Below are 48,167 nucleotides of genomic sequence, written 5' to 3' on the forward strand. Positions count from 1 at the left end.
GAATTCTTCCCGTCCCCAGTTTTGAATAAAAAGAAGCGGGAAGACCGATTTTCGGTCTTCCCGCTTCTTTCATTCAACACCTTTTAGTTCTTAAAGGCCTCTGAAACCTTCAGAAGTTTGCCTTTAACTTTTGTATTTTTCATCACTTTCAAGACAAGCGGTCCCTTTTCATTCAATATATCCACATAAGAAACATTGTCCTGAATCGTAATGATCCCGATGTCCTCTGCATTCACTCCATCGATCTTAGCGATGGTTCCGACAAAATCCACAGCCCTGAGTTTCTTTTTCTTGCCGCCATTAAAATACAGCTTCATGATTTGTTTATTCAATTGTTCACTTTTATCTTTTTTGATCTTTGGACGAGCTTCCAGTTTCGCTTCGAATTCCATTTTTTTATTGGAGACTTCCTCTTTTGAAGGAACAGTCATCTTAGGGATTTCAAAACCGATATATCCTTGGATCTCAGCAAGGAATTTATCTTCGTACGGCGTCACAAAAGTAATGGCTTTTCCTTTTTTGCCGGCACGGCCCGTTCTTCCAGTCCGATGTACGTAACTTTCCTTTTCCAATGGCAGGTCATAGTTAATCACATGGGTTATATTATCGATGTCAATTCCACGTGCAGCAACATCTGTCGCAACCAAATAGCGGAATTCACCTCTTCTGAATTCATTCATCACTGCAAGGCGATCTTCCTGGAGCATGCCGCCGTGAATCATATCACACGGATATTCCAGCTCCAGCAGCTGTTCACATACTTGGTCCACCCTATCTTTTGTCCGGCAGAAAATGATACAGCTATCGGGGTTTTCCGTGATGGTGACGTCTCTAAGCAGGGAAAACTTATCATCTTCCTTCACTTCAATAAGAGCATGTTCAATTTTCTCCGTCGTTAATCCCTTTGCTTTGATTTCAATATCCAAAGGATCTTTCATATATTGCTTGCATAGTTTTTTTATACTCTCAGGTAACGTAGCAGAGAACAGCATGGTTACTCTATCTTTCGGAAGCTCTTTAATAATGGCTTCCACTTGTTCAATGAAGCCCATATTCAGCATTTCATCCGCTTCATCAATAACTAAATGAGTTAAGCGTTCCAAGGCGAATGTCCCTTTCTCGATATGATCCAGAACACGCCCCGGAGTTCCAACGACTACATGGCTTTTTTGTTTCAATTCCGCTTTTTGGAGTGCGAATGGATGTTTTCCATAAACTGCAGTAGCCTTTATCCTCTTAAATCTGCCAATATTCGTAATATCCTCTTTAACCTGCACGGCAAGCTCACGTGTCGGTGTTAAAATAAGCGCCTGAGGCTTATTCTCCTCCCAATCGACCATTTCGCAGATCGGTATGCCGAATGAAGCGGTCTTGCCGCTTCCCGTTTGCGATTTAACGACAAGATCACGCTTTTTCAGCGCCACTGGAATCACTTCACGCTGTACCTCGGTTGGACGTTGATATCCCAAGCTTTCTAATGCCCTTACAATTTCATCGCTTAATGTATAATCAGTAAAACTTAATTCATTCATATAACAGCCTCTTTTGTTGTTTAGTATGTTGCCTTATTGTTTCCATAATCATAATTTCCTTATACAGATTTCTATTATACGCGATATGCATCGATAAACCTTGTAATATCCAAATTCAATTGCCTTATTTGAATATATTGAAACGTCCGTCTTCATTAAAACAAGGGTAATCAGAATCTCATGATCCGAGTTAATCAAAATGGACCCTGCTTCTTTCAATATGCTAAAATATGTATGAAATTGTGGAAAATAGGGTGTAGATTCTAAACCGAAGTCCAAAAGGAGAGCTGATTTATGATAATCGTAACGAATAGAATCAGAGTCAAAAAAGGGATGGGTGCAGCCATGGCCCCAGGATTTACTGCACCAGGTCCACTTGATACTATGGAAGGCTTCGTAAAAGTTGAAGTATTATTAACACAGAATTTGTCGGATTACGATGAACTGAGCGTTAATATGTACTGGGAAAACCTTGATAACTTTACTGCTTGGAGAAATAGCGATGCATTCAAAGCTGCACATAAACGGCCTGAACCAGGTTCCGGTGAAGCAAAAAAAGAATCCCCAATTCTAGGCAGCGAGCTTACAACGTATGAAGTCGCCTCGGTTAAGGAAATAGCTAAATAATGAATTCACGCCAAAAGAGGCCGCAAAATATGCGGCCTCTTTTTGTTTTATCTTAATGAATTTACTTAGCTTCAGCCTTCTTGATTTGTTTGCTTCTAAGCTGACCGCAAGCCGCATCAATATCCGTCCCATGTTCTTGGCGGATTTTACAATTGATGCCTCTCTTTTTCAGCGTATCATAAAACGAAAGAACGGACTCTTTTTCACTTCTTTGGTATTGGCTATGCTCATCTACAGGATTATATGGGATCAGGTTGACATAGAGACGATGTTTTTTGTCATCAAGAAGATCGGCAAGTTGCTCGGCTTCTTCTTGATGGTCATTGACATCTTTCAAAAGGATATATTCGATTGTAATTCTCCTATTTGTTTTCTCTAAATAATAATCAAGAGATTTCATCAATTTTTCTATCGGAATACCTCGGTTTATCTTCATGATTTGTGTCCTGAGCTCATTATTCGGCGCATGCAATGAGATGGCCAGATTCACCTGTAATTGAGTATCGGTGAATTCATAGATCTTATGGGCAAGACCGCTTGTCGAAACAGTAATGCGCCTGCCCGCGATAGCAAGACCCTTATGGTCCATGAGCACCTTCAAAAAGTCTAACATATTTTCAAAGTTATCGAACGGTTCGCCAATACCCATTACAACAACATGGCTTACAACATCACCTTGTTCCAATTTATCCAGATGCAGTTGAACGTTCATGATTTGTTCCACTATTTCCCCGCTGGATAAATCACGGCTTTTGGCCAATAATCCACTGGCACAGAAACTGCAGCCAATATTGCAGCCCACTTGGGTGGTGACACAAACCGAAATTCCGTATTTATGTCTCATCATAACAGTTTCGATAAGGTTGTCATCCTGTAATTTAAACAGAAACTTGATTGTACCATCCGCTGCTTCTTGCTTGACGTGCTCAGTCAAAGTCTGGATGACAAAGTGCTCTTCAAGTAATTTTATGCACTCTTTATTAACATCCGTCATTTCAGAGAAACTCGTCACACGTGTTCTATAAAGCCACTCCCAGACTTGGGAAGCTCTGAATTTTTTATGGCCATGGTCCAAAAGCCATGCTGTCAATTGTTCGAATGTTAAACCATAAATGGACTCTTTATTCATTCGTTACCCTCTTTTCATTACAGTAAGATTTAATATGTTAACCCATTACCTTACGGGGAATTCCCCCGGAATCAGTCTCTATCATTTATGATATGGTTCATTTCTATTTATCCGAAAAGCCCGATATATTTGCTCCACTAGAACCAATTTCATTAATTGATGCGGAAAGGTCATTTTCGAGAAGGAAAGGGCATAATCGCTTCTTGATAATACCTCGTTGCCAAGTCCAAGCGACCCGCCAATAATAAAGGCAATTTTACTCTTTCCATAAGTGGCGAGCTGATCCATATGAGTGGCCAGCTGCTCTGAAGTAAGCTGTTTTCCATTGATCTCAAGCGTTATTACGTAGGTGTCCGGACTGACTTTGGCCAGGATTCGTTCACCCTCCTTTTGCTTAACAATGTCCATGTCTGCTGTACTCAGGTTCTCGGGAGCCTTTTCATCCGGTACTTCGACAAGTTCTATATTAGCATAGGCGCTTAACCTTTTTGTATATTCAGCAATTCCTTGCTTTAAGTATTTTTCCTTTAGCTTGCCAACAGTAATAATCGTTATTTTCATATATATCCTCTAGCTTTCATTAATGTTTTTACTATCAATTGTTGGATTTGCCTACCTATTATCATACCTTACAGTGACCTATAAGCAAAACAAGCATATCCTTTCCAATTTTTTAAAAATAAAAACCGCTGCCCGTGAAAGCGGCAACGGTAACTTTCATTATTTTTTAATGTATATTGAAGAAATTGGGCTGGACTTAGGTTGGATTTATGGTTGATTATTCGTACAACCAAAAGCTTAATTTAAACAATTCAACCCTCCAGTTTATTCTTCGGAAAATGTTAAGAACAGGTTACAAACATGTTATCCACAAAAGTTATCCACATATCCACAAAATCTATCCACATCTTGTATGGGAATATTAGTTCCCTACTAGATATATTGCCACGTTTCGACAATATTCACAGGTTGTTGATAACTGATTTTCTTCGGAAACCAGCGTTAAAACAGGATAGGTTTCACATTCGTATACCACTTCATCCAGCGCCATGTCCACGTGTTCCTGACAGCAATATAATTTCATCTACCATATCTCCTTTCCCACTCATTATTCCCAGTACTTCCATTCCCAATTATCCACAAGTTACTTGAGATCTTTAATTTCAGTATATATCCACAGGTAATCGTAACAAAAAATAAGAAAATCGCAAGGAAATAGAAAGGACAGGAGGCAATTTTCCCCCTGTCCTTTTGTCTTTTAAATTTCGCTGCTTGAAAGCGTGACTTCCGTAGTTCCTTTCTTTCCGTCACGGTAATAAATGATTTTAACTTTATCACCGATTTTCTTTTCATTGTAAAGGTATTTTCGTAATTCCACGACGTCATGGATTTTTTCATTATCCATTCCAACAATGACGTCAAATTCCTTCAATCCTGCTTTAGATGCTGGAGAGTTGCTTTGAACGCCTGTTATTGCAACGCCAGAAGTAACTTTTCTTGGCAGCTTTAATGTATTTTGTTGATGATATTGGGAAATTTCTTCTACAGATGCCAAGTTCACACCCAAGAAAGCACGTTTCACTTCACCAAATTCCTCTATATCATTAATTATCGGTATAACTGAATCGATTGGGATGGAAAGACCTATTCCTTCCACTGCATTTTCTGCAATCTTCATCGAATTTATTCCGATGACCTGCCCTGACATATTAACGAGTGCCCCCCCACTATTACCTGGGTTAATTGCCGCATCGGTCTGGATGACCTCCGCATTCCAATCCACTTGTCCGTCTTCATTGATATCCACCTCTATCGTTCGTTCCAAACCGGAGATGATCCCTTGTGTGATCGATCCAGAGAATTGAAGTCCTAATGGATTACCAATGGCAATTACAGGCTCACCAGGTTTCAATTTGCCGGATTTTCCGAATTCAGCAATGGTTTTGATTTTATCACCATTCACGACAATGACGGCTAAATCTGTCCATGGGTCACTGCCTTGCAGTTCTGCTGGCAATTTAGTGCCATCACTTAATGTCACTTCCAGTTCATTAGCGCCTTCGATGACGTGATTATTCGTGACGATATAGGCCTTGCCGCCATCTTTTTTGTAGACGACTCCAGAACCAGTGCCAGCTTCTGCAGAACTGTCCTCGGCGTTGCTCCCTTGACTCCAGAAGTTCGTTTCCTGAATGTTAGTGATGCCGACCACCGCGTCGCTGGCTTTATCAACGGCATTGGTGACGGCACTTGTTACATCAACAGTAAGGTTTTGCTGAGCCTGCTCCGTGGACTCACTTCCCGTTGATTTTTCGGTTGTAATTTCGTTATCATCGTTATTTAACAGTCCACTTCCCGGAAAGGCTAATAAAATAAGTAAAGCCCCAATAATGGCGCCCCCCAAGCCTGCTAGAAAATAGCTCGTATGGCTCTTTTTCCGTTTATTTTGGTTCTCATCATTCTGATCATAATAACCCAAGACCGCCCCATCCTCTCATTTTAGGAATGAATTATAGCAATTCTATTGTTTGGTATCCTCCCTCAATTATACTCAATTACCGAAATTTTTCTAAAAAAATGCATGCTTTTATTTAAAGGAAACTAAAAAATTGACTAATATACAGCCATTTTCCTTTTACCTATACAGTTCTAACCAAACGATACCCCTTTTAATCCGATTCGTAACTTACGAATCGGAAATTATTAAAAATAAAAAGGAATGAACAAGGTATCCCTCATCCATTCCTTTTATTTATAATGTAACAAGTTCCGTTGGTCTTTTCGGGTCAGTATCATATAAGGAAAATTGTTCACCTACGATGATCCCCTTTGTCTTTAACGTTTGTTCCACCGACATTCTTGCTAGATCCTTCATATTGTTATCAAGGCTTAAGTGGGCCAAGTAAATCCGCTTGGTCTTATCACCGGCCACTTCACTCATGGCAAGGGCGGCGTCTTCATTACAAACATGTCCAACATCACTTAATATTCGGCGCTTGATGCTCCATGGATATTTTCCCATCCTCAGCATGGAGACATCATGGTTACTTTCAAATACATATGCATCGGCATTCGAGATGATTCCTTTCATCCGATCACTTACGTACCCTGTATCGGTAATGACCACAAGTTTCTTATCTTCATGATGAAAGACGTAAAACATCGGCTCTGCCGCATCATGTGAAACACCGAAAGATTCTATAGCAAGGCTGCCGAACGTTTTGACCTGTTCCATTTCAAATGTGAATTTTTGTTCGGTTGCAATTTCACCGATTGATCGATCCATGGCATTCCATGTTTTTGCATTCGCATATATCGGGAGTTTATGTTTTCTGGCAACCACGCCAAGACCTTTAATGTGGTCGCTGTGTTCATGGGTAACAAGGATACCGGATAGCTTTGACATATCACGGCCTATATCCTGAAACAACGCTTCCAGGGCTTTACCGCTTAAGCCGGCATCGACAAGGAATGATTGATCCTCCGTTTCCACGAAAAAGGCATTTCCTGTACTCCCGCTTGCGAGAACACTAAAATGCATTGTCATCTATACTCACTCCAGTATTTTTTCTTCTGTATTCAATTCAATGACCTCTCCATCAAAAGCGTTCACGAAGAGATCCGTTTCGTCATCAATGACCACCCACCATGTTGGCACAAGTAAATGTGACACAGATGTCGTCTGCAGCGAATTGTAAAAACCTAATTTTACATTCGTGACTTTGCTTTTGGGAGCAATATCACCATTATCATACAATGCTCCAATAGCAGTTAAAGCAGATACCAATTCTTTAGGTTTGTTGAATTTTTCGATCCCCTCTAAATACATCTGTTCATAGGAGACGATTTCACCCTTCTTGTTCAGATATAAAGTGACCTTCCCCTTACTATTATTATAAAACATCTTTTTATCTGCCACTTGATAGCAGATTATGGTCTGGCTGATTTCATCATAGCTCCAAAAATGATACTCACTTCCATTTAATATATACTCCTTCAGGAATATATCCACGTCTGCAGCATTAATTTCCTCTTTCATGCCAACCGGTATCTTAAATGTACCCACTAGGTTCTTATCATCGATGATTTTTGCTTTTTGATTCTTTAGGTGCTGTATATCTTTCTTCTCGAAGGTCTTGCTTTGGGCAATCAGGAATTGATCCTTCAACTTTTGTTTCGGAAGCGGGGTTTCTATTGAAATCTCATCTTCTTTTAAAAGTTCATCCGTAAGGGGCTCCGTAAAACTTTCTAATTGGGAGTCATTAATCTTTTCCAGGAATTGATAAAGAAGAAAAATATTCAAAATGAAGAAAACCATGATGAATATCGACTTTGTATTATTCCAATCCACTTTGATCGCCTCCTTCTTCAAAAGGCACAATAAACCATTTATCGCCGATACGATAATACCAAGTGGGCTCGAGTGTAACTAGAGTCACAAGTTTGGAATCGAGGGATTTATTCAATCTATAACCAATCGAGATGTCCTCCACGCTTTTGAAATCGATATTATCTTTCGATTTCAGCTTATTCAATACTTCTATACCGCTTGGTAAAGTCTTTGGCGATCCTTCTGACGGGAGGACTGAGTCAAGTGAAAAGTACGGGCGGTCATAGCTATAAATTTCTTCTTTCCCCCAAATTTGCTCGATTTCAGTCATTCCATAATCATTGAAAGCCGGATAACCATTCACGAATAAGCGAAATACCACTCGTTGTTCATTCTCCGACATATAGGCAAAGCGGTAATTGTTATCTTCCCAACCAGCATGATCATTGATGAAATCGATGCTTTTTTGCAGAAGGTCACTAGAACTGCCAAATAACTTGCTCTTTTGTGCCGGATTGATATAAGAAATTAAGTAATTCTCTTTATTGACCGTCATAAGTCTTGTTCCATCCGTGTATTCCTCACCGACCGAAACGGATTCCTGGCGTACGAACTTCGGATAATTAAATAACGCATTTTTCAAGTTTCCAATATCCAAATAGTCAATATAATATTCAAGTCTGTTGATCTCCACTGGGTTTTCCGGAACGAACAGCGTCCTTTTGCCGTTTATCGTTTCGGCCGTGTATTCAGGGTGCTTATCGTAGGAACCCCTATAAAATGAATCCATGAAATTCCTTAGTTTTTTAGAGTCCACCATAGCTTGATAAATCTTCTCTTGATCGTAGGAAACAAAATAAACGGCAGATTCATTACCGCTGATATCCTTTTGTTTAATGATGATTCGATCAAACGAAAATTCAGGCACTTCCTTATCCGTTATATTCAATACCGTTTTATAAAGAGCGATGGGTATATCATCGGAAAATTCGATTTCAATAGACCCATCTTCATGGACAAAATCGTCAAATTTCCTTTGCAGCCTTTTTACAGATACCTCTTTTAAGCCTCTGAAACGCCATTGCGAAAATTGTTTTTCCATTTCATTCATTTCTGCCGGATTGGAAGTCTGGAAATGCTGCCCATTGCCATGGAAAAGGATACTGACTGGTTTAATGACATCACTGACAATCTGGACATCGCTTTTAATCTTTATAAATTCCGACGATTGTTCAAATGGATCATATTCAGGCTCGTAAGTCCAAATGCTCCATGTCAAAAAAATGCTTGTCCCAACCAAAATAATCAGTATGATACTTTTTGCACGTTCAAAATTCATGACCAATCATCCTCTTCTTCCTGTTCGTAAGGAAGTGTAAAGAACACGGTAGTTCCTTTTCCATCCACACTTTCCGCCCATATTTTCCCGCCATGCGCCACGACCATCTCTTTTGCAATCGCTAAACCAAGCCCTGTCCCGCCTAAGTTACGGGCCCTTGCTTTATCCACACGGTAGAAGCGGTCGAAAATTTTATCAATAACGTTTTTCGGGATACCCACTCCTTGATCTGAAATGCTCACAATGATAAAGCCATCAGATGCCCTGACGCGGAAAGTCACTTGACCCCCTTCAGGTGAGTACTTTAACGAGTTGGAGATTACATTATAGAGAACCTGGGTAATTTTATCTTCATCAATATCCACAAAATAAGCTTCCTTCGGCAAATCACGCTTAAACGTGATGTCATCATTTTTCGTCATTTCAAAACGATCGATGATGTGGTCATAGAATTTATTGAAATTCACCCAGCCTGTTTTAAGTCTGTAATCTTTACTGTCCATTTTCGAAAGCTGTAACAGATCATTAACAAGCCTGATCATTCGCTCCGTTTCATTTTGGGTCACACTTAAAAAGGATGGAGCGATTTCCTCGTCCTTCCATGCACCTTCAGCCAATGCCTCCAGGTAACTTCTCATCGTCGTTAGCGGAGTTCGCAGTTCATGTGATACATTGGCAACAAATTCCCTGCGTTCACTCTCGATTTTTTCCTGCTCTGTTATATCATGCAAAACAGTAATCAAACCATTAACGAATCCCGTTTCCTTTTGAATGACCGAAAAGTTCCCCCTCAAAATGAAAGGCCGATTTTTTTTGCTGTAATCGAGGATTACGGATTCTCGCTCTTCCAGTAAATCCTCAAATTTATATTCTTCTTCAAGACCCAAAACCTCAATGATCGGTTGATTCATGACGGTTTCACGCGAAACATTCAATAATTGTGCCGCCGGTTCATTAATCAAGTTCACCCGACCGCGTCTGTCCGTTGAAATTACGCCATCCGTCATATTGGCAAGGACAGATGATAGCTTACGCCGCTCTCCTTCTGTACTTGATTGCGACTCTTGAAGCTTTTTGGTCAAATTATTGAAAGTGACGGCAAGCTGGCCAATTTCATCATCGCCATATACCCTGACTTTTCTGGAGAAATTCCCTTTTGCCATCACCAGCGCCTGTTTTCTCATATCAGACATTGGTCTAGTGATCGTTCGTGCGAGCAGGATCCCCAAGATGGCCGTAATGACTAAGGCGATGGCCGTACCCGTCATGAAGATGCTATTGATTTCATCCATCTGCTCAAAGACATTTTCCATCTCAGCTATTACATAGACGGCGCCAATGACCTCCCCATTTGCTTCAACGGGTGTCGAAAGGACCCAGAGCCGCCTGCCTGTTTTCTTATCCCGAAATATATCATTATCTTCTTTTCCATAAATGAGCGTATTCTTGATAAGGACCTCTGTTGTCTTCTTCCCTACAATATCCTGGTTACCTGGGGCTGAAGTTCCGATCACGCGTCTGCTGCGGGTGTCGATGACACGTACTTCCGAAATATCATTCGATGAATTATCCCGGTCTTTCAATATCGTATCAATCGCTTCTTCGAGGGTTGGATCTTCCTCTCCCCTCTCTTTTTCCATTTCTTCACCAATGCTGTAGGTAAGCAGGTTAACGTGGCCTTTTATTGATTTCGTAAAGTTCCCAACAAGATTTTCTTCCAATTCCCCAACAAAATATACCCCGATTATTTGCATTGCTACGAAAATGAGCAAAACATAAATCAGAACAAATTTAAAATGGATTGAGCGAAAAAAACCAACCTTTTTCATAGAAACTACTCCTGTTCAGGGTTACGCAGGTAATAACCGACCCCTCTTCTAGTTACAATCCAGCCAGGATGGCTAGGATTGTCTTCAATCTTCTCGCGAAGACGTCTGACCGTTACATCGACCGTCCGTACATCCCCGAAATAATCATAGCCCCACACGGTTTGCAATAAGTGCTCCCTTGTCATGACCTGACCGATGTGCTTCGCTAAGTAATGAAGCAACTCAAATTCGCGATGCGTCAATTCAATCGTATCGCCCCGCTTGGATACCACATAGGCATCCGGATGGATTGTGAGCGTTCCTATCGTAATTTCCTTCGGTTCATTTTCTTGATCGGGAACCGGAACAGCTTGCTGACGTCTTAAGTTCGCCTTAACGCGGGCAATTATTTCCCGGGTACTAAATGGCTTTGTCACATAGTCGTCTGCACCAAGCTCCAATCCTAAGACCTTATCTATCTCTGAATCTTTTGCCGTTAACATGATGATCGGCGTTTCATACTTCTTCCTTACTTCCCTGCAAACTTCCATCCCATCACGCTGCGGCAGCATGATATCAAGTAAGATCAAATCAGGTTGCCGTTCTTCTACCATTTTGAGGGCTTCATTGCCATCATAAGCACAAAAAACTTCATAGCCTTCTTTTTTTAGATTGAATTGTAATATATCAGCAATTGGCTTTTCGTCATCCACTACCAGAATCTTTTTATCCATGTACTTATCTCCTTTTTAATAACTGAACTGAATCTATTAAAAACCGTGTCCTTATCCGGGACCTTATTCACTTTTCCTTCTGCTTGCACCAATCTTCGCAACCTAGTTCAGCAAACTTACATATATATACCCAATAAAAGGGGCTGAACACCGGAAATGAAAGCAAATTGTCTCTATTCTACTTTATCATTTTATAGGCATTAAATCACCTTTTTCCTATTATTCTCATCTATGTATGAAGCAGAAGAAGTCTTCGAATATTTTTCGAAGACTTCCACCGGTTACTGACTTATAAAGTTTAGCGGATTAACGAGAGACCCATTTTTATATATTTCAAAATGGAGGTGGACACCAGTCGAGTGTCCTGTTGAACCCATCATGCCGATTTTCATGCCTTTTTCAATCTTTTGTCCTGCTTTTACATCTATTGAATCCAAATGGGCATACACTGTCTTATACCCGTTATTATGATTGATCGTTATCTTATTTCCATATCCTCCGGAGTTTCCGGCAGTTTCGATTATTCCATGATCTGCTGCCGTTATGGTCCTGGTGGTTGGCCGGGCAATATCAATACCTTTATGAAGTTTCCCCCAGCGCTGGCCCTGCTTACTGGAAATATAGCCGCCATCTGCAGGCCATGAATATGTACCGCTTCCCTGTGAAGGAATGACCTTGGTGCCTTTTCTGGTGATTTCTGTTTTGGCTTTTTCCGTGACTTCTTTTTTTACGATCGTTTCACTGATTTTCTTTCCGTTTGTTTCAGATACATTATAGGTGAACGCAAGAATCCCCTCATTCCCTATTTGATCAGTAATGATCTCGCCCTTAAGGAGTTCGTCATCCTCCTTCACTTTCTTTTGAAAAGGAATTCTCTCTTCCTTAAATACTTCTCTTTCTACCATTACGTTCACATAGGGGGTACGCTGGGTCACATAGAGACGCTCGCCCTCTTTAACATCTTTGTTCTCATCCTGTCCCGGATTCAGCTCCAGCAGTTGATCCAGGTCCATATCATGCCTAGTGGCAATGGCTTCAAGATCTTCATCTTCCTTAGCCTCATAGATCGTCGTTTCTTCCTTTCCTTCTTCTATCATGGAAAGGGTTTCATCGACGCTCTTGATTTCGTCTGGATATACCATTGTCTTTATAGACGTAACCGGAAGTGAAAATTCGATGTCCAGAATTCTGCTTCCTGCCTCTTTTAACGGATCCGCATCTTTTTCACTTTCTTTTTTACCTGATTCGTATTCAGCGTATTCCTCTTCATCCACATATAATAAAGTGATTTTCTCCAGAACGTCCTCGGCATCTTCCTTTGACGCAACATAAGCGACCGCCTGATTATCTATGTCGATTTCATACGCCTCTGCCTTCACATTCAACTGATCTTGAATTTCCTTTACAGCCTGATCCTCTTTTACCTCTTCATCGAATACCTCTTCAGGTACAAAAGTCAGCTGTTTCTCCTTATCGAATGTAAAGTCAGGATAATCTTCCTGTGCTTTTTCTACTTTATCTGCTACGATCTTTTCGATTTCCGTTTCATCCGTGACACTTCCGACGAACTCATCGTTATGATAAACATGCTGTATGGTTGCAGTTTCCGATAGCCCAGCAGCAGTTGCCCGATTTCCTGCAAGCACTAGAATGACGGAAACCATCAACAGGATGATCCCCTTACCTTTTGAGCTAAACATATATTGTCCTCCTTAACGGCTCAGTCACCAATTAAGAAACTAATCAAATTTATTTTGAGTTTTATTAGTCCATTTTAAATATCACATGCTCATGACTGATTGCTATAATGATTTTTATCACTCATAACTCTACCATATTAAGAAAAAAAACAAGAAACAGACTTCATAATGTAATAGAACTGTATAAATGGTGACAACATGTACCAATAAATATGGTAATGGGAAAGGTTCAATAAACTGCGGAAAAAGGGGTGGACTTAAGCCCAGCAAGGCTAAAAGCGAGTTATATGCCGAATTGGTCTAAATTGGAATGTTACAAATCGTTAACAATCTATTAACAGTATTTCATACTTAATACATCTGAATGCAAAACAAAAAAACGCCCTAAAGGAAAGGCGTTTATAAAAGGATGGCTCAGGACGGAATCGAACCGCCGACACAAGGATTTTCAGTCCTTTGCTCTACCGACTGAGCTACTGAGCCAAATATTCTATTTTAGTATAAAAATAAAATGGCGGTCCCGACGGGAATCGAACCCGCGATCTCCTGCGTGACAGGCAGGCATGTTAACCGCTACACCACGGGACCAGTAAAGCATTTATATAAAGAAGTGACCCATACGGGATTCGAACCCGTGTTACCGCCGTGAAAGGGCGGTGTCTTAACCGCTTGACCAATGGGCCGGAAAAAATGGTGAGCCATGAAGGATTCGAACCTTCGACCCTCTGATTAAAAGTCAGATGCTCTACCAACTGAGCTAATGGCTCGTTCTAATGAAATGTTTCTTTGCATGATGTGAACTTAACATCTGCTGCTTGTTAATGGCTTGTTCTATTGTGACGACGCTTTTGATAATATCATGGTTAGTATAGTTTAGGCAATAGTTTTTTGAAATAAAATTATTTTTTTCTTATCTATTTCATTTTCCCTACAGTTTAATCCATTCATTCGGTATCCCGGACCTCCCGAACGTGACAGATGATGCATAGAACTTAATAATGAAAGAAGAGCCGGCAAAAAAAGCCAGCTCCTTTTTCATGAATTACGCTAGACGCCAAGGGCTTCTCACGACATTAGTTTGGTTACGGTCAGGACCGACCGAGAAAGTGGTCAAAGGAATGCCTACCAATTGAGATACGCGCTCTACATAGTGGCGAGCGTTCTCTGGAAGCTCATCCAATGATTTGCAGCCTGTGATGTCTTCTGACCAGCCTGGCAGCTCTTCATAGACTGGCTTACATTCGCCAATCGCTTTCAAAGTCGCTGGAACCTCATGAATGATCTCGCCTTTGTAGTCATAAGCCACACAAATTTTGACCGTATCAAGACCTGATAATACGTCAATCGAGTTCAATGATAAATCGGTAATCCCGCTGACACGGCGAGCATGGCGAACGACAACAGCGTCAAACCAGCCTACACGGCGCGGTCTGCCTGTAGTTGTACCATATTCCCGGCCAATTTCACGGATTTGGTTACCGACTTCATCATGTAATTCTGTAGGGAAAGGACCATCGCCCACACGGCTTGTATATGCTTTACATACTCCAACCACATGGTTGATTTTCGTAGGACCTACACCAGAACCGATCGTAACCCCACCTGCAACCGGGTTAGATGAAGTAACGAATGGGTATGTTCCTTGATCGATATCAAGCATAACACCTTGTGCCCCTTCGAATAATACGCGTTTTCCTTCATCAAGTGCGTCATTCAATACGACGGATGTATCACAAACATATTTCTGCACTTGTTGTCCGTACTCATAGTATTCTTCCAAGATATCTTCGATTTTGAAACCTTCCGTTTCATAGAAACGTTCGAACATACGGTTTTTTTCGACAAGATTTTGAGACAATTTTTCCTCAAAAATTTCACGGTCCAAAAGGTCTGCCATGCGGATTCCGTTACGAGCAGCTTTGTCCATATATGCAGGGCCGATACCCTTTTTAGTCGTTCCAATTTTGTTGGCGCCTTTACGGTCTTCTTCGACTTCATCCAATTTGATATGGTAAGGAAGAATGACATGTGCACGGTTCGAGATACGAAGATTATCCGTACTCACCCCATGGCTATGTAAGTAAGCAAGCTCCTCTACAAGAGCTTTTGGATCAACCACCATACCATTTCCAATGACACAAATCTTATCACTATAAAAAATCCCTGACGGAATTAAATGCAGTTTATAGGTAACGCCGTTAAATTTTATTGTATGCCCTGCATTATTCCCACCTTGATAACGAGCGATGGCTTCCGCATTCTGGGATAGAAAATCTGTTATTTTACCTTTACCTTCGTCTCCCCATTGTGTACCGACTACTACAACTGATGACATCTGAATAAAGCACCTCCAAAGGTTCACGTAATACCGATCATTAACCGGTTCTTATCAAACAAACCTATTTTATCAATAATCCAAACTGGAAGTCAATACAAAATCCGAACAATACACTTTTCAAAAAAATCTTTGTTCGTAAATATGAGAAATTTCTTTCCGGTTTTTTTGGATTGTCAAACATTATTGTACCCTCTGATTTCTTTTTCTATTATCATAACGGCCTTTCTTTTCCCCGAAACAGAGAAAGCCCGCCATTGCATGAATGGCAGGCAGTTCCCTATGCGCCGGGAGACATCGAATCATCATCGAAGCGGCGTTCAAGGTTAACGAATTTATTATATTCTTTCACGAATGCAAGCGAAACCGTGCCTACTGGACCATTACGCTGTTTCGCTATAATGATTTCAATGATATTTTTGTTCTCGGATTCTTTATCATAATAATCATCACGGTATAAGAATGCGACGATATCAGCATCTTGCTCGATACTCCCGGATTCCCGGATATCAGACATCATCGGGCGCTTATCCTGACGCTGCTCCACTCCCCGCGATAGCTGGGAAAGGGCGATGACGGGCACTTTAAGTTCACGAGCGAGCGCTTTGAGTGAACGTGAAATCTCGGATACCTCTTGCTGACGGTTGTCGCCTGAACGACCATCGCCTTGAATTAACTGCAGGTAATCGATCAATATCATGCCAAGGCCATGTTCCTGCTTCAAACGACGGCATTTTGAACGGATTTCACCAATCCTCACACCTGGCGTATCATCGATATAAATGCCGGCATTCGACAAGCTTCCCATCGCCATCGTCAGTTTACGCCAATCCTCATCAGTTAAGGAACCTGTCCGTAAATTCTGAGCGTTGATATTCCCTTCAGCACAGAGCATACGCATAACGAGCTGCTCTGCACCCATTTCAAGACTGAAAATCGCTACATTCTCCTCCGTTTTGGTCGCAACGTTTTGAGCGATATTCAATGCAAAAGCGGTTTTACCAACCGAAGGACGGGCACCCACTATAATGAGGTCATTACGTTGGAACCCTGCTGTCATTCGATCCAGTTCAGCAAACCCTGTCGGTATTCCCGTGACATCCCCTTTACGGGTAGTCAAAACTTCTATGTTATCGTACGTCGCTACCAATACATCTTTAATATTTTGAAAAGACCCGGAATTTTTACGCTGGGCCACTTCCATGATCGTTTTTTCTGCTTCCCCGAGCAGCTCCTCGACCTCGTCCTCGCGACTGTAGCCTTCCTGAGCGATGTTGGTCGCTGTCCTGATCAAACGACGCAGCAATGACTTCTCCTCGACGATGCGGGCATAATATTCAATATTGGCCGCGGTAGGTACCGATCCGGCCAATTCACTTAAATAAGAAACACCGCCAACTTCTTCAAGGTTTTTTGTCGCAGCCAGTTCCTCTGTCACCGTAATCAAATCGACAGCTTTTCCTTCGTCATTCAATTTAAGCATCACATTAAAAATCTTTTGATGAGAGCTTCTGTAAAAGTCTTCCGGAATCAAAACTTCCGATGTAACGGTCAATGAAGAGGGCTCTAGAAAAATGGCTCCCAGTACAGCCTGTTCGGCTTCTATATTTTGAGGGGGAATCCTATCCTGAAATTGTTCTATCATATCTTAAAACCTCCCAATCTAAGAGGATACCTTTTATATGTTTCTAGTAAAAAAGAAAAAAGTGAAAGGACAACATGCCCAATCACATTTTTCGTCTATCTCTATTTTATCAATTTTTCACAGATATGAAACAGCTAAAATTAGTTAATTTCTTTCACATGCACAGTCAGTGTCGCAGTGACCTCAGGATGAAGCTTGACTGGAAGCTTTGTATGCCCTAAAGAACGGATGCCGTCAGCAAGCTCCATTTTACGTTTATCTATCTTGATACCGTGTTTTTTCTGAAGCTCCGAGGCAATTTGTTTAGTCGTGATTGAACCGAACAAACGCCCGCCCTCACCGGCTTTGGCTGATAGTTCAACCGTTAACTTCTCCAGCTGCACTTTCAATTCTTCAGCTTGCTGCAGCTCTTCTGCTGCAAGTGATTCTTCTTTATTTTTCTGGGCTTCCAAAGTTTTTACATTTGAATTATTTGCTTCAACCGCCAATCCTTGTTTAAGCAGGAAATTATGTGCATAACCATCTGCAACATTTTTAACTTCCCCTTTTTTCCCTTTACCTTTTACGTCTTTAAGAAATATCACTTTCATTCTTTATGTCCCCCTTCTAAATATTCATCAATAGCTGCTTTCAATCGACTTTCGGCTTCATTAATGGAGCATACCTGCTGAGTGGCTGCATTTGTTAGATGTCCGCCTCCATTCAACATTTCCATGATCACCTGTACATTGATATCACCGAGAGAGCGCGCACTTATGCCAACTGTATCATCAGATCGCTTAGCCATTACAAAGGAAGCGACAACGCCATCCATGGTCAATAGGGTGTCCGCAGCCTGAGCAATGAGCACCTGATTATGAACCTGATCGGTTTTTGCCGCTGCAATGGCAATTCCCTTTTTATAAAAGATGACTTCTTCAATGAGCTTCGAACGTTTGATATAGGTGTCCACGTCTTCTTTTAAGAATTTCTGGACAAGTACCGTATCAGCTCCATGCGCCCTTAGATAAGAGGCGGCATCGAAAGTGCGTGAACCCGTTCTCAAGGTGAAGCTTTTCGTATCGACGATGATACCCGCAAGAAGCGCCGTCGACTCCAGCATATCAATCTTTGAGCGTTTCGGCTGATATTCAAGCAGTTCGGTCACAAGTTCTGCCGTTGAAGATGCATATGGCTCCATATAGACGAGCAATGAGTTCTTGATGAACTCCTCACCCCGGCGATGATGATCGATGACCACAACCTTATCGATCCTATTCAATAACCGCTCTTCAATTACCATGGAAGGTTTATGCGTATCAACCACAACCAGCAACGTCTCATCCGTAATCATTTCAAATGCATCATCAGGTGTTATGAACCGGGCATACAGCTCTTCTTTATTTTTGATCTCTTCCATTAAACGAAGGACGCTGCTATCGAGCTGCTGGGTGTTGATGACAATATAGCCTTCACGTTCATTCATTTGGGCAACCTTCAAGATGCCGATCGCTGAACCGATTGCGTCCATATCCGGGTTTTTATGGCCCATGACAATGACTTTATCGCTATCAAGTACTATATCCTTCAATGCATGCGAAATAACACGGGCACGGACCCTCGTGCGTTTTTCCATCGGATTGGTTTTGCCGCCATAGAATTTCACTTTTCCATTCGCTTGCTTTATGGCTACCTGATCGCCGCCACGTCCTAAAGCGAGATCCAAGCTGGACTGTGCAAGCGTACCTAGTTCCGGCAAGGATGACACCGCCGAGCCGACACCGATGCTCAAGGTCAATGGTACATTTTGCTTGGCCGTCGTTTCCCTGATTTCATCCAAAATCGAGAATTTCCCCTTTTCAAGCTGCTGAAGGATATGCTCATTAAAGACTGCGATGAATCGTTCCGAGGAAACCCGTTTAAAGAAAACGCCATTATCCCTTGCCCATTTATCAAGAAGTGAGGTAACCAAGCTATTAATGCTGCTTTTACGCTGATCATCCATACCCTGGGTCAAATCATCATAGTTATCAAGAAGAATGATCGCAATTGCCGTTCGCTCATCTTCATATAATTTCTCGATTTCCACTTGCTCCGTCACATCAAAAAAGTAAAGAAGCCTTTCATCACGCTTATGGACCACCTTGAATTTCCGATCGTGGAGCGTAAGTGTCTCTGTCTCGATCTCTTGCTTGATTAACGGTACTATCGAGTCCGCAACATCGTATAGCGATCTTCCTGCCAAGGAATCTTCACTAAAACAAGAAGCCAGGAATGGATTGGTCCATTCAATGTAATAATCCTCATTAAAGAGCATGATCCCAATCGGCATTTCCAATAACGCTTCTTCGCCTACCTTCTTTAAACGGTAAGATAAAGTCGTTATATACTCTTCTGTCTTCCGTTGCTTTTTTTCTACCATTCTTAATGTTAAATAAAATAAACCAGCAAGAATCAATAATCCAACAAGTGCAATAACCCAATTATAATAAGCCAGGACGCCCAAAAGTAAAACGACCGCGGCGAGCACCCCATATATTGGGGACTTAATCGAGTATTCTTTCAAATAAGATGGCATAGTTTCAGCTCCTAAAAGCATCTGTTTTACAAAAAAGTCTTCTATTCCTTTTTCTTGATTGTCTCCCTAAATGGAAAGCCTAAATCTATTATACCTAAAAATCGGACGGCCGTCGTAATAATCGGAATTGGCAGAAGCAAAGAAAAAACCACGATTAAAACAGGTATGGCCTTAACCCATGACTTAACATGAGCGATATAGAATATCAGGGAATATCCTTGTAATAATATGAAGAACTGCAGTATGAAAAATAGGTTCGTTATGGCCATATATACAAAACTGTTCTTGTCCGTATTCACAAAAAGAGCAAGAAGCATCGTAATTAAATAATACCATAAAAGGCTTTTCGGGAGTCGCAGATCTCGAAAATGGGGCCATTTTAACGCCTTATCACTGAATCTCTTCACAATGGGGTGCGCCGCAAAGAAAATCAATAAAACCATGATGACGGACATCAAGACGAACAAACTTGGCATCAGCGTGTTCATCATATCGATTGATTCATACATCTGCTTTTTGACTTGTTCCGTCGGTGCCTGTCCAAAAGAATCCATGATGCCGATTGTATTTTCAATGGACCCCTCAAGAATGTTCATCGATTCTTCTATGTAATTTACATCCGTTATCAAAACTGAAGCTGCATACATTAATAAAATGCCCCCCAGAAAGACAAGGACTGCGCTTATGAACATTGGTGCCATCGGTTTATCCTTTTTCAAAAAATAGCCGATAGCAATTCCCGTTGCCCCCATGAGCAAGGTTAGCGGAACAGACAATATCGTCCCGATGAGGATCGACAATAACGAGGCTACAAATAAGTAACCAAGGCTCCACGATAACTTTTGTTTGATTGTGACCAGTATGAATGGAATGGGTAAAAAGAAAGTAGTGAAAATACCCAATAGTGGGATTTGAATGGTGATGAACAATAAAATGCAATATAGTGCCAGAAGTGCTCCGCCCTCGGCAATTCGTCTCCCGCTATTCATCTTTATTTCACCCCCTGTTATTATTGATGTCTTATCTCCATCTTTATATTGTATCCGTTACGGCCAGGATATTTCAAACATCTCAGTCTTTTTTAGGATATGATTATTTTTCCTGAGGAAAGCGCCCGGATAACTTCCTTCTGAAATAAAAAAAAACCGCAATTCAGCAGTTTTCAGGCATAAGTGATAACTTATAAAAAAGGCACATTAAGGATAACTCCTCAATGTGCCAATTTATTATTCACCAGATACGTATGGTAGTAATGCCATAGTACGTGAGCGTTTAATAGCAATCGTTAATTTACGTTGATATTTAGCGCTTGTGCCAGTTACACGACGTGGTAAAATTTTACCGCGTTCTGAGACGAATTTTTTAAGAAGATCTGTATCTTTGTAATCAATTTTAGTGATTCCGTTAGATGTGAAATAACAAACCTTTTTACGCTTACCGCGTCCTTTACGTCCACCCATTGCCATAATATATTTCCCTCCCTGCTTTTTTGAATTTTCATTTTAAACGGCTGTTTAAAACGGAAGATCATCATCTGAAATGTCGATTGTTTTACCGTCATTAGCAAATGGATCATCATCTACACGAGTGTAGTTGTTATTGCTCCGTTGATTCTGATTAGGATTTTGTCCATACGAATTGTTGTCATTTCCGTTATTGCCATAACTTCTTTGACCTCCACCGTAAGAACCGCCTTCATTTCTTTCACCCGCTGAACTGCTTCGTGGTTCAAGGAATTGAACGCTCTCAGCCAGAATCTCCGTCACATATACGCGTTTGCCGTCTTGTCCTTCATAATTACGTGTTTGGACACGTCCATCCACGCCAGCTAAACTGCCCTTTTTCAAGAAGTTAGCTACATTTTCTGCAGGTTTACGCCAAACTACACAGTTAATGAAATCCGCTTCACGTTCACCCTGCTGATTCGTAAAACTACGGTTCACAGCTAAAGTAAAGGTAGCTACGGGAACCCCATTAGGTGTATATCGTAATTCAGGATCTTTAGTTAAGCGTCCTACCAAAACTACGCGATTCATCATCAGAATCAACCCCTAGGTTTCAAGCTTGTTTCATGTGAAACAAGATTAGAATTTATATTAAATATTGAATTAAACTTCTTCTCTAGTAGCCATGTGGCGAATAATGTCTTCACTGATTTTAGCAAGACGATCGAATTCTTGAATCGCAGCACTTTCAGCGTTAACTTTAAGAAGCATGTAGTAACCATCACGGAAATCATTGATTTCATATGCAAGACGGCGTTTACCCCATTCTTTTGCTTCTACTTCCGCACCATTATCAGAAAGGATTGTGTTGAAACGTTCAACTAAAGCTTTTTTAGCTTCTTCCTCAATGTTTGGACGGATGATATACATAATTTCGTATTTTCTCATCACTGTCACCTCCTTTTGGTCTAAGCGGCCCAATTGGGCAAGGAGCAATTATTTATAATTACTCACAAGATAAAATTATAGCATAGTTAAAGAGGCTTTGCAACGAACGGTTCGACTTATTACAATTAATTGTAATCTAATGATTCAAGTCGCAAAAAAGACCCTACATATGGAACGGTAGGGTCTTTGAATCTTAAACGTTAAAACGGAAATGGATAACATCGCCATCGTTAACGATGTATTCTTTTCCTTCCAAACGGACTTTACCCGCTTCTTTTGCGGCACCATGACTGCCCGCTTCAAGTAAATCGGTATAAGAAACCGTTTCGGCACGGATGAAACCACGTTCGAAGTCCGTGTGAATGACGCCGGCACATTGAGGGGCTTTCATTCCTTTGCGGAATGTCCAAGCACGCACTTCCTGTACACCAGCTGTAAAGTATGTTGCCAATCCAAGCAGATTATAAGAAGCACGGATCAACTGATCAAGACCTGACTCCTCAATGCCAAGTTCAGATAGGAACATTTCCTTTTCTTCACCTTCAAGCTCTGCAATTTCTTCTTCGATTTTGGCACAAATCACGATTACTTCGGCATTTTCCTTCGCAGCATATTCACGAACTTGCTGTACATATTCATTATCGTCAGCATTCGCCACTTCATCTTCGCTCACGTTCGCTACGTAAAGCGTCGGCTTCGCTGTAAGTAAATGCATGCCCTTCACGATTTTTTGCTGCTCTTCAGTAAACTCAACGGAACGTGCAGGCTTTTCATCTTCCAAAGCTTCTTTTAAAGCCACAAGGATTTCATGTTCTGCAACAGCGGCTTTATCTTTTTGCTTGGCCATTTTTCCGACACGGTCGATGCGTTTGACAACAGATTCCAAATCGGCAAGGATCAATTCAAGGTTGATGACTTCAATATCATCGATTGGATTTACTTTTCCGGAAACATGGGTAATGTTATCGTCTGCAAAGCAACGGACGACTTGACAAATGGCATCCACTTGACGGATGTGGGAAAGGAATTTATTACCCAATCCTTCTCCTTTACTTGCTCCTTTTACAATCCCGGCGATATCCGTGAATTCAAATGCTGTCGGAACCGTCTTTTTCGGTTTAACTAATTCAGTCAATTTTTGCAGACGGTGATCTGGCACTTCCACGATCCCGACATTAGGGTCGATCGTACAGAAAGGATAGTTGGCAGATTCCGCACCTGCCTGAGTAATTGCATTAAATAAAGTGGATTTACCTACGTTAGGCAAACCGACTATACCAGCTGTTAAAGCCATTTATATTTCACTCCTTCAAGATGATTCGTACATATGGGAAAAGAACCGATCTTCTATAAAGACCATCCAATTACCTAAACCTTTCCCAATTATAGATTTCGCTTCCTAAAAAGACAAGTAAATCATGAGAAACGCAGGACTACTTTCACTCCCAAAAAAAAAGCATGATCACTCCTCATGCTTTTGCAGAACTTTTTTCATTTTCTTTGCGAATTCACGTCGGGGCAGCATCACGCTATGACCGCACCCTTCACATTTTATCCGGATATCCATACCGAGCCGTATAATTCTCCACTTATTCACTCCACACGGATGTGGTTTCTTCATTTCCACAATATCCTTAAGTGCAAATTCCTTTTCTTCCATAACCATGAGCCCCCTAACTCCTATGACTCGCTGCCATTGTACGTAGATTTAATCCCACTTGAATCAAGCGCAGCACTTATTTCATTTCTTAATATCCTGCTGATTTCGATGTGATGCATCGGCTTTGTTTCCGCTTTAACCCGAAAGACGATTTCTTCAGGACTGATTTTTTCAATTCCCAAAAATTCTGGTGCTTTGACCAAGGCTTCATATTTGCCTTCCATACTGTTTAAAAGATCAATCAGCACCTTCTCGGCACGCTCGACCGATCCATCGTTAGGTATGGTCACATCCACAACAGCCATACTGTTTAAAATGGAATAATTCGTGACCTGGATGATGCTGCCGTTGGGTATGAAGTGCAATTCACCTGCACTGCTTTTGATTTTTGTTGTACGAAGCCCGATTTCAATGACTTCCCCTTCAAAAGTATTGATTTTAATATAATCCCCAACCGAGAAATGATCTTCAAAAATAACGAAAAATCCGGTAATTATATCCTTGACCAGACTTTGAGCACCAAACCCAATCGCCAAACCGAGAACACCAGCACCAGCGAGTAATGGCATCACATGAAGTCCAAAAATCTCCAGAATCATCAACAAGGCAATGAAATTGATGACATAAGTAATGATATTTTCCAGCAATTTAATGAGTGTCGCTTCCCTGCGCTCCGATACCCGAATTGGACTTCTTAAACGAGCTTTGAAAAATTTATTCAGAATAGTCTTTCCTATTGTAATAATAATACGCGATAACAACAGAACAAGGAAGATTTTAATAATGCCCTCGCCCATCAGCAGCCATATCTTTTCATCCAATATCTCTTTTGTAACGCTATCATAAATGCGATCCATATTTTCCTCCTGCCTAATGCAAATAACTGCAAAACTATTATATCTTATATATGATTTCTCCCATATAGACGTATTCCTCTACCCTTCATGCATGGAGATAACCATGAATTAGAGAGATTTTCTCTATTTTATCAATAAATAATGGTTTCTGTACAAAAAAATTATGGGTATATAGGTAAAAGAATTAGAAGTTTTTTCCCAAATATTCAAGTAATTATTTACTAGAAAGTATAAATGAAAGCAATTGGTAGAGGAAGCACGTCGATTCATATCCCCTTCACCTGTTTGCATGTTCTACAAAAAATTCCCTCATCCATTATGTTAAATACCGTATATTTTCCCCTTTTTATCCGTATACTGTAATACCAAATAAAGTAAAGGAGTTGAGCCGATGAATCTGAATTCTAGTCTATTTAATAATAATAAAAATAGATTGAGTCGCATCCTGCATGAAGATACGGATGCATCCAAACAAATTTCCCAGGAATTGATCAACCTCCTACCTACCGGAAAGCTTCAACCAATCGTCATCGTCTGTATAGGCACAGACCGTTCCACAGGCGATTCACTCGGACCACTTGTCGGCACTCTGCTTAGTGAAAAAGCTGAAAACAGTTCTTCTTCATTCCATGTTTATGGTACTCTGGATGATCCTATACATGCGATGAATTTACAGGAAAAATTAAATGAAATCAAAAAGATGCATACCAATCCATTTATAGTCGGAATCGATGCTTGCTTAGGGAAAATGAAAAGCGTCGGCATAGTTCAAATCGGCCAGGGACCAGTGAAGCCAGGTGCTGGGGTCAATAAAGATCTTCCTTCCGTTGGAAATGCCCATATTACAGGAATCGTGAATGTAAGTGGATTCATGGAGTTCATGGTCTTGCAGAACACTCGTCTTAATCTTGTGCTAAAAATGGCCAAAACCATTGCCGAGGGGATTCATGAAGCACAAAATCATTATCCAATAAAACCTACCATCACTCCTTTCACATGGTCATTCAAGCAAGAAAAAACCCTTTGATCGATTTTTGCTTATGATAAAAAAGAAGGAAGGGGTCATCCCCTTCCTTCTTTTTTATACATAATACATGAAAGTAACCAGAATGGCGGTGATCATTATGCCTGGAAGCAAATTCGCCACCCTTATTTTGGTGACACCGATAATATTCAAACCAATTGCCAAAATCATGACTCCCCCAGTTGCCGTCATTTCCAATATGAAGGAATCCATTAAAGCAGTTGGGATCATCGTATTGATCTGCCTTGAAAAAATCGCCATTAACCCCTCATAAAGAATGATCGGAAATGCTGAAAAAAGTACACCTATGCCGAGCGTGCTGGCAAGGACCAATGCTGTAAATCCATCGATGATCGCTTTTGTTATCAAAACGTCATGATCATTCCGGATACCGCTATCCAGGGCACCGATAATGGCCATCGCCCCAATGCCAAATATGAGCGTAGCCGTAACAAACCCCTGAGATATCGAAGTTCCTTCCTTCGCTTTCATCCTGCGTTCAAGCCAATTGCCTAAAGAATTAAGCCTAGCCTCAAGATTCATCCATTCACCAAGGACAGCCCCTCCGACAATACTTAAAATGACAACAAGGAAATTATCGCTTTTAAACCCCATCTGCAAACCTAAGACCATGACAGCCAAACCGATGCCGTTCATGACCGTTTCTTTTATCTTTTCAGGTATATGTTGTAAAAACCTTCCTAAAATCGAACCGATTAAAATGCAGGCACCATTCACCAAGGCCCCTAATAATACCATCTCATCCACCTAATTTTCTGCATAAGTCGTCACGATCTTTTCATAAAGGCGATCTAAGAGGAAAGGTTCTCTTGATCGATCAAGTTCAAAATTCTCTCTAAATCTTCTTTTGAAAAGAATTCTATTTCTATTTTTCCTTTTTTCTTGCTTTGTTTTATCGTTACGCTCGTTCCTAGTCTTTCACGCAGACTTGTCTCCCGTTGCTTTATGAATATATCTTTTTTCTCTTGTTTCTTAGGTTTGGTTTCACGTGAAACGGTATCATTCAATTGATGTATATATTGCTCTAGCTGTCTGACATTCATACCTTCTTTGAGGATTTTATCCACTACCGGCTTAAGCAACTCTTTTTTCTTTAAACCTAGCAATGCCCGTCCATGCCCCATGGAAATTTCCCCGTCGGAGATATATCTCCTAATCCCTTCAGGCAAAGAAAGTAATCTAACATGGTTTGCTATATGGGGCCGGCTTTTACCCAGCCGATTGGCCAACTGCTCCTGGGTGAATTCCAATTTTTCCAGAAGTGTTTGGTAAGCGACGGCTTCCTCTATCGGATTCAAATCCTCCCGTTGCAGGTTTTCCAAAATCGCCAGTTCCATCATCTGCTGTTCGCTCAATTTCCTCACAACGACCGGAACTGTCTTTAAACCAGCTTCCTTGGCAGCACGGTAACGCCTTTCCCCAGCCACGATTTCATATCCCTTAATGCTTTCCCGGGCAATAATCGGCTGTAATATCCCGTGTTCCATGATGGATTGCTTTAATTCCTCTATAGCTTCAAGCCGAAAGCTCTTTCGGGGCTGATAAGGATTTGGCCTTAATTCCCTTACTTTGATTTCGCGCACGATTTCATCTTTACTGATCTCCCCACTGTTGAAAAGTGCGTTTAGTCCTTTGCCAAGTCCTTTAGCCATTTGATACCACTTCCTTTGCCAGTTCTAGATAGACCTCCGCCCCACGTGACTTTGGATCATATATAATTATCGGTTCTCCATGGCTCGGTGCTTCACTCAAACGGACATTGCGGGGAATGATGGTTTGATAGACTTTATCCTGAAAGTATTTTTTTACTTCTTCTATGACCTGGAGACCTAGATTTGTTCTTGCATCCAACATCGTCAAGAGCACACCCTCGATTTTCAAATCATGGTTCAAATGCTTTTGGACGAGGCGGACCGTATTCAACAGCTGACTCAAACCTTCCAATGCATAATATTCACATTGTACCGGAATCAAAACTGCATCAGCGGCCGTTAAAGCATTAAGCGTAAGCAAACCCAATGATGGAGGGCAGTCAATCACAATGTAATCATATTGGCTTTGCACCTCTTCTAACGCCCTTTTTAATCGGACTTCCCTTGAGATGGTTGGAACAAGTTCAATTTCTGCACCTGCAAGTTGAATTGTCGCAGGTATGGCATATAGGTTTTCTACCTTTGTTTCCATGATAACGGTACTGGCCTCGACATCATCAACCAATACATCATAAATACATTGTTCCACATCTGCTTTGTCGATACCTGCACCGCTTGTCGCATTTCCCTGCGGGTCAATATCGACCATTAAGACTTTCTGTCCTATATATGCAAGACAAGCACTTAGACTGACAGAAGTTGTCGTTTTTCCAACACCGCCCTTTTGATTGGCAATGGCGAGAATCTTCCCCACGAATTCACCTGCTTTCAACTATCTTCATCACGCTATATCTATTGATTTGTACCGTAAATCCATTTATTTCTTTCTATTTTATCATGAATGTTACTGGAAGAAATCGTTTTCTGAAATTCCTCTTAAAATTTCAAATACACCTAAAAGCATTAATAACCCGGGGAAAGTTGAATGTTTTCAAGGCGGAAAATGCCAGTTTTGGAGAGAAAATAAAAAAGCTTGGTAATCGAAGACTACCAAGCGGGCTAAGGATAGGGAATCAAGTTTTTTTCTTGGGTATTTTAATCGTGAACTGATAATACTCCTCGAATTCTTCTTCCTCTGCATCCAAATTTATTCCATTGTCTGTAACCATATTGAGTGATTGGCGTATGGTATTCACGGCAATCCTCATGTCTTTACTAAACGCTTTTCGTTTAGGTTTCGGCTTCTGCACAGTACCCGTCAGGAGCTTGACGACCTGCTCTTCGGTCTGCTTGACGTTCAACCCTTTTTCGATGATTTCCACAAGCAGTTTAAGCTGCTTTTCAGGACTCTTTAACGGTATCAACGAGCGGGCATGGCGTTCCGTAATTTGCTTTTGAAGAAGTGCATCCTGAACCTCCTGTGGCAGCTTAAGCAGCCGAAGCTTATTCGCCACGGTAGATTGACCTATTCCCAGTCTTTGTGCCAGAGCTTCTTGGGTTAAACTATGCAGCTCCAATAGTTTTCCGTAAGCCAAAGCTTCTTCAATCGGTGTCAGTTCTTCACGCTGAAGGTTTTCTATCAGCGCGACGGAAGCCGTTTCTGTATCGGTGAAATCCTTGATTATAGCAGGTGCCAATTCCCAGCCAAGCTTTTGCATGGCCCGGAAACGACGCTCACCTGCAATGATTTCATATTTTCCCTGACCATAAGCCCTTACTACAATTGGTTGAATGATCCCATGAGTATGAATCGTTTGAGCCAATTCAGCAATTTTATCGTCATTAAAAACGGTCCTTGGTTGAAATCGATTAGGCACAATATCAGAAATGGAAATTTTTCTTATCTCTTCATTATTATTGCTAGGTGTCTCCATCTCTAGTTGCTCTTCTTCTTTTTCGCCAAACCCAAAGAACCGCGAAAAAGGATGCTTCATCTTCCTACACCACCTTTTAAAACTCCCAAATAACATATTCTCTATTTAAAGGACAAGTCCTGCATACATTTCCCGACATGGTTATACATATGGCCCTTCACTGTAAAAAACATGTCGACTGGCGCCATCAAGGCAATAATGAGGAATGGAAGGCCAATTATTATAAATATCGGCCGGCATGCCCTAGACTATTTCCCTGAATCAGCCAGCACAGGGCACACGTTTTAACATGTACCTAAATGCCTTCTTGTTGGCAAATGCAGTATTGAGTGTAAATAATAAGTTCATACATTTATAGTAAAAGAAAATAAGGGCAAGTACCAGCCATATATCTGAATCATCTGCGCTTACTATGAAAACATACTCCTCTTGCAAAGATTATTCAATAGGCTGTTTATTTGGTGTCCCTGGTTTTCTCGGGTATTTTTTAGGAGTCTTCTTCACTTTTTTTACAGTAATGATGTTTCTTTCACTATTTTCCTCTGGCAATGTGAAAGGATGAATTTCTTTGATTTCTCCGCCTAACGTAAAAATGGCCTTCTTCCCAGTGTCCATTTCATCTTGTGCACTAGCCGCTTTCATGGCAATGAATGTCCCATCCGGTTTAACAAGCGGCAAACATAGTTCACTTAAAACAGACATCCTGGCTACCGCCCTTGCCATGACAATATCATAGGATTCGCGATGCTCCGGTTTTTGGGCGAAGGTTTCAGCCCGGTCATGATAGAAGGAAACTCCCTTTAATTGCAAGGAATCCGCAAGGTGATTCAAAAAAGAAATTCGCTTATTCAAGGAATCCACAATCGAGACGTGGATATCAGGGAAACAAATCTTCAATGGAATACTCGGAAATCCAGCTCCAGCCCCAACATCGCAAATTCGATATGATTTATTAAAGTCAAAATAGAAGGCTGCACTGATTGAATCATAAAAATGCTTCAGATAAACTTCTTCTTTATCAGTGATGGCTGTTAAGTTCATCTTTTCGTTCCATTCCACCAATAATCGATAATAAGTGTCAAACTGATCAAGCTGTTGAGGAGAAAGCTCGATTCCTTTCTCCAGCAGTGCTTGTTGGAACTGTTCAATATTCATGTCTGCTTCAATCCTTTTCGGGTATTTCCATTACTGAGATACTCTGGCGATCTTACCTTGTTCCAAATAAACAAGCAAAATGGAAACATCAGCGGGATTCACACCTGAAATTCTTGAAGCCTGAGCTACTGATAGCGGGTGGACCTGCTTTAATTTTTGACGTGCTTCCGTTGCAAGACCAGAAATTGCATCATAATCGATATTCTCTGGAATCTTTTTATTCTCCATTTTTTTCAGGCGATCGACTTGCTGCAAGGATTTTTCGATATATCCTTCATACTTGATCTGGATTTCGACCTGTTCCGTCACTTCATCGCTCAGTTCGACATCACTTGGCGCCAACTTCTGAATGTGGGAATAATCCATTTCAGGCCGTTTCAATAAATCGGAGGCACGGATTCCATCCTTCAACTCACTGCCGCCGCTTGCAGTAATGACTTCTTGAACCTCTTTGGTCGGTTTGATGAAGTTTGATTTCAGTCGTTCCTTTTCCATTTCAACCGCTTCTTTTTTCATAAGGAAACGATTGTAGCGTTCTTCTTTGATCATCCCGATATTGAATCCAATTTCCGTTAAGCGTAAATCGGCATTATCATGACGCAATAATAAACGGTATTCTGCACGTGAAGTCAGCAAACGGTATGGTTCATTCGTACCTTTCGTCACAAGGTCATCAATGAGAACACCAATATAGGCATCCGAACGGCTTAAAATCAGTTCTTCTTTACCCATTGCATTCAATCCTGCATTAATACCGGCCATCAACCCTTGTCCTGCTGCTTCCTCGTAGCCGGATGTCCCGTTAATTTGGCCTGCAGTATACAGATTTTTGATTTTCTTCGTTTCAAGTGTGGGCCATAGCTGCGTAGGAACGATAGCATCATATTCAATTGCATATCCAGCACGCATCATTTCCGCCTTTTCAAGTCCTGGAATTGTTTGCAGGATTTTCACTTGTACATCTTCAGGCAGACTGGTGGATAAACCTTGCACATAAACTTCCTTTGTATTGCGGCCTTCAGGTTCCAGGAAGATTTGATGCCGTGGTTTATCATTAAAACGAACGACTTTATCTTCTATCGATGGACAATAACGCGGTCCGGTTCCTTTTATCATTCCGGAATACATTGGCGAACGGTGCAGATTTTCATCAATGAGCTGATGTGTCCCCTCATTCGTGTACGTTAACCAGCATGGCAATTGATCCGTTATGAACTTTGTCGTTTCATAAGAAAATGCTCGTGGCACTTCATCGCCAGGCTGAATTTCCGTTTTGCTGTAATCTATGGAAGAGCTATTCACACGTGGCGGCGTTCCTGTTTTAAAACGGACCAAGTCAAATCCTAACTGCTCTAAATGCTCAGAAAGCCTGATGGAAGGCTGCTGATTATTTGGGCCGCTTGAATATTTCAGTTCCCCTAAAATGATTTCACCGCGTAAATATGTTCCCGTCGTGATTACGACAGTTTTCGCACGGTAAACCGCGCCTGTTTTAGTGATGACACCTGTACATACGTCGTTTTCAACAATTAATTCCTCTACCATTCCTTGAATCAATGTCAAATTTTCTTGGTCTTCTATCGTCTTTTTCATTTCTTGCTGATAAAGAAATTTATCTGCCTGCGCCCGCAGCGCACGAACAGCCGGACCTTTTGCCGTATTGAGCATCCTCATTTGAATATGGGTCTTGTCGATATTTCTTCCCATTTCACCGCCTAAAGCGTCAATTTCCCTAACGACTATCCCTTTTGCCGGCCCGCCAACGGAGGGATTGCATGGCATAAAGGCGACCATATCCAAGTTAATGGTGATCATCAACGTTTTAGCTCCTACTCTCGCAGCTGCAAGGCCTGCCTCACTGCCAGCATGACCGGCACCAATAACAATGACATCATAGCTACCTGCTTCGTATTGCATATCCTTTTCCTCCTTTTACGCTTATTTTCCTAAACAAAATTGAGAGAACAATTGGTTGATCAAATTATCCTGAACGCTTTCGCCAATGATTTCTCCAAGTAGCTCCCAGGCTTTCGTGAAATCGATTTGAACCAAATCAACCGGCGTACACATTTCAATAGCATCGATTGCATCTTCGATAGACTGTAATGCCTGTCCCAGCAAAGCTATATGCCTGGCATTGGAAACATACGTCAGGTCTCCCGTTTCTAAAGAACCTTCAAAAAATAAAGAAGCGATGGCTTCTTCCAATTCATCGACCCCTCGATCCTCCAGTAATGAAGTGGAAACAACTTTATGGGATGCCGCCTTTTCCTTAACCTTTGCCATATCGATTTTTTGTGGAAGGTCGGTTTTATTGATGATAACGATAACATCCATTCCCTCAACCGCTTGAAACAGTTTCTCATCTTCGGCAGTGAAATCATCCGAATAGTTCAATACAAGCAATATTAAATCGGCCTCTTTTAATACTGCACGAGACCGTTCAACTCCAATTCGTTCAACGATATCTTCCGTTTCGCGAATTCCTGCTGTATCGACAAGTTTAAGCGGTACACCGCGAACATTGACATACTCTTCAATTACGTCACGTGTTGTACCTGGAATATCAGTGACAATCGCTTTATTTTCATGAACTAAGCTGTTAAGCAAAGAAGATTTTCCGACATTAGGGCGCCCTATGATAACGGTCGCAAGCCCATCCCTAAGTATCTTACCCTGTTGGGCCGTGTGAAGCAGCTTCTCTATTTCATTCTTCACATAACTGCCCTTTTCCAAAAATAAACGATGCGTCATTTCTTCGACATCATCATATTCCGGATAATCTATATTAACCTCGACTTGAGCGAGGGTCTGTAAAATTTCTTGACGCAGGTTTTGGATTAATTTCGAAAGCCGGCCTTCCATTTGACCTAATGCAACATTCATCGCTTTATCCGTTTTAGCGCGGATTAAATCCATAACGGCCTCAGCTTGAGAAAGATCGATCCTGCCATTCAAAAAAGCCCGTTTCGTAAATTCGCCAGGTTCCGCTAAACGAGCACCTTGTGAGAGAATGAGCTGCAATACCCGATTGACCGAAACGATTCCACCGTGACAATTTATTTCAACTACATCTTCCCTTGTAAATGTCTTTGGACCCATCATGACCGAAACCATGACTTCCTCTATGATTTCACCTGTTTTAGGCTGGATAAGGTGGCCATAATGAATCGTGTGTGATTTCACATCAAGCAATCCTTTTCCACCTGGTCCTTTAAAGATCCTGTCGGCTATTTCTATGGCCTCATCACCGCTGATTCTAACGATGGCGATTGCCCCTTCCCCTAAGGGAGTAGAGATAGCGGTGATTGTATCGAATTCCATGCTTTCACCTCTTATATATTGATGTTTCTATTTTTTTTGATAATAAAATCGTCGAATCCCTAAATTACTACAATACCACAGTATATTGATGAAAAAAAGTAGATACTCCTTCCTCTCAAGAGTTATCCACATGCCGTTAATCCATATTCTGTAACACCCATTTTAACTTATCCACATGTGAATAACAAATATCGTCCGCTTCCCTTTACGGATCAAGAATATATAGAGAAATATGTCACTTATTGTTGAAATCAACTTTGCAAAAAAATATTCGACACACATTGATAGCAAGGCCTAAAAAAAAGAACCCCTGCTTAAAAGCAGAAGGTTCATTTAAGTGGAGTAATGACTAAGTGGCGATAAGGTTCCGTCCCACTTGAAGTCGTTTTTATTTTTGGAAAATCCAAGAGAGCATTATGGATGACCTTTCGTTCATAGGATGGCATCGGCTCAAGTGAAACAGCTTTACCTGTTTTCATGGCTTTATTTGCCATTCTTTCGGCCAATTGGATTAAAGTGTCATTGCGGCGATTTCGATAATCTTCTGCATCTACAGTAATATTCAAAAACTGCTTCGAATATCGATTTGCAACCAGCTGTGCTAAATACTGAAGTGAATTTAGTGTTTGACCCCTTTTTCCAATCAATAAGGCAATTTTATCACCTGATAAATGGAATGTTACGTTCTTACCTTTACGGGTGACATCAATTTGTGCATTGACTCCCATTTCCACGCTGACATTCTTCAAAAATCCTAGTGTCTCTTCAATGGGATCGGCAGGCAATGTCACATGGACGATTGCCTTCCTTGCACCAAATAAACCAAAAAATCCTTTTTTGCCTTCATCTTCTATTTCAATCTCCACGAGATCCTTAGTGCTGTTCAGTTGAGCTAAAGCTAAATTTACTGCTTCTTCGACAGATTGTCCTGTAGCAGTTACTTTTTTCACTTTTTCTTTGCCCCTCCCGCGTTTTCCGCAGCTGCTTTTCTAAGATCCGGACCTTTGATGAAATATGTTTGAACAATACCAAAAAGGTTACCAACTACCCAGTAAAGAGAAAGAGCAGCGGGGAAATTAATAGCAAATACAACAATCATGATTGGCATGATGTAAAGCATCATCGTCATTTGTGCCGCCATTTGTGGATTGGAGTTCATTCCAACCATGGACATCTTTTGCTGGATAAAAGTCGTGATACCTGCAACGACCGGTAAAATATAATAAGGATCCGGGGAACCTAAATCAAACCAAAGAAAACTATGTAAAGCAATTTCTTCCGTACGGCTGATTGCATGGTAAAATCCGATCAAAATTGGCATTTGCACCAATATCGGCAAACATCCCGCCAATGGATTCACATTATATTTTGAAAATAGAGCCATTGTTTCTTGCTGTAGTTTTTGTTGTGTGGCAGCATCTTTTGAGCTGTATTTTGCTTGAAGTTCTTTCATTTCAGGCTGAATGGCCTGCATTGCTTTCGAGCTTTTCACCTGTTTGATCATTAATGGAAGTAATGCTAAGCGAATGATTAGTGTAACACCGATGATTCCCAAACCATAGTTCTCGCCAAATGCTTCAGAAAGCCAAATGATCAGGGCTGATAATGGATAGACAATGTATGAATTCCAAAAACCTTCACTATCCGCAGTAATAGGTTCTTTAATTTCCGTACACCCTGCTAACAACATCATTATCGAGGCTAGTCCAATAATGAGTAATATTCGTTTTTTCAACCGTAATTTCCTCCTAACTGCAATCAATCTTTTTTGAAACAATTGTGAACTGTTTGATAGAGGATTTCAAGGAAAAGTAATCCACTTTTTCCACAGTTACAATCGGGATTTTCTATGTCATCTTTCTCAAGTAACCACATGATCCGAGGAGTGCTTATTCGATATTAAGGGGACTTTATTGTTTTTTCATTTTAAAGTTTAGTGATTTAGAACGTTTCAGGACATGGATCAAGCTGCTTTTCACCTGGAAAAAGTCCATCTCCGCCGCTGGTTTTCGAGCAATCACAATATAATCCTTACCCTCTTCTATATCTTCTTTCAATTCCAAAAACGCTTGCCGTATGTATCTTTTGATTTGGTTCCTTACAACGGCGTTCCCGATTTTTTTACTGACTGAAAGGCCGATCCGAAAATAATCCTGACCTGGCTTTTCAAGGACATAGACAACGAATTGCCGATTAGCAGAAGATTCACCTTTTTTAAACACAAGCTGAAATTCGTCCTCTTTCTTAATCCTTAACTTTTTTTTCATTTTTACACCTTCATTACATGAATTGAGTCTCAGTAAATCCCTTATTTTGCGAAAAAAGACCACTGAGACTTTTCAGTGGTCTATGCAGATAATACTTTTCTGCCCTTACGGCGACGTGCAGCGATTACTCTACGTCCGTTTTTCGTGCTCATACGTGCACGGAAACCGTGAACTTTACTATGTTTGCGGTTATTCGGTTGATAAGTTCTTTTCATTATATGACACCTCCCTGAGGAATAACAGTTAAAGACAGTCTTTACAATTATATAGATGGAGGTTTCTACTTGTCAACCTCATCCATAAAAATATTTCTTTTTTAATGCTCAATGTCCAGTTGGCCTTTTTTTACTACCTAGCCTATTGTAAATGATTTTGCTCCGAACTGATATAGAAATTTTTGGGGAAAGGCAAATTTCCATCATTTTATCCATGAGCACAAATATGAGATTCGCAATGAATCCTCCCTTGATCGAAACAACATTCGACAAATAATAAGAATGGACGTGAATCATCTTTCGATCAGTCCCATGCAACTCTTTCGGCTTGAACAACGTCGTTCAAAACAAATTAATCGAGCCTATAATCACGGTCTGTGGATAAATTTCGACATGTTTTTTTCTATCCACATCCCATTTTATAGACTTTTGCACATAACAATGGCCTGTGGAAAAGTTTTTCCCACAAGCTCGGTAAGTTGTGGATAAAGTTTTCTAACCCATTGCAAGACGCCTGAATTTCTGATATTATATTTGTGTTTTCACTCTGAATAACTTTATCAACAGGTAACGTTTATCCACAGACTGTGAATAACTTGTGGATAGTTTATCCGACCTGTGTATATTAATCTGTCCACAGATGGTGGATATTGTCGAAAACCCTTTTTTCTTCTTTATTATATATTTCTTAAAATACCTGTTGATGAATAAACATTCAAATCTACACTGGTTCACCAGATGTAGTCTGTACAAAGGTTGTACAGCGCAAGATATAGTTTTTAGGCACTTCATTACACAACACAAAAATTCCTTAATACAGCTCACCGAACCTTTGCTGTCAAAATTAATATAAAGACGGCAATCGATGAGTTTATTTGTGCCTATACATTTAGATACAATTATTAAAAATATTTTGCAAAGGAGGGATAAGTTTGGATAACATCGATAGCCTCTGGAACCAGGCGCTCGGAAAAATCGAAAAAAAAATCAGTAAACCAAGCTTTGAGACTTGGCTTAAATCAACCAAGGCTTATTTACTGCAAGGTGATACATTAACAGTCACCGCTCCCAATGAATTTGCCAGGGATTGGCTTGAAGAACGCTATTCCCATCTTATTTCCGATGTATTGTTTGAACTTACCGGTGAGGAATTGGAAGCAAAATTCATCATTCCCCCCAATCAAGAAGATGATGATTTTACCGTTCCTGTTCAGCCTAAAAAGATAAAAAAGCAGGATAAAGAGCATGCTGCATTTCCACAGCATATGCTTAATGCGAAAAATACATTCGATACATTTGTCATCGGCTCCGGCAATCGTTTTGCCCATGCCGCGTCTCTCGCTGTCGCAGAAGCACCGGCCAAAGCCTATAATCCCTTATTCATATACGGGGGCGTCGGCCTTGGAAAAACTCATTTAATGCATGCAATCGGGCATTATGTTCTAGAGCATAATCCGAATGCGAAGGTCGTTTATTTATCTTCTGAAAAGTTCACGAATGAATTCATCAACTCGATCCGGGACAATAAAGCTGGGGAATTCCGTGATAGATATCGAAGCGTGGATGTTTTATTAATTGATGATATTCAATTTCTTGCGGGAAAAGAACAAACTCAAGAAGAGTTTTTCCATACATTCAATGCGTTGCATGAAGAAAGCAAACAAATCGTCATCTCGAGTGACCGCCCGCCAAAAGAGATACCTACACTAGAGGATCGCCTCCGTTCAAGGTTTGAGTGGGGCTTGATCACGGATATCACGCCACCTGATCTAGAAACGCGGATTGCCATATTACGTAAAAAGGCAAAAGCTGAGGGTCTTGATATCCCGAACGAAGTCATGCTCTATATCGCCAACCAAATCGATTCCAATATTCGTGAGCTTGAGGGTGCACTTATTCGTGTCGTCGCTTATTCTTCATTGATTAATAAAGATATAAATGCCGATTTGGCAGCTGAAGCATTAAAAGACATCATCCCTAGCTCAAAACCTAAAATAATCACCATCTTGGAAATCCAGAAGACGGTCGGTGAACATTATAGTGTCAAACTTGAGGATTTCAAGGCGAAAAAACGGACTAAATCCGTGGCCTTTCCAAGACAGATTGCCATGTATCTTTCCAGGGAGTTGACGGACTCATCCCTGCCCAAGATAGGTGATGAATTTGGAGGTCGCGATCATACGACCGTTATCCATGCGCATGAAAAAATCTCCAAACTCATGCAAACGGACACCCAGCTACAACGTCAGGTTAAAGAAATCCAGGACCAACTGAGGGTATAATAGATTCTGGATAATGTGAATAACTGACGACTACTTACACACAGTCTGTCCACATGTGGATAGACTGTTTTTCCTTAGGTTGAGTGGACTTATCCACATATCAACAGGCCCTACTACTATTACTACTATCTTTTTAAATAAAAATTATTAATAAATATGCCTATTCGGCAATAAAAAATTGGAGGATGAAACATGAGATTTATAATCCAAAGAGATCGATTAGTTCATAGTGTCCAAGAAGTAATGAAAGCAGTCACATCAAGGACGACGATTCCGATACTAACGGGGATAAAAATAAGCGTTACTAGTGAAGGTGTCACTCTCACAGGAAGTGATTCTGATATCTCCATCCAATCATTCATTCCGGCTGAGGTTGACGGAGATGAAATTGTTGAAGTTAAAAGCAGCGGCGGTATTGTCCTGAATGCCCGTTTTTTCAGTGAAATTGTCAAAAAGCTGCCGATGGATACTGTAGAAATTGAAGTGGAGAACAACTTTCAAACGATTATTCGCTCTGGTAAAGCTGAATTTAATCTAAATGGACTGGATCCTGAGGAATATCCACATCTTCCAATCATTGAAGAAGAAAATATTTTCAAACTTCCAACGGACCTTTTAAAGACCCTTATCCGACAAACTGGCTTTGCAGTGTCCACGTCAGAAACACGCCCTATCTTAACAGGTGTAAACTTGAAGGTTCAAGATGACGAATTAACCTGTATTGCAACAGATAGTCATAGGCTTGCAATGAGAACAGCCAAAATAGAAAATAAAATTAACGGGACCTATAGCGTTGTCATCCCAGGTAAAAGTCTGAATGAGTTAAGTAAAATCCTTGATGATACAAACGAACTCATTGAAATCGTCATTACCGAAAACCAAGTACTTTTCAAAGCTGAAAATTTATTATTCTTCTCAAGACTTCTTGAAGGGAATTATCCTGATACATCACGCTTGATTCCATCAGATAGCAAAACCGATGTGACCGTTCACACCAAGGATTTTCTACAAGCGATCGACAGGGCTTCTTTATTGGCGAGAGAAGGAAGAAATAATGTCGTCAAATTGACAACCCTGGAAGGCCGTATAATCGAAGTCTCTTCCAATACTCCTGAAATTGGTAAAGTAATTGAAGAAGTTCAGGCAGAAGCCATTGAAGGTGAAGACCTGAAAATCTCATTCAGTGCCAAATTTGTAATGGATGCTCTAAAAGCATTGGAAGGTTCCGATATAAAAATTAATTTCACAGGAGCAATGCGTCCGTTTGTCATTCGTCCGCTACATGATGATTCCATGCTGCAATTAATTCTCCCGGTAAGAACTTACTAAGCTAAAATAATATTTCAAAAAAATTAAAGGCTTGTATAGCAGGTCTTTAATTTTTTTATATTTAAACATAGATTTCCAAAGGGTTTTTGGCGTTTTTTAAATGCGGTACGGAACGCTGAATCGCTAAAAATAAGAACTGAAAAAGCTATACTTTGTCTTAATGGGATTAATTTAGTAAAATGAAATATTAAAGACTACTTAGAAATGAGTGAGGCATGAAATGGACTCCATAAAAATCAATACTGAATATATTACGCTTGGACAATTCCTGAAATTGGCCGATTTAATCCAAAGCGGGGGAATGGCGAAATGGTTCTTAAGTGAATACGAGGTTTACATTAATGGCGAATTAGACGTGAGAAGAGGCAGAAAATTAAGATCAGGTGATAAAATAGAAATTCCTGGATTTGGCACCTACACAATTACAAGCTAAAACATAAGGGAAGAGCGGAATATGTATATTGAAAATATAAGTTTGAAAAATTACCGCAACTATACCGAATTGAATCTGACTTTTGAGAATAAAGTCAATGTAATCCTCGGCGAAAATGCTCAAGGAAAAACAAACGTCATGGAATCTATTTTTGTTTTAGCAATGGCAAAATCTCATCGCACCTCAAATGATAAAGAACTTATTCGCTGGGATGAAGAGTATGCTAAAATAGAAGGAAGAGTTAGAAAGAGAAATACCTCAATACCACTTGAGCTGACCATTTCAAAAAAAGGGAAAAAGGCGAAGTGCAACCATATTGAACAAAGAAAGTTGAGTCAATATGTCGGAAATATGAATGTGGTCATGTTTGCGCCTGAGGATCTAAACCTTGTAAAGGGAAGTCCTCTAGTCAGACGCCGTTTTATAGATATGGAAATTGGCCAGGTTTCTCCCGTATACCTTCATGATATGAGCCAATATCATAAAATACTTCAACAAAGAAATCATTACTTAAAGCTTCTGCAGACCCGGAAACAAACGGATACGACGATGCTTGACGTGCTGACCGATCAATTTATTCAGTATGCAGCGAAAATTGTCGAAAGAAGATACGAGTTTCTTTTAAAGCTCCAGCAATGGGCAGAGCCGATTCATTCGGGGATCTCCAGAAATCTAGAAGTATTGAAAATCCAATATAAACCGTCGCTTGATGTATCAGAATCTATGGATTTGACGAAAATGATAGAAGTATACACAGAAAAATTTGATAAAATAAAAACAAGGGAAATTGAACGGGGTGTAACACTGGTAGGTCCTCATCGTGACGACCTGGTTTTTTTTGTGAATGACCGTGATGTCCAGACATACGGTTCACAAGGACAACAGCGCACGACAGCCCTGTCTTTGAAACTTGCCGAAATTGAGCTGATCCATGAAGAAATCGGCGAGTATCCCATTTTATTATTGGATGATGTGTTATCGGAACTTGACGATTTCCGTCAATCCCATTTACTGAATACAATACAAGGGAAAGTGCAAACATTCGTGACGACACCCTCCGTTGATGGAATCGATCATCAAACCCTAAGAGAAGCGTCCACCTTTTATGTTAGTCAAGGAAGTATAAAAAAGGTTAAATGATGAGGTGAATGTATGTATCTCCATATTGGTGAAGACATTCTTGTGAAAACGGACGATGTCATAGCCATTTTAGATAAGAAGCTGCTTCAGGCATCTCCAATCATGAGTGAATTTTTGGAGAAAAAGTCTGATGTAACTTACCATTTAGCAAAAAACTCGGTTAAATCGATTGTAGTGACGGACAAACAGGTATATTATTCACCGCTTGCGTCGTCCACTTTGAAAAAGCGTTCACTGCAGCCATCGCTCTTAATCGATGATATAGATATTCTTTGAATTGTAGCTAAACGTTATAATTACTCCTTAAAATTGATAATGCCAAAAGAAAAGTGTAGGTGATACGTATGACAATGGAACAAAAAGAAGTACAAGCTCAGGCATACGATGAGAATCAGATACAGGTTTTAGAAGGCTTAGAAGCAGTTCGTAAACGTCCGGGGATGTATATCGGCACTACCTCTGCAAAAGGACTTCACCATCTTGTTTGGGAAATTGTCGATAATAGTATTGATGAGGCACTAGCTGGTTTCTGTACGGAAATCAAAGTGACGATCGAAGAAGACAATAGTATAACAGTAGTCGATAATGGTCGGGGAATTCCAGTGGGGATCCATGAAAAAATGGGACGCCCAGCTGTAGAAGTAATCATGACGGTCCTTCATGCGGGCGGTAAATTTGGCGGCGGAGGTTATAAGGTCTCCGGAGGTCTGCATGGTGTGGGGGCATCAGTAGTTAATGCCTTATCCACGGTATTGGAAGTTTACGTTCATCGTGAAGGTAAAATCCATTATCAGCAATTTAACCGCGGTATCCCAAAAGAAGATTTGAAAATCATCGGGGAAACCGATCATACCGGAACGACTGTACACTTCATTCCTGATGGTGAAATCTTCACAGATACCCTGGAATATGATTTCGATACATTAGCCACACGAATCCGTGAGCTTGCATTCCTGAATAAAGGCTTGAAGCTGATCATTGAAGATAAACGTGAAGAAGAAGAGAAAATCAGGGATTACCACTATGAGGGCGGTATCAAATCTTATGTTGAGCATTTGAACCGTTCTAAAGAGGTATTGCATGAGGAACCGATTTTCATGGAAGGCGAGAAAGATGGAATTTCCGTTGAATTGGCTTTGCAATATAATGACAGCTATATCAGTAATGTCTTTTCTTTTGCCAATAATATTCATACCTATGAAGGCGGTACACATGAATCAGGATTCAAGACTGCTTTGACCCGTGTCATCAATGATTATGCACGGAAAAATGGTCTTTTAAAAGAAGCTGATGCCAATTTCTCAGGTGAAGATGTCCGGGAAGGTTTAACGGCAATCATTTCGATTAAGCATCCTGACCCGCAATTTGAAGGTCAGACGAAAACCAAACTCGGAAACTCTGAGGTAAGAACGGTTACTGATTCCATTCTTTCGGAACGACTTGATGCCTTCTTATACGAAAATCCTGCCGTGGCCCGAAAAATTGTAGATAAAGGGCAAATGGCAGCGAGAGCCCGATTGGCAGCGAAGAAAGCACGTGAATTGACCCGGAGGAAAAGTGCTTTGGAAGTATCCAATCTACCAGGTAAATTGGCAGATTGTTCTTCTAAGGACCCGAGTATCAGCGAATTATACATCGTTGAAGGAAACTCGGCGGGAGGATCGGCAAAACAAGGGCGGGACCGTCATTTCCAAGCCATCTTGCCGCTAAGGGGTAAAATCCTTAATGTTGAAAAAGCGCGATTGGACAGAATCCTGCATAATGAAGAAATAGGTACGATCATCACAGCACTTGGAACAGGCATTGGTGATGAATTCAATACTGAAAAAGCTAGATATCATAAAATTGTTATCATGACAGATGCGGATGTGGATGGTGCCCATATCAGAACGCTGATGTTGACATTCTTCTACCGGTATATGAGAAAAATTATCGAGTATGGATATATATATATTGCTCAGCCGCCACTTTTCAAGATTCAGCAAGGGAAAAAAGTGGATTATGCTTATAATGACCGCCAGCTTGAAGAGATCATGGCGAGTTTGCCAAGTACTCCCAAGCCTAACCTGCAGCGTTATAAAGGGCTGGGGGAAATGAATCCGGAGCAATTGTGGGAAACGACCATGAACCCTGATACGAGAACGCTGCTTCAAGTCAGTTTGAAAGATGCTGCCGAGGCAGATGAAACTTTCGAGATGTTGATGGGCGACAAGGTCGAACCGCGACGTAACTTCATTGAAGAAAATGCAATTTATGTAAAAAATCTTGATATCTGATTTTTTGACAGGATGCTTTTTACATCCTGTTCTTTACATAGTGCACGAACAGTTAAATTTAAAAGAGAGTATAAGCTTTTAATAGGAGGTTGGCTCCATGTCAGAAAATGAAAGATCAGGTGTAAAAGAAATAAATATAAGTACCGAGATGCGGACATCGTTTTTGGATTATGCGATGAGTGTTATCGTGTCGAGGGCTTTGCCTGATGTAAGGGACGGTTTAAAACCGGTACACCGAAGAATTCTTTATGCAATGAACGATCTTGGAATGACTTCGGATAAACCATTTAAGAAATCAGCCCGTATTGTCGGGGAAGTCATCGGTAAATATCACCCGCATGGTGATTCGGCTGTATATGAAACGATGGTACGGATGGCGCAACCTTTTAACTATCGCTATATGCTTGTAGATGGTCATGGGAATTTCGGTTCAGTCGATGGCGACCAAGCTGCCGCAATGAGGTACACAGAAGCGAGAATGTCGAAAATCTCGATGGAGTTACTCCGGGATTTAAATAAAGATACGGTCAATTTCCAGGATAACTACGATGGTTCAGAAAGAGAACCAGCCGTTATGCCTGCCCGCTTCCCGAACTTGTTAGTGAATGGTTCATCAGGAATAGCGGTAGGGATGGCAACCAATATTCCGCCCCATCAATTAGGTGAGGTAATTGACGGCGTATTGGCTTTAAGTAAGAATCCTGAAATTACAATTCCAGAGTTGATGGAATATATCCCTGGGCCGGACTTTCCGACAGCCGGTTTGATTTTAGGACGAAGTGGAATCAGAAAGGCCTATGAAACCGGAAAAGGATCAATCATTCAACGGGCGAAAGTCGAGATTGAAGAGAAACCGAATGGTAAACAGGTAATCCTTGTTAAGGAAATCCCTTATCAAGTGAATAAAGCAAGATTGATTGAAAAAATTGCAGAACTTGCTCGAGATAAGAAAATCGAAGGCATTACCGACTTACGCGATGAATCGGATCGCAATGGCATGCGTATCGTCATGGAGCTTCGAAAGGATGTTAACGCGAATGTCCTTTTAAACAACCTGTATAAGCATACCGCGATGCAGACCACCTTCGGAATCAATTTGCTTGCTTTGGTGGACGGTCAGCCTAAAGTGCTGAATTTAAAACAATGCCTGCACTACTACTTGGAGCATCAGCAGGTAGTCATACGGCGCAGGACTGAATTTGAATTACGGAAAGCGGAAGCCCGCGCTCATATTTTAGAAGGGTTGCGCATTGCACTTGATAATTTGGACGCAGTCATTTCGTTAATCCGCAGTTCCCAAACGACAGACATTGCCCGTGAAGGCTTAATGACACAATTCTCACTTTCCGAAAAACAGGCGCAAGCTATCCTGGATATGCGTTTACAGCGCTTGACAGGTCTGGAACGTGAAAAAATTGAAGATGAATATCAGGCATTAATGGCTATAATTGCAGAATATAAAGCGATTCTTGCTGATGAGGAAAAGGTTCTTGAAATTATCCGTGAAGAGCTTCTTGAAATTAAAGAACGTTTTGATGATAAACGGAGAACTGAAATCACATTAGCCGGCTTTGAAAGCCTGGAAGATGAAGATTTAATCCCAGAGGAAAATATAATCGTAACACTTACGCATAACGGTTATATTAAACGCTTGCCTGCAACCACATACCGCAGTCAAAAACGAGGGGGTCGCGGAATACAGGGTATGGGCACGAATACAGATGACTTTGTCGGTCACTTGTTAACCACTTCGACTCATGACACTCTATTATTCTTCACCAACAAAGGTAAAGTCTATCGTTCCAAAGGTTATGAAATACCTGAATATGGCAGGACGGCAAAAGGATTGCCGCTTATCAATTTGTTGGAAGTCGATAAAGGTGAGTGGGTCAATGCAATCATACCGGTGAAGGAATTTGCGGACGATTGGTATTTATTCTTCACGACCAGACATGGGATATCGAAGCGTACACCTTTGTCGTCTTTTGCAAATATCCGTAATAACGGTTTAATTGCCCTAGGTTTACGTGAAGATGATGAATTGATTTCTGTCCGACTTACGAATGGAGAGAAACAGATCATTATCGGAACGAAGTCCGGGATGATGATCCGTTTCCCAGAGACGGATGTACGGACAATGGGACGTACTGCAGCGGGAGTGAAAGGGATTTCCTTAGGGACGAATGATGAAGTTGTCGGAATGGAAATTCTTGAAGATGATGAAGAAGTTCTGATCGTTACGAAAAACGGTTATGGAAAACGGACCTCTGCGGAAGAATACCGTATTCAAAGCCGTGGAGGAAAAGGAATAAAAACATGTAATGTCACTGAGAAAAATGGTGAACTTATAGCCGTGAAAACAGTTACGGGTGTAGATGAAGATTTGATGCTGATTACAGCAGCTGGTGTATTGATCCGAATGGAAGTCGAAGGCATTTCTAAAACGGGCCGTAATACACAGGGTGTTAAGCTCATCCGACTCGAATCCGCAGATAATGAATATGTTTCGACGGTTGCCATCGTAGGAAGGGAAGAAGAAGAAGAAGAAAAAGAAGAAAAAGACCTGGATATAGAAACGGTCACGACTCTAGATCCGGATTCTGATCCTGAACCTACTGTAATTGAAGAAAATGAAGAAACTGAAAAAGATACGGAAGAATAATCTTTTCATTAAAAAAGGGGTTCGGAATTAAAATTCCGAACCCCTTTTGAAATTCCCTTTGAATTTTAGCCTAAAGTTAAAGTTTTATTAATTCAATTTTTAAAACAATGAAGACTTTAGGCAAAGGGTTCTATCAAAAATTAAAACAAAGTTGATTGGAGCGGGTGTGCGAGACTCCTGCGGGAAAAGCGAGTACCTGTAGAGGAAATCAACGCTCAAATTGTACAGACCGTAAAAAAACTGTAGACCCAGCAATTAAGCAGGGTCTTTTTTTTGCGCATTAGCTGGATTTCAAAATGATATCAAGAGTGTTTCGAGTATGAGTAAAAAGACTTATCAATTTTGGAGAGAGTTGCTAATAAATTGATTTTTTTTAGGTATTTAATCATAATAAAGATAGTTTTTACCATGTTTTTCAAGTAAAATGATACTCATTAATACTACCGAGGTGAAACGTTTTGCTAGTGAAAACTCGCTATTTAATCGAAGGCTGCATCCTCTCGAAAGAAATTAAAGGTCTTTCAAACCGCCCCATAATGCATGAAAAAACAATATTGACCACGCGATTGATTGAGGCTTTGCAAGCCTTTTTAATAACAGAGGTAAGCGTTGAAAAAACTTTGATTGATGGAAAGAAATTTCTGCCGAAAGAAGTAATAGATCCAGAATTGGATGAAATGGAAGAGTCATCGGATTTTACGGATTTGTATCTTAAGTCAGTACAAACATATAAACGATTATTTAAAAATTGGCAGGCGGGCAGTAAAGTCGAGGTGGCCATGATTCGTTTAATCATGATTCCCCTTATGGATAAGGCTTTAGAGGAACCAGGAAACATTTTGATGCTGCACCACTATTGCAATAAAGAAGAATATGTATATCATCATGCCATTTCCATTGGATTAATAGGAGGTTATATTGCATATAAAATGAAATGCAATAGAGCTGATGTCTACCAAGCAGCAATTGGCGGATGTCTGGCAGATTGCGGAATGGCAAAGCTGCCACCAAGGTTATTAAATAAAACGGAAAGCCTGACAGCGGATGATTATGAGGAGATACATGCTCATCCTATTTTCAGCTACAAGATGATTAAAGATAGTTCCATCATAAAGGATAGTGTGAAGATAGCCGTTCTAGAGCATCATGGAAGGTTAGATGGAACGGGATATCCCAAAAGGTTGAAAACAAAGCCCATGAACTTATTCTCAAAAATCATTGCTGTTGCAGATGTATTTCACGCTATGACTTCCGAAAGGACATATAGAAAGAAACAATCACCGTTTAAGGTATTAGAGATGATCTTACATGATGATTTTGGTAAATTTGATATTGGGGTAGTTAAAACCTTGTTATCAAGCTTCGCTAATTTTTCCATAGGAAGCATGGTCAAACTGAACAATGGATTTATCGCTGAAATCATTTTTATTGATGCCGGCTCGCAAACAAGACCGGTCATAAAGGTGATGGATAGTGAACAAATTATCAATTTAGGGATTAACCGGGAATTATATATAGAAGAAATACTTTAATGTTCAAAGAAAAAGTTTACTCTTAAAATGTAAGCTTTTTCTTCTTGATTAGGTACAGTCATAGGATTTGAAATCTATGAATTCATGTATATTATTTATTTTAAAATAACTATTGCTTTTATTCATGATACTAGATATAATAACTAAGTCGACAGCGAAAGAAAAAAAGTTGTTGACAAAAAATAATATAGTTGATATATTATTAAAGTCGTTTCCAAACAAACGACAAAAATTGCTCTTTGAAAACTGAACAAAACAAAGCGCCAACGTTAAATTTTAAGTGAGCACACACTATTAAAAAAGCAAATGAGCAAGTCAAACATTTCTTCGGAGAGTTTGATCCTGGCTCAGGACGAACGCTGGCGGCGTGCCTAATACATGCAAGTCGAGCGAAT

43 protein-coding genes, 4 tRNA genes and 1 rRNA gene are annotated in these 48,167 nt (G+C 40.6%); 11 read left to right on the top strand and 37 right to left on the bottom strand.

The genetic code is table 11. From position 1 onward, the window contains the following. Nucleotides 1-83: 83 nt before the first annotated feature. Nucleotides 84-1,532, bottom strand: coding sequence for a DEAD/DEAH box helicase (locus V3595_RS23485; RefSeq protein WP_485910021.1), 1,449 nt, complete (start codon nt 1,530-1,532; stop codon nt 84-86). Between the two features lie 294 nt (nt 1,533-1,826). On the opposite strand from V3595_RS23485, the gene V3595_RS23490 reads away from it, so the two are divergent. Beyond that, entirely contained in the window at nt 1,827-2,159 is a 333-nt protein-coding gene (locus tag V3595_RS23490) for a heme oxygenase (RefSeq protein WP_137017783.1), read from the top strand. 61 nt (nt 2,160-2,220) lie between these two features. Here V3595_RS23490 and rlmN read toward each other — a convergent pair whose 3' ends face one another. From rlmN to V3595_RS23615, 25 genes are all read right to left on the bottom strand, one after another. After that, the gene (gene rlmN / locus V3595_RS23495; protein WP_485910024.1) at nt 2,221-3,288 is read right to left on the bottom strand and encodes a dual-specificity RNA methyltransferase RlmN; all 1,068 of its coding nucleotides are present in this window, start codon (nt 3,286-3,288) and stop codon (nt 2,221-2,223) included. A gap of 81 nt (nt 3,289-3,369) precedes the next feature. Beyond that, complete coding sequence (rlmH, locus tag V3595_RS23500; protein WP_137017785.1) at nt 3,370-3,849, bottom strand: 23S rRNA (pseudouridine(1915)-N(3))-methyltransferase RlmH; 480 nt, start codon at nt 3,847-3,849, stop codon at nt 3,370-3,372. 361 nt (nt 3,850-4,210) lie between these two features. Continuing rightward, the gene (locus tag V3595_RS23505) at nt 4,211-4,372 is read right to left on the bottom strand and encodes a CxxH/CxxC protein (RefSeq protein ID WP_101223962.1); all 162 of its coding nucleotides are present in this window, start codon (nt 4,370-4,372) and stop codon (nt 4,211-4,213) included. Between the two features lie 174 nt (nt 4,373-4,546). Next, on the bottom strand, nt 4,547-5,767 hold the full coding sequence (locus tag V3595_RS23510; protein WP_485910026.1) for a S1C family serine protease: 1,221 nt from the start codon (nt 5,765-5,767) through the stop codon (nt 4,547-4,549). Nucleotides 5,768-6,040: 273 nt separating this feature from the next. After that, on the bottom strand, nt 6,041-6,835 hold the full coding sequence (locus tag V3595_RS23515) for an MBL fold metallo-hydrolase (protein ID WP_485910028.1): 795 nt from the start codon (nt 6,833-6,835) through the stop codon (nt 6,041-6,043). 6 nt (nt 6,836-6,841) lie between these two features. Continuing rightward, the gene (locus V3595_RS23520) at nt 6,842-7,639 is read right to left on the bottom strand and encodes a two-component system regulatory protein YycI (protein ID WP_485910030.1); all 798 of its coding nucleotides are present in this window, start codon (nt 7,637-7,639) and stop codon (nt 6,842-6,844) included. Further along, complete coding sequence (locus V3595_RS23525) at nt 7,626-8,957, bottom strand: YycH family regulatory protein (RefSeq protein ID WP_485910032.1); 1,332 nt, start codon at nt 8,955-8,957, stop codon at nt 7,626-7,628. The genes V3595_RS23520 and V3595_RS23525 overlap by 14 nt, the downstream gene beginning before the upstream one ends. Beyond that, nucleotides 8,954-10,786 carry a cell wall metabolism sensor histidine kinase WalK gene (gene walK / locus V3595_RS23530; RefSeq protein ID WP_485910034.1) on the bottom strand — a complete coding sequence of 611 codons (1,833 nt, stop codon included), beginning with the start codon at nt 10,784-10,786 and terminating at the stop codon, nt 8,954-8,956. The genes V3595_RS23525 and walK overlap by 4 nt, the downstream gene beginning before the upstream one ends. 5 nt (nt 10,787-10,791) lie before the next feature. Beyond that, entirely contained in the window at nt 10,792-11,499 is a 708-nt protein-coding gene (yycF, locus tag V3595_RS23535; protein ID WP_034316131.1) for a response regulator YycF, read from the bottom strand. A 281-nt stretch (nt 11,500-11,780) separates the two neighbouring features. Further along, nucleotides 11,781-13,199 carry a peptidoglycan DD-metalloendopeptidase family protein gene (locus tag V3595_RS23540; RefSeq protein WP_485910036.1) on the bottom strand — a complete coding sequence of 473 codons (1,419 nt, stop codon included), beginning with the start codon at nt 13,197-13,199 and terminating at the stop codon, nt 11,781-11,783. A 410-nt stretch (nt 13,200-13,609) separates the two neighbouring features. Next, nucleotides 13,610-13,682, bottom strand: a tRNA-Phe gene (locus tag V3595_RS23545). 29 nt (nt 13,683-13,711) lie between these two features. Then, nucleotides 13,712-13,787 (bottom strand) — tRNA-Asp (locus V3595_RS23550). Nucleotides 13,788-13,810: 23 nt separating this feature from the next. Then, nucleotides 13,811-13,882: transfer RNA gene (locus V3595_RS23555), tRNA-Glu, on the bottom strand. Between the two features lie 8 nt (nt 13,883-13,890). Continuing rightward, nucleotides 13,891-13,966 (bottom strand) — tRNA-Lys (locus V3595_RS23560). 275 nt (nt 13,967-14,241) lie between these two features. Next, entirely contained in the window at nt 14,242-15,534 is a 1,293-nt protein-coding gene (locus V3595_RS23565; RefSeq protein WP_076368493.1) for an adenylosuccinate synthase, read from the bottom strand. 280 nt (nt 15,535-15,814) lie between these two features. Further along, nucleotides 15,815-17,179 carry a replicative DNA helicase gene (dnaB, locus tag V3595_RS23570; protein ID WP_063234298.1) on the bottom strand — a complete coding sequence of 455 codons (1,365 nt, stop codon included), beginning with the start codon at nt 17,177-17,179 and terminating at the stop codon, nt 15,815-15,817. Nucleotides 17,180-17,319: 140 nt separating this feature from the next. Then, complete coding sequence (gene rplI, locus V3595_RS23575) at nt 17,320-17,769, bottom strand: 50S ribosomal protein L9 (protein ID WP_101223970.1); 450 nt, start codon at nt 17,767-17,769, stop codon at nt 17,320-17,322. Then, a complete protein-coding gene (locus V3595_RS23580; protein WP_485910038.1) occupies nt 17,766-19,736 on the bottom strand; it encodes a DHH family phosphoesterase in 1,971 nt (656 codons plus the stop codon). The genes rplI and V3595_RS23580 overlap by 4 nt, the downstream gene beginning before the upstream one ends. A 41-nt stretch (nt 19,737-19,777) precedes the next feature. Beyond that, the gene (locus V3595_RS23585) at nt 19,778-20,725 is read right to left on the bottom strand and encodes a YybS family protein (RefSeq protein ID WP_485910040.1); all 948 of its coding nucleotides are present in this window, start codon (nt 20,723-20,725) and stop codon (nt 19,778-19,780) included. A 237-nt stretch (nt 20,726-20,962) separates the two neighbouring features. Continuing rightward, on the bottom strand, nt 20,963-21,202 hold the full coding sequence (gene rpsR / locus V3595_RS23590) for a 30S ribosomal protein S18 (protein WP_053348323.1): 240 nt from the start codon (nt 21,200-21,202) through the stop codon (nt 20,963-20,965). A gap of 48 nt (nt 21,203-21,250) precedes the next feature. Beyond that, nucleotides 21,251-21,775 (bottom strand): single-stranded DNA-binding protein, encoded by a 525-nt coding sequence (gene ssb, locus V3595_RS23595; protein ID WP_057278276.1) that lies wholly within the window; start codon nt 21,773-21,775, stop codon nt 21,251-21,253. Nucleotides 21,776-21,844: 69 nt separating this feature from the next. Then, nucleotides 21,845-22,129: a 30S ribosomal protein S6 gene (gene rpsF, locus V3595_RS23600; RefSeq protein WP_034316153.1), complete on the bottom strand. Its 285-nt coding sequence runs from the start codon at nt 22,127-22,129 to the stop codon at nt 21,845-21,847. A gap of 193 nt (nt 22,130-22,322) precedes the next feature. Continuing rightward, nucleotides 22,323-23,423: a redox-regulated ATPase YchF gene (gene ychF, locus V3595_RS23605; protein ID WP_034316156.1), complete on the bottom strand. Its 1,101-nt coding sequence runs from the start codon at nt 23,421-23,423 to the stop codon at nt 22,323-22,325. A 168-nt stretch (nt 23,424-23,591) separates the two neighbouring features. Next, entirely contained in the window at nt 23,592-23,789 is a 198-nt protein-coding gene (locus V3595_RS23610) for a DUF951 domain-containing protein (protein WP_034316158.1), read from the bottom strand. A 20-nt stretch (nt 23,790-23,809) separates the two neighbouring features. Further along, nucleotides 23,810-24,646: a mechanosensitive ion channel family protein gene (locus tag V3595_RS23615; protein WP_485910042.1), complete on the bottom strand. Its 837-nt coding sequence runs from the start codon at nt 24,644-24,646 to the stop codon at nt 23,810-23,812. A gap of 391 nt (nt 24,647-25,037) precedes the next feature. Here V3595_RS23615 and yyaC point away from each other — a divergent pair, with 391 nt between their 5' ends. Then, nucleotides 25,038-25,673: a spore protease YyaC gene (gene yyaC / locus V3595_RS23620; protein ID WP_101223973.1), complete on the top strand. Its 636-nt coding sequence runs from the start codon at nt 25,038-25,040 to the stop codon at nt 25,671-25,673. A gap of 54 nt (nt 25,674-25,727) precedes the next feature. On the opposite strand, the gene V3595_RS23625 is transcribed toward yyaC, so the two are convergent. The 11 genes from V3595_RS23625 to rpmH all read right to left on the bottom strand — a co-directional run bounded on the left by V3595_RS23625 (nt 25,728) and on the right by rpmH (nt 36,118). Continuing rightward, complete coding sequence (locus V3595_RS23625; RefSeq protein WP_485910043.1) at nt 25,728-26,429, bottom strand: DUF554 domain-containing protein; 702 nt, start codon at nt 26,427-26,429, stop codon at nt 25,728-25,730. A 53-nt stretch (nt 26,430-26,482) separates the two neighbouring features. Further along, on the bottom strand, nt 26,483-27,343 hold the full coding sequence (locus V3595_RS23630) for a ParB/RepB/Spo0J family partition protein (RefSeq protein WP_485910045.1): 861 nt from the start codon (nt 27,341-27,343) through the stop codon (nt 26,483-26,485). Further along, entirely contained in the window at nt 27,336-28,097 is a 762-nt protein-coding gene (locus V3595_RS23635) for a ParA family protein (protein ID WP_034316249.1), read from the bottom strand. Before V3595_RS23635 ends, V3595_RS23630 begins: the two co-directional genes overlap by 8 nt. A gap of 259 nt (nt 28,098-28,356) precedes the next feature. Beyond that, nucleotides 28,357-29,217, bottom strand: coding sequence for a nucleoid occlusion protein (gene noc, locus V3595_RS23640; RefSeq protein WP_101223976.1), 861 nt, complete (start codon nt 29,215-29,217; stop codon nt 28,357-28,359). A gap of 378 nt (nt 29,218-29,595) precedes the next feature. After that, on the bottom strand, nt 29,596-30,312 hold the full coding sequence (gene rsmG, locus V3595_RS23645) for a 16S rRNA (guanine(527)-N(7))-methyltransferase RsmG (protein WP_485910047.1): 717 nt from the start codon (nt 30,310-30,312) through the stop codon (nt 29,596-29,598). A gap of 30 nt (nt 30,313-30,342) precedes the next feature. Then, nucleotides 30,343-32,229 (bottom strand): tRNA uridine-5-carboxymethylaminomethyl(34) synthesis enzyme MnmG, encoded by a 1,887-nt coding sequence (gene mnmG / locus V3595_RS23650; RefSeq protein ID WP_350300819.1) that lies wholly within the window; start codon nt 32,227-32,229, stop codon nt 30,343-30,345. A gap of 21 nt (nt 32,230-32,250) precedes the next feature. After that, a complete protein-coding gene (gene mnmE, locus V3595_RS23655; protein WP_485910049.1) occupies nt 32,251-33,636 on the bottom strand; it encodes a tRNA uridine-5-carboxymethylaminomethyl(34) synthesis GTPase MnmE in 1,386 nt (461 codons plus the stop codon). 329 nt (nt 33,637-33,965) lie between these two features. Continuing rightward, nucleotides 33,966-34,586, bottom strand: a complete 621-nt coding sequence (jag, locus tag V3595_RS23660; RefSeq protein ID WP_485910051.1) for an RNA-binding cell elongation regulator Jag/EloR — start codon at nt 34,584-34,586, stop codon at nt 33,966-33,968. Continuing rightward, on the bottom strand, nt 34,583-35,371 hold the full coding sequence (gene spoIIIJ, locus V3595_RS23665; RefSeq protein ID WP_063234312.1) for a YidC family membrane integrase SpoIIIJ: 789 nt from the start codon (nt 35,369-35,371) through the stop codon (nt 34,583-34,585). Before spoIIIJ ends, jag begins: the two co-directional genes overlap by 4 nt. A gap of 175 nt (nt 35,372-35,546) precedes the next feature. After that, complete coding sequence (gene rnpA / locus V3595_RS23670; RefSeq protein ID WP_063234313.1) at nt 35,547-35,903, bottom strand: ribonuclease P protein component; 357 nt, start codon at nt 35,901-35,903, stop codon at nt 35,547-35,549. Nucleotides 35,904-35,983: 80 nt separating this feature from the next. Next, nucleotides 35,984-36,118, bottom strand: coding sequence for a 50S ribosomal protein L34 (gene rpmH / locus V3595_RS23675; protein ID WP_034316183.1), 135 nt, complete (start codon nt 36,116-36,118; stop codon nt 35,984-35,986). Between the two features lie 932 nt (nt 36,119-37,050). Here rpmH and dnaA point away from each other — a divergent pair. The 9 genes from dnaA to V3595_RS23720 form a co-directional block, all read left to right on the top strand. Next, entirely contained in the window at nt 37,051-38,400 is a 1,350-nt protein-coding gene (gene dnaA / locus V3595_RS23680; protein ID WP_057914144.1) for a chromosomal replication initiator protein DnaA, read from the top strand. A 192-nt stretch (nt 38,401-38,592) separates the two neighbouring features. After that, entirely contained in the window at nt 38,593-39,729 is a 1,137-nt protein-coding gene (gene dnaN, locus V3595_RS23685) for a DNA polymerase III subunit beta (protein ID WP_101223982.1), read from the top strand. A gap of 220 nt (nt 39,730-39,949) precedes the next feature. Continuing rightward, nucleotides 39,950-40,162 (top strand): S4 domain-containing protein YaaA, encoded by a 213-nt coding sequence (yaaA, locus tag V3595_RS23690; RefSeq protein WP_034316192.1) that lies wholly within the window; start codon nt 39,950-39,952, stop codon nt 40,160-40,162. Between the two features lie 21 nt (nt 40,163-40,183). Then, on the top strand, nt 40,184-41,302 hold the full coding sequence (gene recF / locus V3595_RS23695) for a DNA replication/repair protein RecF (RefSeq protein ID WP_048687943.1): 1,119 nt from the start codon (nt 40,184-40,186) through the stop codon (nt 41,300-41,302). A 12-nt stretch (nt 41,303-41,314) separates the two neighbouring features. Next, nucleotides 41,315-41,578, top strand: coding sequence for an extracellular matrix regulator RemB (gene remB, locus V3595_RS23700; protein ID WP_101223983.1), 264 nt, complete (start codon nt 41,315-41,317; stop codon nt 41,576-41,578). Between the two features lie 74 nt (nt 41,579-41,652). Next, nucleotides 41,653-43,578 (top strand): DNA topoisomerase (ATP-hydrolyzing) subunit B, encoded by a 1,926-nt coding sequence (gyrB, locus tag V3595_RS23705; protein ID WP_485910054.1) that lies wholly within the window; start codon nt 41,653-41,655, stop codon nt 43,576-43,578. A 97-nt stretch (nt 43,579-43,675) separates the two neighbouring features. Further along, entirely contained in the window at nt 43,676-46,240 is a 2,565-nt protein-coding gene (gene gyrA, locus V3595_RS23710) for a DNA gyrase subunit A (RefSeq protein ID WP_485910056.1), read from the top strand. Nucleotides 46,241-46,704: 464 nt separating this feature from the next. After that, a complete protein-coding gene (locus V3595_RS23715) occupies nt 46,705-47,772 on the top strand; it encodes an HD-GYP domain-containing protein (protein ID WP_485910068.1) in 1,068 nt (355 codons plus the stop codon). Between the two features lie 324 nt (nt 47,773-48,096). Further along, a 16S ribosomal RNA gene (locus V3595_RS23720) occupies nt 48,097-48,167 on the top strand; the annotation flags it as partial.

The organism is Bacillus sp. CFBP9009 (genome assembly GCF_036541465.1).
Classification (GTDB): domain Bacteria; phylum Bacillota; class Bacilli; order Bacillales; family DSM-1321; genus Peribacillus.

Bases quoted from the DNA above. Each gene is read 5' to 3' on its own strand.
- yyaC (WP_101223973.1), top strand. From the start codon at position 25,038: ATGAATCTGAATTCTAGTCTATTTAATAATAATAAAAATAGATTGAGT.
- yycF (WP_034316131.1), bottom strand. From the start codon at position 11,499: ATGGATAAAAAGATTCTGGTAGTGGATGACGAAAAGCCAATTGCTGAT.
- rlmN (WP_485910024.1), bottom strand. From the start codon at position 3,288: ATGAATAAAGAGTCCATTTATGGTTTAACATTCGAACAATTGACAGCA.
- gyrA (WP_485910056.1), top strand. From the start codon at position 43,676: ATGTCAGAAAATGAAAGATCAGGTGTAAAAGAAATAAATATAAGTACC.
- noc (WP_101223976.1), bottom strand. From the start codon at position 29,217: ATGAAGCATCCTTTTTCGCGGTTCTTTGGGTTTGGCGAAAAAGAAGAA.
- V3595_RS23515 (WP_485910028.1), bottom strand. From the start codon at position 6,835: ATGACAATGCATTTTAGTGTTCTCGCAAGCGGGAGTACAGGAAATGCC.
- V3595_RS23610 (WP_034316158.1), bottom strand. From the start codon at position 23,789: ATGGAAGAAAAGGAATTTGCACTTAAGGATATTGTGGAAATGAAGAAA.
- ychF (WP_034316156.1), bottom strand. From the start codon at position 23,423: ATGGCTTTAACAGCTGGTATAGTCGGTTTGCCTAACGTAGGTAAATCC.
- V3595_RS23490 (WP_137017783.1), top strand. From the start codon at position 1,827: ATGATAATCGTAACGAATAGAATCAGAGTCAAAAAAGGGATGGGTGCA.
- V3595_RS23615 (WP_485910042.1), bottom strand. From the start codon at position 24,646: ATGGATCGCATTTATGATAGCGTTACAAAAGAGATATTGGATGAAAAG.
- rsmG (WP_485910047.1), bottom strand. From the start codon at position 30,312: ATGAATATTGAACAGTTCCAACAAGCACTGCTGGAGAAAGGAATCGAG.
- mnmE (WP_485910049.1), bottom strand. From the start codon at position 33,636: ATGGAATTCGATACAATCACCGCTATCTCTACTCCCTTAGGGGAAGGG.
- yaaA (WP_034316192.1), top strand. From the start codon at position 39,950: ATGGACTCCATAAAAATCAATACTGAATATATTACGCTTGGACAATTC.
- remB (WP_101223983.1), top strand. From the start codon at position 41,315: ATGTATCTCCATATTGGTGAAGACATTCTTGTGAAAACGGACGATGTC.
- V3595_RS23630 (WP_485910045.1), bottom strand. From the start codon at position 27,343: ATGGCTAAAGGACTTGGCAAAGGACTAAACGCACTTTTCAACAGTGGG.
- V3595_RS23585 (WP_485910040.1), bottom strand. From the start codon at position 20,725: ATGAATAGCGGGAGACGAATTGCCGAGGGCGGAGCACTTCTGGCACTA.
- walK (WP_485910034.1), bottom strand. From the start codon at position 10,786: ATGAAAAAGGTTGGTTTTTTTCGCTCAATCCATTTTAAATTTGTTCTG.
- V3595_RS23525 (WP_485910032.1), bottom strand. From the start codon at position 8,957: ATGAATTTTGAACGTGCAAAAAGTATCATACTGATTATTTTGGTTGGG.
- V3595_RS23485 (WP_485910021.1), bottom strand. From the start codon at position 1,532: ATGAATGAATTAAGTTTTACTGATTATACATTAAGCGATGAAATTGTA.
- rplI (WP_101223970.1), bottom strand. From the start codon at position 17,769: ATGAAAGTGATATTTCTTAAAGACGTAAAAGGTAAAGGGAAAAAAGGG.
- mnmG (WP_350300819.1), bottom strand. From the start codon at position 32,229: ATGCAATACGAAGCAGGTAGCTATGATGTCATTGTTATTGGTGCCGGT.
- V3595_RS23625 (WP_485910043.1), bottom strand. From the start codon at position 26,429: ATGGTATTATTAGGGGCCTTGGTGAATGGTGCCTGCATTTTAATCGGT.
- rpsF (WP_034316153.1), bottom strand. From the start codon at position 22,129: ATGAGAAAATACGAAATTATGTATATCATCCGTCCAAACATTGAGGAA.
- V3595_RS23580 (WP_485910038.1), bottom strand. From the start codon at position 19,736: ATGCCATCTTATTTGAAAGAATACTCGATTAAGTCCCCAATATATGGG.
- V3595_RS23565 (WP_076368493.1), bottom strand. From the start codon at position 15,534: ATGTCATCAGTTGTAGTAGTCGGTACACAATGGGGAGACGAAGGTAAA.
- rnpA (WP_063234313.1), bottom strand. From the start codon at position 35,903: ATGAAAAAAAAGTTAAGGATTAAGAAAGAGGACGAATTTCAGCTTGTG.
- rlmH (WP_137017785.1), bottom strand. From the start codon at position 3,849: ATGAAAATAACGATTATTACTGTTGGCAAGCTAAAGGAAAAATACTTA.
- dnaB (WP_063234298.1), bottom strand. From the start codon at position 17,179: ATGATAGAACAATTTCAGGATAGGATTCCCCCTCAAAATATAGAAGCC.
- recF (WP_048687943.1), top strand. From the start codon at position 40,184: ATGTATATTGAAAATATAAGTTTGAAAAATTACCGCAACTATACCGAA.
- rpmH (WP_034316183.1), bottom strand. From the start codon at position 36,118: ATGAAAAGAACTTATCAACCGAATAACCGCAAACATAGTAAAGTTCAC.
- ssb (WP_057278276.1), bottom strand. From the start codon at position 21,775: ATGATGAATCGCGTAGTTTTGGTAGGACGCTTAACTAAAGATCCTGAA.
- gyrB (WP_485910054.1), top strand. From the start codon at position 41,653: ATGGAACAAAAAGAAGTACAAGCTCAGGCATACGATGAGAATCAGATA.
- V3595_RS23540 (WP_485910036.1), bottom strand. From the start codon at position 13,199: ATGTTTAGCTCAAAAGGTAAGGGGATCATCCTGTTGATGGTTTCCGTC.
- V3595_RS23505 (WP_101223962.1), bottom strand. From the start codon at position 4,372: ATGAAATTATATTGCTGTCAGGAACACGTGGACATGGCGCTGGATGAA.
- dnaN (WP_101223982.1), top strand. From the start codon at position 38,593: ATGAGATTTATAATCCAAAGAGATCGATTAGTTCATAGTGTCCAAGAA.
- rpsR (WP_053348323.1), bottom strand. From the start codon at position 21,202: ATGGCAATGGGTGGACGTAAAGGACGCGGTAAGCGTAAAAAGGTTTGT.